This is a genomic window from Burkholderia sp. AU45274 (genome assembly GCF_030482505.1).
Lineage (GTDB): Bacteria > Pseudomonadota > Gammaproteobacteria > Burkholderiales > Burkholderiaceae > Burkholderia.
Genome location: NZ_JAUJQE010000005.1, coordinates 220881 through 276245, shown reverse-complemented (window position 1 = coordinate 276245; position 55365 = coordinate 220881). Strand labels below are relative to the sequence as shown.

The window sequence follows — 55365 nt, the reverse complement described above, 5'->3', positions numbered from 1 at the left end:
TGCGTGAATTCCTTCGGGTGCGACGTCGTGTAGCGGATCCGCTCGATGCCGGGGATGTCGGCGACGTATTCGATCAGCGTCGCGAAATCGGCGATTTCCGACGAGCCGGCCGCCAGCGCGCCGCGATATGCGTTCACGTTCTGGCCGAGCAGCGTGACTTCGCGCACGCCCTGGTCGGCGAGGCCGGCCACTTCGGTCAGCACGTCGTCGAGCGGGCGCGACACTTCATCGCCGCGCGTGTACGGCACCACGCAGTAGCTGCAGTACTTCGAGCAGCCTTCCATGATCGACACGAACGCGCTCGGCCCCTCGACGCGCGCGGGCGGCAGGTGGTCGAACTTCTCGATTTCGGGGAACGAGATGTCGACCTGCGCACGGCCGCTCTCGCGGCGCGCGTCGATCATCTGCGGCAGGCGGTGCAGGGTTTGCGGGCCGAACACGAGGTCGACGTACGGCGCGCGCGACACGATCGATGCGCCTTCCTGGCTCGCGACGCAGCCGCCGACGCCGATCAGCAGGCCGGGCTTCGCTTCCTTCAGCTCGCGTACGCGGCCGAGATCGGAGAACACCTTCTCCTGCGCCTTTTCACGCACCGAGCAGGTGTTGAACAGGATGATGTCCGCGTCTTCCGGCGTATCGGTCTTTTCGAGGCCTTCGGCCGCATTCAGCACGTCCACCATCTTGTCCGAGTCGTACTCGTTCATCTGGCAGCCGAAGGTCTTAACGTAAACTTTCTTGGTCATGGGGGTTCGCCGTTCGCAGTGGTTGACCTGGGGGCGTCGTCTATCAGGTGAATCGGGACGGCCGTGCGCTGCGCGCGGTTGGCGCGCAGCCAGCATGAAAAGCCGTCGGGAAAGCCTTTCATTATAGCTTTTCATGCTGGCCGGGACGGGCGGCGGGTTGCGGCCGCGCGACGCCGTCCGCCAGGTTCCGACCCCTTGGCGTCGGCGCGCCGGCCGTCAGCGGCACGCGTTCAGCAGGTCTTCGTGCGCGGTTTCCTCGCGCGCGAAGCGTTCGGCGAGAAAGTCGAGCAGCACGCGCACGCGCGGCGCCATGTAGCGCTTGCCCGGATAAATCGCGTGTAGCGGCGCGCTCTGGTGCCGCCAGTCCGGCAGCAGGACCTTGAGCCGCCCGGCGCGGATGTCGTCGGCGACATCCCAGATCGAGTTCAGCACGATGCCGCGGCCGCGCAGCGCCCACTCGCGGGCGAGGCCGCCGTCGTTGGTCTCGAACGCGGTGGCGAGCGGCACCGTGCAGGTCTGGGTGTCGTCGCCGCGCGTGAAGCGCCAGGTGTTCATCGGTCCGGACGCCACCGTGATCACGTTGCACGGAAAGCGGGCCAGATCGTGCGGGTCACTCGGCACGCCGTGACGTTCGATGAACGACGGCGACGCGCACGGCACGCGCCGGTCCGCGGCGAGCCGGCGGGCGATCAGCGCGCCGTCGGGCGGCGCCGCGAAGCGGATCGCGAGGTCGATCTCGTCCTGCCACAGGTTCACCGTCGAGTCGGACGCCGTCAGCGAGAACGTCACGTCCGGGTAGCGCGCGGTGAATTCGTCGAGCCAGTCGAGCAGCCGTCGGCGGCCGAAATCGGACGTCGCCGACAGCCGCACCCGGCCGCCGACGACGTTGCGGCCGGCCTGCAGCAGCGCGTTCGCGTCGTCGAGCGCCTGCAATGCCTGCCGGCAGCCGTTCAGGTACAGGCGGCCCTCGTCGGTGAGCCGCAACTGCCGGGTCGAACGGTCGAACAGCCGGGTGGCGACCGCCGCCTCGAGCTTCGCCAGCCGCGCGCTCGCGGCGGCCGGCGTGAGGTTCAGCTTGCGCCCGGCGGCGGACAGGCTGCCCAGTTCGGCCGCCTCGACGAACAGCCGGATATCGCCCAGTCGATCCATGCGATTTTCCAGAAATATTTGAAAATGGTTCAAATGCCACGCCAATTATCAAATATCGGCATCTTCGGGACAATGCGCACATCCTGCCTTTTGTGCGGTGCGGCACCGCCCGGGCGCCGCGCCCGCCGCCTTCCGGAGAACGACATGCCCATTCCGTTACTGGCGCTTGCGATCAGCGCCTTCGCCATCGGTACCACCGAGTTCATCATCATGGGCCTGCTGCCCGAGGTCGCACGCGATCTGGCCGTGTCGCTGCCGTCGGCCGGCCTGCTGGTCACGGGCTACGCGCTCGGTGTCGCGGCCGGCGCGCCGCTGCTCGCGGTGCTGACGAGCCGCATGCCGCGCAAGGCCGCGCTGCAATGGCTGATGGCGATCTTCATCATCGGCAACGTGCTGTGCGCGACCGCGTCCGGCTACGCGATGCTGATGGTCGCGCGGGTCGTCACGTCGTTCGCGCACGGGTCGTTCTTCGGGATCGGCGCGGTGGTCGCCGCGTCGCTCGTGCCCGCCGACAAGCGTGCGAGCGCGATCGCGCTGATGTTCACGGGGCTCACGCTGTCGAACGTGCTCGGCGTGCCGTTCGGCACCTTCGTCGGCCAGCTGCTCGGCTGGCGCGCGTCGTTCTGGATCGTCGCCGCGCTCGGCGTGCTGTCGCTCGGCGGCGTCGCCGCGCTGGTGCCGAACCGCCACGACAGCGGGCCGGTCGGCCTCGGCCAAGAAGTGCGCGTGCTGAAGGAGCCGCAGGTGTGGCTCGCGCTGCTGATGACCGTGCTCGGCTTCGGCGGCGTGTTCGTCGTGTTCACGTACATCGCGCCGATTCTCCAGTCCGTGTCGGGCTATTCGCCGCGCGCGGTCGCGCTGATCCTCGTGCTGTTCGGCGCGGGGCTGACGATCGGCAACACGCTCGGCGGCAAGCTCGCCGACCGCGCGCTGATGCCGTCGCTGATCGCGATCCTCGTCGCGCTGATGGCCGTGATGGTCGTGTTCGCCAGGACGAGCCACCATCCGGTCGCGGCGGCCGTCACCGTGTTCGTATGGGGGATCGCCGCATTCGCGACGGTGCCGCCGCTCCAGGCGCACGTGGTCGAGAAGGCCGCAAGCGCGCCGCATCTCGCATCGACGCTGAACATCGGCGCGTTCAACGTCGGCAATGCGCTCGGCGCGTGGCTCGGCGGTCTTGCGCTGGAGCACGGCCTGGCGCTCGATGCGCTGCCCTGGGTGGCCGTCGCGGTGACGTTCGCGGCGCTCGTCGTCACGTGGTTCGCGATGCGGCTCGGCGCGCGCGGGCCGTCGCGCGGCACGGCACCGGCGGCGCAATGAGCGGTGCAACGCGCGGCGCCCGCATGACGCGATAGCGGCAGGAAAAGGTTCGCGAGGAACGCATTCCTCCGCGATGCTGATAACGGTGTGAAGATAACTTCGTTTGCCGGTGCAAGACCGGGTGATAGCGTCTCGATACGCGCCGTTGCTGGCGCAATCCGATTCCGATCCCGGCTTACCCCATTCGCAGGGCTGCACCGCGGCCCGGAGGCAATGCTATGTCTTCATCCCTGGCGCTCGTGCGCGACGTGTCTTCCTTCGAATCCGGCAACGCCGCCGATGCGCGGGCGTCCGCGTCGCTCGACGTGCTCGAACAGGTCGTTGGCGTGAACCTCGCGCGGTTGCGTGCCGAGCGGCAATTGTCGCTCGATGCGCTCGCGCGGCTGTCCGGCGTGTCGCGCGCGATGCTCGCGCAGATCGAGTCGGCGCGCAGCGTGCCGTCGATCAAGGTGCTCTGCAAGATCGCCGCGGCGCTGAAGGTATCGGTCGCCGCCTTCCTGCGCCGCCATGCCGTGAACGGCTTCGAGCATCTGGCGGCCGAGCGTGCGTCGCGGGTCGTCAGCTCGAACGGCCGCTTCTCGGCACGCGCGCTGTACCCGGAAGGCGAGCCGGCCGCGGCCGAGTTCCACGAGCTGCGGATCGCGCCGCTGCATACGGAGCCCGGCGCCCGCCGCGCGCCCGGCACGACGGTCAACCTCGTCGTCAGCGAGGGCACGCTCGAAGTCAGCGTGCACGACCGCCGCCAGTTGCTCGCGACCGGCGACGCGATCGTGTTCGATGCCGACCAGCCGTACAGCCTGCGCAACCCGGGCGACAGCGAAGCGCGTGCATTTCGCGTGACGGTGAGCCCCGAGGTGCCGCCGCGCTGGCTCGTGCCCGATGCGGCGCACGCGGCACATGCCGCGCACGCGGCCGGCTGACCGCGCAACGCAGGCCGCACGGAAGCGGCTCGCGTGCTCGCCGTTCGGACGAGAACGCGGGTCGGCCGTCGGCCGTTTGGACGATGCCGTTAGACGGAGTCGTCAGTAAGGTTTTAGGCCGTGTCCGCTGCGCCGAGCGCGCAGCTGTTGTATGCTTGGCCCGCCGTCGATGGGGTTGGCCCATCCGGCAAATCAGTGCGTCTTCAGGGCGGGGTGCAATTCCCCACCGGCGGTAGGCTGGCGTAAGCCGGCGAGCCCGCGAGCGCCCGCGCATTTGCGCGGGGTCAGCAGATCTGGTCGAATGCCAGAGCCGACGGTCATAGTCCGGATGAGAGAAGATGTGCAGATAGTCATGTCCGTCAGGGCCGCTTCGCCATGTGTGCGAAGCGGGTTGTCGTTCTGTCTGTTTGCAATGCCCTGAAACGTTTTTCGCCCAAATCGTATTTGCGAGGAGCGTTTCACATGTCCTTGATGTCCGTTTCGTCGGCCCCCGCCGACGCCTTTGCCGATCTCCCGTTGCTGGATTCCGAACCGGTGCCGCCGCGCATCGCCGCCGCGCTCGAAGCGATGCGCGCAGGCCGTGCCGTGGTGCTGCAGGACGACCACGACCGCGAGAACGAAGCCGACCTGATCGTTGCCGCCGAGCGCATCACGCCCGAGACGATGGCGCTGCTGATCCGCGAATGCAGCGGCATCGTGTGCCTGTGCCTGACCGACGACACCGTGCGTGCGCTCGAGCTGCCGCCGATGGTGCAGACCAACGAGAGCCGCAACGGCACCGCGTTCACCGTGTCGATCGAGGCACGCGAAGGCGTGCATACGGGCGTATCGGCGGCCGATCGCGTGACGACGATTCGCGCGGCGATCGCAGAAGGCGCGAAGCCGCACGACATCGTGCGCCCGGGCCACGTGTTTCCGTTGCGTGCGCAACCGGGCGGCGTGCTGGCGCGTCGCGGTCACACCGAAGGCACGGTCGACCTGTCGATCCTCGCGGGCCTGAAGCCGGCCGGCGTGCTGTGCGAGCTGATGAATCCGGATGGCACGATGACGCGCGGCGACGATGTCGAACGTTTCGCGCAACAGCACGGGTTGCCGATGCTGACGATCGCGGAACTCGTCGAGTTTCGCGAGGCGCTGGCCGCCGCGCGCGAGCGCTGCTGCGAACCGGCCTGAGTGCTGTGAAGGGGAAGGTGGGCGCGTTCGCGCGCCCGTTGCGCGGCGTGCGTGAACCGGTGCACGCCGCATCGGCCCGATCAGCCTGATCGGGCCGGCACGACCATCAGGACTGTACGTCCCCGAATTCGCCGCGCATGCCGGCTTCGACGAGCGCCGGCAGTTCGTCCATCTTGCGCATGATTCGCGTGATGCCCATCGCGCGCAGCGCGTCCGCGTAGTTGTCGGGGATATGGCTCGCGCCGACGAATGCGATCGTCTTCATGCCTGCCGCCCGCGCGGCATTCAATCCCGACACGCTGTCCTCGACGACGATGCAGCGCTCCGGCGCGACGCCGAGCGTGTGTGCCGCATGCAGGTAGACGTCGGGGTAGGGCTTCGGCCGCGCCACCTGCTCGGAGCTGAACACGCGATCGCCGAAGATCTCGGTGAGCGCCGCGCGCTTCAGCGAGCTGCGCACGCGTGCGAGCCGGCTGTTCGACACGACGGCCGCCGGCAGGCTCACCTTCAGCAGCGCGTCGCGCACGCCGGAGATCGGCGCGAGCGATTGCGCCAGCGCGCGCTCGATGTTGTGCTCGATGGTCTCGATGAAGTTGGCCGGCATCTCGATCCCGAAGCGGGATTCGATTCCCGCCAGGAAGCGCGACGTCTGCTGGCCGAACGCCGACTTGGCGGCGGCTTCGAAATCGAGATCCGGGAACGTGGCGGACAGCGTGTCGAGCAGGACGCGGTCGGCAATGATTTCGCTGTCGACGAGCACGCCGTCGCAGTCGCAGATGAGGTGATCGAGCATGGTGGTGAAAAAGCGGGATGTCGGCGACACAGATCAATTCGCCATCATACGTGCATTCACGCACACGCCGCGCGACGCTTCGGCAAATTTTCCCGACGCGGCCGCGCGCTGGCTGCGTCTCGTCCGGGTGGGGTGCCGATCGTCCGGCGGCGGCCCGCTTGCGCGGTTCGCCGCCGCCTGTCACCGCTTGTCGCCCGTGACGTCACAGCTCGATTACGCGCCCCGTTTTCCACGAAGTCATCGCGGCCTCGGCCAGTTCGAGCGCGGCGAGCCCGTCGTCGATCGTCATGCGGACCGGCGTGCCGTCGCGCAGCGCATCGACGAAGTGCGCGATCTCGGCCGCATACGCGTGCCGGTAGCGTTCGAGAAAGAACGGCTCCGGCACATCCGTCGCGATGCCGGCCGCGAGCCACGCGCTCACCTCGGTCGGCCGCACGTTGCCGGCCTGCAGCATTCCGGTGCTGCCGAGCAGCTCGAAACGCTGGTCGTAACCGTACGCGGCACGCCGCGACGTGTTGATCTGGCACAGCAGCCCGCGTCGCGTGCGGATCGTCACGGCCGTCGAATCGATGTCGCCCGCGTCGTGCACGGCCGGATCGGTCAGGCAACTGCCGGTCGCGTGCAGCGTCTGCGCTTCGTCGCCGAGAATCCAGCGGAACACGTCGAAGTCGTGGATCAGCATGTCCTTGAAGATGCCGCCCGAACTGCGGATGTAGTCGACGGGCGGTGCGCCCGGGTCGCGGCTCGTGACGACCAGCATTTCCGGCGCGCCGATCTCGCCGCGCTCGACGCGCGCCTTCAGCGCGGCGAACGTCGGGTCGAAGCGGCGCTGGAAGCCGATCATGCAGGTCACGCCGCTGCGCCGGACGGCGTCCGCGCACGTACGCGAGCGCTCGACGCTCAGGTCGACGGGCTTCTCGCAGAATAGGGCCTTGCCCGCATTCGCGGCCGCGACGATCAGGTCCGCATGCGTGTCGGTGCTCGACGCGATCACGACCGCCCGGACAGCCGGATCGCCGAGTGCGCGCTCGATGTCGGCCACCTGCGCGCCGTGCGCGTGGGCCAGCGCTTCGGCCGACGGCGCATGCCGGTCGATGACGTACTTCAGCTTCGCGCCCGGATGGCGCGCGAGATTCGCCGCATGGATCTTGCCGATCCGTCCCGCGCCGAACAACGCGAATTCGATCATTCCGTTCTCCTGTTGATTTCGTGAATATGCGCCGGTGCGCGGCTGCAGTTGGCCGTGCACCGTGGCGGCGCTCATTGATTCGCCAGTTCGCCGCGCACGTAGTCGATGCTCGCTCGCAGTCGGTCCTCGATGTCGTCGGCCTCGGCGATTTCGTGCGCGAACGGCTCGAACGAGAACGCGCCACGGTAGCCGCGCGCGAGCAGTTGGCGCAGTTGCCGGATATTGCCGAGCCGGTCGGCGCCGCCGACCAGCACGCGATGGTCGTCGCGCATCCGGTCGACCGGCAGGTCGTCCTCTTCGACGCCAGAGACGTGCACGAGGCCGGTCAGGTTCGGGAAGAAGATGTCCTCGCCCGACAGGTGATGGTGGAACGTGTCGTGCACGAGCCGGAACACCTGTTCGCCCGCCGCGTCGTAGATGCCTTTCACCGCATCCGACTTGCGGCGCAGCGCGCATTCCTCGAAGCCGAGCGGCTCGATGAAGCCGAGCAGGCCGCGCGCGTCGAGGATCGGCCTGAGCGCCTTCAGCGCCTTCACGAGATCCGCGTGGCGCACGTCCGCGCTGCGCGTGTCGCCGCGGCTGTTGGTCGGGCACAGCACCAGCGCACGCGCGCCGCATTGCGCCGCGTAGTCGGCCAGCACGGTCGCCTCGTCCGCGCGCTCGGCGTTCCATTGCTCGAAGCGCTGCAGCGCGTTGATCGTCAGGATCGTCACGCCGCCGGCTTCGGCCGTTGCGCGCACGGTGGCGGCCGGCGTGCCGTCGGCGATCTCGACGCCGTCGAGATCGTTGCGGATCTCGATCGTGTCGACGCCGAGGCGCTGGCACAGCGCGACGTAACGGTCGAACGGCAAGCGCGGGGCGCTCATCCGGTTCAGCGAAAAATGGAAGGCTTGCGTCATCGTTCTGTCCTTGGGTCTCGAGTGGGGGCGGGGGGCGAATCAGGTGCCGGTGTGTGCGACGTCGGCTGCCGGCGGCGCGGCGAGGGCACGCCACGTGTCGCGCAGCCAGTGCGCGCATGCGACGTTGTTGTCGAAGATCGAATAGCGCGCGCCGCCGCCGTAGTCGGGAAACGGGATGAATTCGCAACTGATCTGCTCGACGCGCGCCGGCTGTGCGTGGGCCTGCGCGTGCAGCAACTGCCGAAGCGCGGCCTTCCACGTGTCGAGTTCATCCGCGCGCCATGCGCTGTGATAGGTGCCCGGTGCGGGGGCGACGAACGGATACTGGATGCCGCGCCCGGGCCTGCCGTCGGCGCGGCGCATCCACGGGTTGTCCGGATTATTCGGCATCACGCTGCGGGCATGCGCATGCCGGACCCAGCCGCACGCGATCCAGTCGGCGTAGAGGGCGTCGGGCGATGCAGGGTCGAGCAACCGCCGGCCGCCGTCGGCCGCGTCGCGGATGCCCGATGCATCGAGTTCGGTGTGGTTGCCGATCTTGAACAGCAGGTGCGAATGATCGAGCGTGATCCGGAACGGCACGCCGGCCTGCTCGACAAGCCGTGCGACGCGTGCGATGCGCGTGAAATCCTCGCTCCACATGTCGACGTGCACTTCGAGGCTCGGCAGGCAGCCGGCCGGCTCGCCGCGCTCGTAGGTCCGCAGGTAGAAATCGGCGACCTCGCGATCGGACAGCGGATGGCCGCTCGCGTGACGCGCATGCAGCTGACAGTTGAGCACCGTGCTGCCGAAGCGCGCGCCCGCGTCGACGATCTCGGCGACGTGCGCTTCGTCACGGCCCGCGCACCAGATGCCACCGATCACGCGAATCGGCAGCGCATGGCGTTCGACCAGCGCGAAATACGGCGACAGGTCTTCGCCGCGCGCCGGATTCTTTTCGACGTAGTCGAACACACCGGCGCCGGCGACCATCCGGAAGCGTTCGGCGGGCGCGGGCAACGGCAGGCCGTCGTGTTCGAGCACGCCGTCGAGGTTCACGCCGATGAGGATCGGTTCAGCCATCGTCTCCTGTCCGCCATTGTCATGGGATGGGCTGCCCAATGTACGGAGGCGCGGCGCGGGCTGCATGACAAACGTTGGCGAAAAATCGCCAATGCGGCAGTCGATATTTTCGCAACGCGCATGCGGCGCGACAGACGGTGGGCCGGGCGTTCGAATTCAGGCCGGCAGGTACGCGCTCGTCCGCACGTTTGCCGGACAGAACACGCGGAATTCGACCGGATCGGCCGGTGGCGGCTGTTCGACGATCCCGCACGCATGCAGCACGTGCTGCAGTGCGGAAATCACCTGGCCGTCCGGATCCTGGTCGATCGCGAGATCCATCGCGCCGGATTCGATGAAGGTGCGGTGCAGGTCGATCATCTCGTGGCCGATCCACACGACGCGGCCGGCCGCGCCGGCCTTGCGCAGCGCCGCTTCGATGCCGGCCGAGCCGGCGCCGCTGTTGTAGATCGCGACCACGTCGTCGTGCGCCTGCAGCGTCTTCGTCACCGCGCGGTAGCAGCGGTCGTCCTGGTCGAGCGTCTCGACCGGCTCGGCGTCGCAGCGGACGGCGGCGAACGCTTCGGCGAGCTGGTCGCGGCAGCCGGCCATCCGGTCGGCGTGCGCGCGGTAGCCCATGCGCCCGCCGAGCAGCAGCACGCGGCCGGGGCGTGCCGCCAGGCGGCCGATGTAATAGCCGGCCGTGCGCCCGGCCCGGTAGTTGTCGATGCCGGCGAAGTGCGCGCGGTCGATGCCGCCGATGTCGGTGACCATCGTGACGACGGTCTCGCCGCGCGCGATCGCGCCGGCCAGCGCGTCGCGCACGCGGCTCGTGTCGCGCGCCGTGACGATCAGCGCCGCGCGCCGGTAGGCGGGCCGTTCGATCAGCGCGGCGGCCCGCTCGTCGTCGGCGGCGGGCAGGATCGTCCGGTGCACGACCACGCGCCGGTCGAGCATCTGCAGCGAGCGCTGCAGCGCCAGCTGCAGCCGCTTGAAGAAAGCCGCGTCGGTGTCCGGCAGCAGCACGTCGACGTGGAGCAGCCCGTGCCGCGTGTCGGGCAACTGACGCGGCACGCCAAGCTGCCGCGCGGCCGCCACCACGCGTTCGCGCGCCTGCGCCGAGACGCTGCCGCGCTCGTTCAGCACGCGGTCGACGGTGGTCGTGCTGACGCCGGCAAGCGCCGCGATCTCGTCGAAGCGTGCGGTGCGCTTGCGCCAGCGCGGCCCGGATTCGCCTGCCATGGTTGTCTCCATCGTGGGGTCGCCATCGAGACGTGGCGATGCGGGGAACGCTAAAGCGATGGCGAAATTTCGTCAACGTTTCGATTGAGCGAGGGAGGCCGCGGGCCTAATTTTGATTCCATGCCGAAGCGCTTGCCGCGCTTCCTACGAACAAGGAATCCAGGAGACGCACGTGACTCATATCGACGACCAGGCGCACGACCGCACGGTGGCGCGCCGTCAGGCCTACCGGATGATCGGCGGCGCCGGCGAGCGCGCGCAGGCGGCCGGGCTCGCCAATGCGGAGTGGTACCGATGCCCGGTGCCGCGGCCGCTGATGAAGCAGCTGATGCAGCGCGGCGACGCGCGCGCGATCCGCGATACGCTGATCTGGTACGCGGCGATCGCGATCAGCGGGGGGCTCGCATGGCTGGCGTGGCGCGCACATTCGGCGTGGGCGATTCCCGCGTTCTTCGTGTACGGCACGCTCTACTGCAGCCCGGCCGACTCGCGCTGGCACGAATGCGGGCACGGCACCGCGTTCCGCACGCGCTGGATGAACGACGTGCTGTACCAGGTCGCGTCGTTCCAGGTGTTCCGCCGCGCGACGGCGTGGCGCTGGAGCCATGCACGTCATCACACCGATACGCTGGTCGTCGGGCGCGATCCGGAAATCGCCGCGCCGAAGCCGACCGACTGGGCCTCGCTCGCGCTGAACATCGTCGCGCTGAAGCACGTGGCCGGCGAGCTGCGCAAGATGATCGCGACGGCCTTCACCGGCCGGCTCGACGACGAGGAGCGCACCTACGTGCCCGAATCGGAACGGCCGAAGGTGGTGCGCGAGTCTCGCCTCCATCTCGCGGTGTACGCGCTCGTGACCGGTGCGTCGCTCTACTGGCACACGATCCTGCCGCTGCTCTACATCGGGCTGCCGAGCCTCTACGGCGCGTGGCTGTACCTGTATTTCGGCCTCACGCAGCACGCGGGCATGCCCGAGAACGTGCTCGATCACCGGCGCAACTGCCGGACCGTGATGATGAATCCGGTGTTCCGCTTCCTGTACTGGAACATGAACTACCACGTCGAGCACCACATGTTCCCGATGGTGCCGTTCCACGCGCTGCCGAAGCTGCACGAGGCGGTGAAGGCCGACATGCCGCCGCCGTACCGCAGCACGCTGGACGCGTATGCGGAGATCGTGCCGGCGCTGGTCAGGCAGACGCGCGACCCGACCGATTACGTCGTGCGGCCCGTGCCGGATGCCGCGCATGCGTGACCGACATCGAACCTTCCAACCCCGGAGACACGCAACATGACGCAATGGATCGATACCGGCGCGCTCGACGACATCGACGACGAAGACGTCGCGCGCTTCGACCATGCCGGCCACACGTACGCGATCTACCGCATCGACGGCGAAGTCTATGCGAGCGACGGCCTGTGCACGCACGAGCAAGTACATCTCGCGGACGGGCTCGTGATCGACCACGTGATCGAATGCCCGAAGCACAACGGGCGCTTCGACGTGCGCGACGGCCGGCCGCTGTCCGCGCCCGCCTGCGAGAAGCTGCGCACGTACCGCGCGAAGATCGACAACGGCCGCATCCTGATCGAGGTGTAACGCGATGACGAGCGACCGGGTGATGGCGATCGTCGGCGCGGGCCACGCGGGCGGATCGTGCTGATCGGCGCGGAGGCGCACCTGCCGTACGAGCGGCCGCCGTTGTCGAAGGGCGTGCTGACCGGCGAACGCAGCGCGGCGCAGTGCCGGTTGCGCGATCCGGAAGCGTGGGCGGCCGATCACATCGAGCCGGTCGTCGCGACGGTCGAGCGCATCGATCCGGACGCACGCGAAGTGCGCCTGTCGGATGGCCGCGTGTCCGGCTACGACGCGCTGCTGCTCGCGACCGGCGGCCGCGCGCGTCGCTTGACGATTCCAGGTGCGACGTTAGACGGGGTGTTTGCATTGCGCACGCTCGACGATGGCGACACGCTGATCGCCGACACGGTCGTGACCGGCATCGGCATCGAGCCGGCCGACGAGCTGGCGCGTGAGGCGGGCCTCGCCGTCGAGCGCGGCATTGTCGTGAACGAGCGGCTCGAGACGTCGGCGCGCGGCATCTACGCAGCGGGCGACGTGGCGGTGTTCCCGAGTGCGTTGTCGGGCCGGCCGGTCCGGCAGGAAACCTGGCACGGCGCCGAGACCCAGGCACGCGTCGCCGCGCGCAACATGCTCGGCGCCGACGAGCCGTATCGCGAGACACCGTGGTTCTGGTCGGATCAATACGACGCGCAGTTGCAGGTGGCTGGAGAGCCGGCGCTTGGCGAGCGATCGGTCGCGCGCGTGCTCGGCGACGACGCGGAAATCCATTTCCATTTCGATGCCGGAGCGCGGCTCGTCGCCGCAAGCGGTTTCGGCCGCGCGTCGGGGTTCGTCAAGGACATGCGGGTGGCGAGAATGCTGGTCGAGCGCGGGAGCGACGTGAGCCCGTTGGCTGTCGCGGATACGGGGGTGAAGCTGAAGTCGCTGGTATCGGCCGAGTGAGGCCGGTAGCGGAAACGAAGCGCGAGGGAAGGCGAACGAAGGAAGGAAAGCAAAACGCGCGGCGAGGACCGCCGCGCGTTTCGGTCAAGCCACGATCAGATCGTCGTATGCAGGTGCAGGTACAGGCCGGCCGCCGCGGCGCCGCCGAGCAGTGGGCCGACGACGGGCACCCATGCATAGCGCCAGTCGCTGTCGCGCTTGCCGGGGATCGGCAGCAGCGCGTGCATGATGCGCGGCGACAGGTCGCGCGCGGGGCTCATCGCATAGCCGGTCGGGCCGCCGAGCGAGATGCCGATGCCGAGCACGAGCAGGCCGACGGGCAGTGCGTCGAGCGCGCCGAGGCCGACTTGCGGCGACGCGAGGTACAGCACGCCGAGGATCAGCACGAACGTGCAGATCGCTTCGGTCAGCACGTTGTGCGTGACGCTGCGGATCGCGGGCGCCGTGCAGAACACCGCGAGCTTCAGGTCCGCATCGGCTTCCTTCGCGAAGTGCTGGCGATAGGCGAGCCACACGAGCAGCGCGCCGGCCATCCCGCCGAGCATCTGCGCGAGGACGTAGCCGCCGACTTTCGACCACGCGAACTTGCCCGCGAGCGCGAGACTGATGGTAACGATCGGGTTCAGGTGCGCGCCGCTGAACGACGCGGTCACGTAGACGGCGACGAACACGGCCATCGCCCAGCCCATCACGATCACGATCAGGTCCGCGCCTTTGCCCTTGGTCTTTGCAAGCAGCACGTTGGCGACCGCGCCGTTGCCGAGCAGCACGAGGATCGCTGTGCCGATGAATTCCGCAATATAAGGTGACATGTTTGTCTCTCTTGAATCACGGCGGACTCGCGCAGTGCGCGGTCCGCCGGTGTTGTTGTATTTCGTCCGGATGCCTGACGGTTACTGCGCGTCGTCGGCCCATGCCTTCGCGGCACGCACCGCACGCTGCCAGCCCGACATGCAGCGTTCGACGTGCTCCTTCGGCATCGACGGCGAGAAGCGGCGATCGAGCTGCCACTGGTCGCGCACTTCGTCGAGGTTCTTCCAGTAGCCGATCGCGAGGCCCGCGAGGTAGGCCGCGCCGAGCGCGGTCGTCTCGGTGATCTGCGGACGCACCGCGTCGACGCCGAGCAGGTCCGCCTGGAACTGCATCAGCAGGTCGTTCGCGCTCGCGCCGCCGTCCACGCGCAGCTCGCCGATGCTGATGCCCGAATCGGCTTCCATCGCGGCCAGCACGTCGAGCGACTGGTACGCGATCGAATCGAGCGCCGCACGTGCGAGGTGCGCGGAGGTCGTGCCGCGCGTGACGCCGAACACCGAGCCGCGCGCCCGCGCGTTCCAGTGCGGTGCGCCGAGGCCGGCGAACGCGGGCACCAGGTAGACGCCGTCGGTGTGCGGCACGCTCGCGGCGAGCGCTTCGATTTCAGCGGCCGACTTGATGATGCCGACGCCGTCGCGCAGCCACTGCACCACCGCGCCCGCGATGAAGATGCTGCCTTCCAGCGCGTACTGCACGTCGTCGCCGATCTGCCAGGCGATCGTCGTGACGAGGTTGTTCTTCGACTCGATCGGCTTGTCGCCGGTGTTCATCATCAGGAAGCAGCCGGTGCCGTAGGTGTTCTTCACCATGCCCGACGTCGTGCACATCTGGCCGAACAGCGCCGCGTGCTGGTCGCCTGCGATGCCCGCGAGCGGGATCTTCGATGCGAACACGGTGGTCTTCGTGTGGCCGTAGATTTCCGACGATGCCTTCACTTCCGGCAGCATGCTGCGCGGGATGTCGAGCATGTCGAGCAGTTCGTTGTCCCACTCGCGCGTGTGGATGTTGAACAGCATCGTGCGCGACGCGTTCGTCACGTCGGTCACGTGCAGTTCGTGCTTCGTGAAGTTCCACACGAGCCAGCTGTCGACGGTGCCGAACGCGAGCTTGCCCTGCTTGGCCTTCTCGCGTGCGCCCGGCACGTTGTCGAGAATCCAGCGGATCTTGGTCCCGGAGAAGTACGAATCGATCGGCAGGCCGGTCTTCGCGCGCACCTTCGCCTCGAAGCCCTGGGCCTTCAGCGAATCGCAGAAGTCGGCCGTGCGGCGATCCTGCCAGACGATCGCGTTGTAGACGGGCTGGCCCGTCTCGCGATCCCAGACGATCGTGGTTTCGCGCTGGTTGGTGATGCCGATCGCGGCGATCGACGTGCCGTTCAGGCCCGTGCGCGTGACGGCTTCGGCGGCGACGCCGGCTTGCGTCGACCAGATTTCCTGCGGATCGTGCTCGACCCAGCCGGGTTGCGGGTAGATCTGCTCGAATTCCTTCTGGGCGATCGAAACGATATTGCCCTGGCGATCGAACAGCATCGCGCGGGAACTCGTGGTGCCCTGGTCAAGCGCGAGGATGTACTGATCCTGCATGTCTCTCATCTCCATCCGTGGATTTGGCTTAGTTGTGATGCGCGCCGCATGTGGGGCGGCGCGTCGGTGAGTCAACGTCGGTCAAGCAACTGCAACTGCATTCCGGTCAGGCGTGCGGCGCGTGCGCGGCGGCGAACCACGCGTCGACCGCGGCGGTCACCGCGTCGAGCGTGCCGGGCGCGACGTGCAGGCCGAGCTTCGAGCGGCGCCACAGCACGTCCTGCGCGCAGGTCGCCCATTCGGCGTCGCGCAGGTAGCGCAGTTCGGCGTCGTAGATGCCCGGTGCGATTTCGGTGCCGAGATCGGCGAGCGACTTCGCGCCGTCGATCACGCGTTCCGCGCGCGTGCCGTATGCACGGGCATAGCGGCGGGCGAGCGCGGCGGGCAGCCACGCATGGCGTTTGGCGAACGTATCGGCGAATGCGTCGAACTTCGCGTTCGCGATGTCGCCGCCCGGCAGCGCGACGCCGGCCGTCCAGGTCTTCGCGTCGCGGCCGAGTGCGCGGCACAGCATGTCGCCGGCTTCTTCCGCGAGCTTGCGGAACGTCGTGATCTTGCCGCCGAACACCGACAGCAGCGGGGCGCCCGCGCCGTCGTCCAGCTCGAGGCGGTAGTCGCGCGTGACGGCCGATGCGTTCGCGGCGTTTTCGTCTTCCAGCAGCGGGCGCACGCCCGAGTAGGTCCAGTGCACGTCGGCCGGCGAGATCTTGCGCTTGAAGTAGCGGTTGATCGAATCGCACAGGTACTGCGTCTCGTCGCGATCGATCGCGACCTTCGCGGGATCGTTCGTGTATTCGACGTCGGTCGTGCCGATCAGCGTGAAATCGTGCTCGTACGGAATCGCGAAGATGATCCGCTTGTCCGGGTTCTGGAAGATGTACGCGTGGTCATGATCGAACAGGCGGCGCGTGATGATGTGGCTGCCCTTCACGAGCCGCACGCTGTGGTGCGCGCCGCGGCCGAGCGCGCCTTTCAGCACGTCGCCGACCCACGGGCCGGCCGCGTTCGCGATCGCGCGGGCATGCACGACGCGGATCGAGCCGTCGGCGTGCTGCAGTCGCGCTTCCCATTCGTCGCCGCGGCGTTCGGCGGACACCAGCTTCGTGCGCGTCAGGATCTGGGCGCCGCGCTCCTTCGCATCCATCGCGTTCAGCACGACGAGGCGCGCGTCGTCGACCCAGCCGTCCGAATAGACGAAGCCGCGCTTGATCGAATCGATCAGCGGCGCGCCGGCCGCATGGCGGCGCATGTCGATGCCGCGCGAGCCGGGCAGCAGTTCGCGTTTCGCGAGGTGATCGTAAAGGAACAGGCCGATGCGGATCAGCCACGCCGGACGCAGGTTCGGCATGTGCGGCATCACGAAGCGCAGCGGCCACATGATGTGCGGCGCCGCGCGCAGCAGCGTCTCGCGCTCCTGCAGCGCCTTGCGCACGAGTCCGAACTCGTTGTACTCGAGGTAGCGCAGGCCGCCGTGAATCAGCTTCGTGCTGGACGACGACGTGTGCGACGCGAGATCGTCCTGCTCGCAGAGCATGACCGACAGGCCGCGGCCGGTCGCATCGCGCGCGATGCCCGCGCCGTTGATGCCGCCGCCGACGACGAGCAGATCGTAGCGATTCGGTTGGGTCACCTGCTGTCCTTATCGTCTGATGGAAATGGGTGAACAGGAAATGTTCGAATTCGAAATTTAACGAACGAAATCGAAAAAGTAAAGTTCGATAAAGCGGGGCCAGTAGCGCGCGGCGCGATCCCGGACGATACTGGCGAAATCGACCGTTTCACGAGGTGAATCATGCGTATTGGGATGTGGGCCGGCGTATGCGCCGTCCTTCTGGCGGGGTGCACTGCCGGGATGCCGCCGCTCGCCGGCAGCTGGCGCACGCCGTCGTTCGTCGACCTGCAGACGTCATGCGGCGGCACGGCACGGGACTGGGGTGCGGACGCGCAGCCGGTCTACTCGACGCTGTATGACGCGTACGTGGCGAAACGGTATCGTGGGCTGACCGATGCGAACTATTGTGCGTTCGTAAACGAACTTTCGACGCACTATGCGGCGCCCGATGCGGCGGCGCGTGCCGGCTGGATCGCGTATTTCAACGGCGCGCGTGCGCAGGCCATTAGCTGGCGGGCGGCGGTCGATCCGACGCTGCGCGGCGGCTGAAGCAGGCTGCGGCGGGGCGGGGGGAGGGAAGCGGGGGTGACCGCGCGGCCCGGCAGCCGGGCCGCGCGGTCAGGTCAGGAACGGTGTGGTTTTACGAATAGCGGTACTTGATGGATCGCAGCGCGGCGTCGCCGGTTTCGGTCACGCAGTATTTGCGCCCCGAACCGAGTCCTTCCAGACGGACGAGCTGCTGTTCGAGCAGTGCGTCGATTTCGTCCCGATCCATGTGGGTTTGATCGGGAGCGTCCTTCACAAGCAATAGCGTGGCGAATTCATGCGGACTCAGCATCGTTCTCTCCATGGCGACCAGTCAGCCCGCGCAGCCGGCGCACGGGCCGACGCGCGATACCCAGCGGGGTATGGCTTGGGGGGAAAGCTGTATTCGCCGGCCATGCCATTCGTCCGCGCCCTGGCACAGGCGGAACGGTCGAAATGGGCCGGGGAACTGGAGTCTAGTCGAGCGCGCGGGCAACGACAAATCGGGCCCCGTTAATTTTCCGTTTGACAGCCGAGCCACGCGCAAGCGGTTTGCTCGCAACGCCAACTTCTTGATTTCACTTGAAGTTTCGGGTGCGGTGCAGCATCGGAACCGTCACTCGGCGACGTACACCTGGGTGCCGGCGGCCGCGACGGTGTCGGCCATCTCGGGCGGCAGCGGCTTGTCGGTGAAGAGCGCGTGCACCTGGCTCAGGTGGCCCTGGCGCACCAGCGCGGGACGGCCGACCTTCGAATGGTCGGTCACGAGATAGACGGTGCGCGCATGCTGCATGATCGCCTCGGCCACGCGCACCTCGCGTGTGTCGAAGTCGCGCAGCGTGCCGTCGGCCTCGATCGCCGACGTGCCGATGATCGCGTAGTCGACCTTGAACTGGCGGATGAAGTCGATCGCGAGTTCGCCGACGATCCCCTTGTCCCACGGCCGCACGATGCCGCCCGTGATCAGCACCTCGCAGTCGGGGTAGCCGCTCATCATCGACGCGACGTTCAGGTTGTTCGTGATCACGTGTAGCCCGTGGTGGCGGTTCAGCGCGCGTGCGACTTCCTCGGTGGTCGTGCCGAGGTTGATGAACAGCGACGCCTGATCGGGAATGTGCGACGCCGCGAGCGCCGCGATGCGCCGCTTCTCGTCGTGGAACATCCGCTGGCGCGCGGTGTACGACACGTTCTCCGAGCTGGTCGGCAGGCTCGCGCCGCCGTGGTAGCGGCGCAGCAGGTTCAGGTCCGCCAGCCAGTTCACGTCGCGGCGGATCGTCTGCGGCGTCACCGCGAAGTGCGCGGCGAGATCGTCGACGGTCACGAAGCCGTCGCGCTGCACCCATTCGAGCAATTCCTGCTGGCGCGCGTTGAGGGTGAGGCGGGGATCTCGGGTCATGGCTCGATGGTCGTGTCGTGAGACGGAGCGGGTATTGTAAGGGCGGCAACGGCGTTAGGCCGGCCCGGCCCGCACGGTTGCCTGATATTCATGCGGAAATCGCATGGATTCATGTGACAAATGAATTTGTGCGATTGTGCCGATCGCGCTGCAATGGCGGATTGCCCGCGCACGCGGGGGGCGCGTCCGGCGCGATCATTCAGCTTTCGACGAGGTGGAACCGATGACTGGCTTCAACTGGCACAACCCGTATCCGACGACCCGCATCCCGGTGTTCGCGCGCAACGTCGTGTCGACGTCGCACCCGCTCGCCGCGCAGGCGGGGCTGCGGATGCTGTGGAAGGGCGGCAACGCGGTCGACGCGGCGCTGGCCGCCGCGGCCGCGATCACGGTCGTCGAGCCCGTGTCGTGCGGGCTCGGCGGCGACGCGTTCGCGCTCGTGTGGGACGGCGAGCGGCTGTCCGGGCTGAACGCGTCGGGCGTCGCGCCGGCCGCATGGAACGTCGACTATTTCCGCACGCGCCACGGCGAGGCGGGCAACGGCATCGCGAACAAGCCGACGCGCGGCTGGGACACCGTCACCGTGCCGGGCGTGATCGCGGGTTGGGAAGCGCTGCATGCGAAGTTCGGTTCGCTGCCGTTCGCGGACCTGCTCGAACCGGCGATCGAGATCGCGGAGCGCGGCTATGCGGTGCCGCCGATCGTCGCGCACAAGTGGGCGGCCGCGGTGCCGGAACTCAAGGGGTTGCCGGGTTTCGCGGACACCTTCATGCCGCATGGCCGCGCACCGCAGGTGGGCGAGCGCGTGTGCCTGCCGGGCCATGCGCAGACGTTGCGCACGCTGCAGAAGGAAGGTGCGCGCGCGTTCTACGAGGGGGTGCTCGCCGAGCGCATCGCCGCGTTCTCCCGCGAAGGCGGTGGCGCGCTGACCGCAGCCGACCTGCAGGCTTACCGGCCCGAATGGGTCGAGCCGATCGGCAAGCGCTTCGGCCGTCACACGATCCACGAGATTCCGCCGAACGGGCAGGGCATCGCCGCGCTGATCGCGCTCGGGATCGCCGGGCATGCGGGCGTGACCGAGTGGCCAGTCGATTCGGTCGACTCGCAGCATCTGCAGATCGAGGCGATGAAGCTCGCGTTCGCCGATGTCTATCGCTACGTCGCCGATCCACGCGCGATGGAAGTCACGCCCGAGCAGATGCTCGACGACGCGTATCTCGCCGAGCGCGCGAAACTGATCGACCCCGCGCGCGCGACGCACTTCGCCGCTGGCCGGCCGCATTCGGGCGGCACGATCTACCTGTCGGCGGCCGACGAGCGCGGGATGATGGTGAGCTTCATTCAGTCGAACTACATGGGCTTCGGCTCGGGGCTCGTCGTGCCGGGCACCGGCATCGCGCTGCAGAATCGCGGGCACGGCTTCTCGATGGACCCGGCTTCGCCGAACGTCGTCGCGGGCGGCAAGCGGCCGTTCCACACGATCATCCCGGCGTTCGTCACCGAGGAGGTCGAAGGCCGGACCGAGGCCGTGATGAGCTTCGGCGTGATGGGCGGCGACATGCAGCCGCAAGGACACCTGCAGACCGTCGTGCGGATGCTCGGCTACGGGCAGCAACCGCAGGCGGCCTGCGATGCGCCGCGCTGGAAGGTCAACCGCGACTTCACGCTCGACGTCGAGGCAACGATGCATCGCGCGACCGTCGATGGGCTGGCCGCACGCGGCCATACGATCAAGTCGATCGACGATCCTTACATGGATTTCGGTTCGGGGCAGTTCATCTGGCGTCTCGATCGCGACGATCGCGAGCGCGGCTACGTGGCCGCGAGCGACAGCCGGCGCGACGGTCTGGCGGCTGGTTTCTGACGGATTCCCGGCGACGTTCGCCGGCATGTCGTGTGCTTAGCGGGCGGCCGAATGGCCGCCCGTTTCGTTTGCGGCAAGCCGTATCACCGCGCGGGCGCAAGCGGTTTGAAGGACTCGTCTAACGAACGGCAACAGACGCCGTGGAACTGCGCTTGTCGGGTATGGTCAGTGCTTTGAAGCATGAACATCAAAGTCCGGCTAAGATGCCAGCATGGTTCGGCCGGACCAATCCACTATAAACGCAAGTAAAACGCCGCCTGCGGGAGGGCCGGCGCCTGTGCCGAAGGCATGGGCCGGCCTCCGCGCGACGACTGGGAGCGCACCACCATGGACACCAAAACGACGCATGTGATGCCGTGGCGAATCGAGGACATCGACCTGAACCGGATCGATCGTCAACGTGCCGCCGCGAACGAGGATCTGTTGCTGCTGCTGTGCGCGTCGTCGTTCATCGAAAGCGGCTCGGATCTCTACACGAGCAATCTGAGCCAGTTCTTCAACGACGATCCGGAAGTCTCCGCATGGCTCAACAATGCATGGGAGCACGAAGAATTGCAGCACGGGCGCGCGCTGAAGGCATACATCGCGCACGTGTGGCCGGAGTTCGACTGGGATACCGCGTTCGCGAACTTCTTCGCCGAGTATTCGCAGACCTGCAAGGTCGAGGCGTTCGAGAAGACCCGCGCGCTCGAGATGGTCGCGCGCTGCGTCGTCGAGACGGGCACGGCCACGCTCTATCGCGCGATCAACGAGTGCTCGGACGAGCCCGTGCTGAAGGAAATCACCGACAACATCCGCACCGACGAAGTGCGCCACTACAAGCACTTCTTCAAGTTCTTCAAGAAGTACAACCAGGTCGAAGGCAATGGCCGCCTTGCGGTGCTCGGCGCGCTGGCGCGCCGCGTGATGGAGATCAAGAACGAGGATTCGGAGATCGCGCTGCGCCACGTGTTCGCGGTGCGCTATCCGGATCGTGTCGGCGACAGCCAGTACAACCGCGAACGCGCCGCGCGCATCAGCACGCTCGTGCGGCGCAACCTGTCGGCCGACATGTGCGTGAAGATGCTGCTCAAGCCGCTCGACCTGCCCGCGAAGATCCAGCCGGGCGTTCACTATCCGCTCACGAAGATCACGCGGCACGTGTTCCTGCGCTGAGCGCCGCGGCGCGGCCCGACGCGCGTATGCTGCGGCTCTCCATCCGCTTATCCATCGGGGCCACGCCATCATGACCGATACCCATCGCCACGCGCTCGAACAATGGACGTTCGATGCGTGGCCGCCGGCCGTCGTCTCGTTGTTCGACGGTACCGCGCTCGAGCGTCATGCCGACCTCGCCGCGTCGTTGATCGTCGCGACCGACGATGGCCAGTTGCGCACGACGCTGCTCGGCGTCGGCGAAATCTATGCACACGATGCGCGCACGCTGCTGCTGGCGCTCTGGCCGCAATCACGTGCGGCGCGCGCGATCGCGCAACGGCGGTCGGCCGCGTTGACACTCGTCGCGGACGGCGCGTTCTTTCAGGCGCAATTGAGAATGGCGCCGCTCGAAGGAGATTTCGGCGGACTGGCCGGATTCGCTGCGACGATCGCGCACGGCGATGCGCAGCGGGTCGGCTATGCGCGTCTCGCGACAGGTGTCACGTTCACGCTGGAAGGGGAGCGCACCGAGGTGCTCGCGCGCTGGCAACGCCAGGTCGAGCACCTGCGGCGCGCAGCCGCACGGCTTCAGTGACCGCGCTGGCCGCTGCGCGACGAGCGGTTGCGGTTCGCGTGCGCGGCATTGCCGTTCGCCGGGCGTGCGCTGTTGCCGCCACCGGCCGGACGCCCGCCGTTGCCGCCGGCGCCGCCTTGCCCTTGCGTGCGCGGCTTCGCGGCCTTCTGCTGGGTCGCCTTCGGTTGCGCATTGCCGTCGCGTTTCGCGGCCGGCTGGCCTGAGCCGCCTGCGCGCGGCTGGCGATTGCCACCGCCGCCGCCACCGCCGCGCGGCTGCTGCTGCCCGCGGCGCTGCTGGATCGGCTCCGGCTTCGCGTTCGGATCGGGTTCGAAGCCCGCGATCACTTCCTGCGGAATCTCGCGCTTGATCAGCCGCTCGATGTCGCGCAGCAGCTGCTTCTCGTCGATGCACACGAGCGACACGGCTTCGCCGGTCGCGCCCGCGCGGCCCGTGCGGCCGATCCGGTGCACGTAGTCTTCCGGCACGTTCGGCAGGTCGAAATTGACGACGTGCGGCAGCTGGTCGATGTCGATCCCGCGCGCGGCGATGTCGGTCGCGACGAGCACCTGCAGCGTGCTGTTCTTGAACTCCGCCAGCGCGCGCGTGCGGGCCGACTGGCTCTTGTTGCCGTGGATCGCCATCGCGCTGATGCCGTCCTTCGTCAGCTGCTCGGCGAGCCGGTTCGCGCCGTGCTTCGTGCGCGTGAACACGAGCACCTGGAACCAGTTGTGTTCGCGGATCAGGTGCGTGAGCAGTTCGCGCTTGCGGTCGCGGTCGACCGGGTGGATCTTCTGCGCGACGCTTTCGGCGGTCGTGTTGCGGCGTGCGACCTCGATCAGCGCGGGCGAGTCGAGCAGGCTGTCGGCGAGCGCCTTGATCTCGTCGGAGAAGGTGGCCGAGAACAGCAGGTTCTGGCGCTGCGGCGGCAGCTTCGCGAGCACGCGCTTGATGTCGTGAATGAAGCCCATGTCGAGCATCCGGTCGGCTTCGTCGAGCACGAGGATGTCGAGGTCCGACAGGTCGATCGTCTTCTGCTGCATGTGATCGAGCAGGCGGCCCGGCGTCGCGACGACGATGTCGACGCCGCGCTTGAGCGCATCGATCTGCGGATTGATGCTGACGCCGCCGAACATCACGGTCGAGCGCAGCTTCAGGTACTTGCTGTACGCACGGACGCTTTCCTCGACCTGGGCGGCGAGTTCGCGCGTCGGCGTGAGGATCAGCGCGCGCACTGCGCGCTTCGCGCCGCGATGTTCCGCATAGAACGTATGCAGGCGTTGCAGGATCGGCAGCGTGAAGCCGGCGGTCTTGCCGGTGCCCGTTTGCGCGCCGGCGAGCAGGTCGCCGCCGCCGAGGACGGCCGGGATCGCCTGTTGCTGGATCGGGGTCGGCGACGTGTAGCCGAGCTCGTTGACCGCCTTGACCAGCGGTTCGGCCAAGCCGAGAGATTCGAAAGACATAGATACCACTCTTCAGTTTTATGATCGGCGACGTCGCGCGCGGCCCGCGCGGGAGGTGACATCGCAAAATGCAAAATGCAAAAGGGCGCGGCCGCGGTTTCCCGCAGCCGCGCCCCGTTTGTGTCAGCCGCTTCTTAGTCGAGCGGCGCGGAACGCAGGTCGCTCACCTGTTGCGGCGAGATCGGCGTACCGTTGTTGCCCCACGATACCCGGATATACGTGACGACCGCCGCAACTTCCTGGTTCGACAGCGACTGCGCGAACGGCGGCATCCCGTACGGACGCGGATTCTTGAACGTGCTCGGCGGATAGCCACCGTTCAGCACCATGCGGATCGGGTTGACGGCCGATTCCATCATGATCGAGTGGTTGCCCGCGAGCGGCGGATACGCCGGCGGCTTGCCCGCGCCGTTTTCGGCGTGGCAGGTCGCGCAGTTGTCCGCGTAGATCTTCTTGCCCTGGTCGAACAGCGCGTTGCCGAACTGCTTCGACGGCTCGTACTGCATGTTCTTCGGCGCTTCAGCCTTCTGCGGGATCGACTTCAGGTACGTCGACATTGCGCGCGTATCTTCGTCGGTCATGTACTGCAGGCTGTTGTGGACCACGTCCGCCATCGGGCCGAACACCGCGCCCTTCTGCGACACGCCGGCCTGCAGCAGGTCGGACAGCTCCTGCACGTGCCAGTCGCCGAGGCCGAGTTCCTTGTCGTTCGTCAGCGACGGCGCATACCAGTTCTGCAGCGGGATCAGGCCGCCGGCAAACGCCGAGCCCGTCACCGGGCCGCCCATCATGTTGATCGACGTGTGGCACATCGAGCAGTGGCCGAGGCCTTCGACGAGGTACGCGCCGCGGTTCCATTCGACCGACTTGGTCGGATCCGGCTTGTATTCGCCTTCCTTGAAGAACAGCGTGCGCCAGCCGATCAGCAGGTTGCGGTTGTTGAACGGGAACTTCAGTTCATGCGGACGGCTCGGCACCGACACCGGCGCGACCGAGCGCAGGTACGCGTAGATCGCGTCCGAATCCGCACGCGTGACCTTCGTGTAGCTCGCGAACGGGAAGCCCGGGTAGAGCAGGCTGCCGTCCTTCGAACGACCGGTGTGCATCGCGCGGTAGAAGTCGTCCGACGTCCACTTGCCGATGCCATCCTTGTCGTCCGGCGTGATGTTCGGCGTGTACATCGTGCCGAACGGCGTCGCCATCGGCAGGCCGCCCGCGAACGACTTGCCGCCGCGCACGGTGTGGCACGCGATACAGTCGCCGACGCGCGCGAGGTATTCGCCCTTCTTGATCAGCGCGGCCTGGTCGGCCGGCGTGGCCGCGACGGCGGAGGCGCCGTGCAGCGTGTCGTTGCCCGGCCACAGGACCGGCACGAGAGCGGCAGCCGCGACGATCGCGACGGCCGAGAGTGCAAACAGGGACTTGCGTTTCATTGTGTCTGTCTCCCTTGCCTTATTGCGGTTCGCTGCCGCAGGCGAGCGGAGTCTTCATCGAACGCGCCGGAGCCGGCACGGGGTTGGCGGGCGCCGGTTGCGCGGCAAGCCATGCGGTCACGGCCGTCACGTCTTCGTCGGAAAGCTTCGACGCGACTTCATGCATGCAGTCAGGCGCCTTCGCGTGACGGTTGCCCGAACGCCATGCACCGATCTGCGCGCTCAGGTAGTCGGCGTGCAGGCCAACCAGGCCCGGGATCGCCGGCTGCATGCCGGTCAGCGTCGCGCCGTGGCAGGCCACGCAGGCCGGCAGCTTGCGGGACGGGTCGCCTTGCGTGACGAGCTGCTTGCCGCGCGCGAGCGTCGCGGCCGGCAGCGTCGGCTTCGCCGGCGCCGGGTACGGCGGGCGTTCGGCCGAGAAGTGCTCGGCCATTTCACGCAGGTAGTCGTCGTTCAGGTACGTCAGCAGGTAGTTCATCGGCGGGTACTTGCGCCGGCCGTCACGGAAGTTGACGAGCTGGTTGTACAGGTACTCGGCCGGCTTGCCGGCAAGACGCGGGAAGTAGTCGTTGTCCGTGCCCTGGCCGTGGACGCCATGGCAGGCCGTACAGCCGCGCACACGCTCGGCCATGGTATCGGGTGCCTTGAGCGGCGCCTGCTGGGCGTGCGCTTGCTCCGTGGGCTTGGTCTGCGCTTGGGCAGCGCTCATAAGGCCCGCGCTGCCGAACATCAGTACGGCGAGCAGCGGACGGAAGAGGCGTCTTGAAGACACACGAGACTCCATGTTTATTCGACGGGGACCTGTTGTCCGGGCTACGATCGGCTCGGCGCATGACGGCAGGGCAGCCGGGCTGCTGCGACGCGGCATTCTATCATCGATGGGTAATGACGGCTATTTGGCAAAAGGACATCGGTTCCTGTCCGTTTGCGACTTGCGACAATTTGACGCGCATTGCGACGTGTCGGTGTGAACCGGCGTGCGTTTTCACCATCGAAGACCGTACACTCGCGGGTCGCGCGGCGCCGCCTCCGCCGCAGGTCCAGTCATTTCTCCCGTTTCCGGATTCATCGATGACGTTTTCTACCGTGCCGTTGCCTTCCTCACGCTGTCCATCCCGTTGCTGCCATCTCGTCGGCCTGCCGCTGTCGGGAGGGTGTGCGCGATGAAGTTCGACAGCTTGTGGATCGGTCAGGTCGCGCTCGCGGCACTGATGGACGCGGCGTTCGCGATGGCGGTCGGCTCGGCGCTGCTCAAGGCATGGCTCGGCAAGGACGGTGCGCGTCCGGTCGTCGCGCCGTCGCACTCCGCGTGGCTGCGCGCGCAACATTCGCTGGTCGCGGCGGCGCTGGCGCTGGTGCTCGCGGATCTCGGCTGGCTCGTCTACGAGGCCGCGACGATGAGCGGGGCGGGGCTCGGCGGCGCGTTCGCCGCGATTCCGGTGATGCTGATGCAGACGCATACGGGCTTCGCGTGGAGCGTCGCGTTCGCCGGCGCCGTGGTGCTCGCGATCGTCGCGCTGGCGAAGCCGGAGGGCCCGGCCGCGCACGCGGTGCTGTGGCTCGCGGTGATCGTGGTCGCGGCCGGCAAGGCGTCGCTCGGCCATGCGGCCGATACGGGTGCGCTGTCCGCGGCGGTCGGCGTGCAGACGCTGCACCTGCTCGCGACGGCCGTGTGGGGTGGCCTCGTGCTCGCGGGCGGGCTCGCGGTGCTGCCGGCGCTCGGGTCGTCGGTCGCGCGCGGCGCGCTGATCCGCATCGGCCAGCATCTGTCGCGCACGTCGATCATCGCGGTCGTCTTCGTGCTCGGCACCGGCGCGCTCAATGCGATCCGCGGGCTCGGCGGTTCGCTCGCACCGCTCGACGGCAGCACGTGGGGGCGCGTGTTGCTGCTGAAGCTGCTGCTCGTCGCGCTCGCGCTCGTGCTCGGCGGCCTGAACCGCTTCGCGGCGCTGCCGCGCCTGCGCCGCACCGCGTCGACCGAGGATGCGCACACGTTCCGCAACATCCTGCATCTCGAGGCGCTGACGATGATCGGCGTGTTCGTCGCAGCCGCCGTGCTGTCGTTCAGCGTGCCGGGGTTCGCGGCACTCGGCTGACGGCAGGGCGCGCGCGGCGCGGCGCAAGGCCGCCGTCGCGCACCCGGCACGTGCCGGGCCCCGCACCGCGCATGCAAAAACGGCTGCCTGCTGGCAGCCGTTCTCGAATCGATACTTGCCGCGCGCGCCGAAGCCGCACGCCGCGCATCGCGCTCACCACTCGGCGACGCTGCCGTCCTCGTGACGCCACACCGGGTTGCGCCAGCGGTGCCCCGTCTTCGCCATCTCGCGCACCTTCTCCTCGTTCACGTCGATGCCGAGCCCCGGGCCCTGCGGGATCGCGACGAAGCCGTCCTCGTAGCGGAACACCTCGGGGTTGCGCAGGTAGTCGAGCAGGTCGTTGCCCTGGTTGTAGTGGATGCCGAGGCTCTGCTCCTGGATGAACGCGTTGTAGCTGACCGCGTCGAGCTGCAGGCACGCGGCGAGCGCAATGGGCCCAAGCGGGCAGTGCAGCGCGAGCGCGACGTCGTAGCTCTCCGCGAGCGTCGCGATCTTGCGGCACTCGGTGATGCCGCCCGCGTGCGATGCGTCGGGCTGGATGATGTCGACGTAGCCGCCTGCGAGGATGTGCTTGAAATCCCAGCGCGAGTAGAGCCGCTCGCCGAGCGCGATCGGCGTGTTGGTCTGGTTGACGATGTCGCGCAGCGCCTCGGCGTTCTCCGACAGCACCGGCTCCTCGATGAACATCAGCTTGTACGGATCGAGTTCCTTCGCGAGCACCTTCGCCATCGGCTTGTGCACGCGGCCGTGGAAGTCGACGCCGATCCCGACGTGCGGGCCGACCGCGTCGCGCACCGCCGCGACGTTCGCGATCACCTGCTCGACCTTGTCGTAGGTGTCGACGATCTGCAGCTCCTCGGAGCCGTTCATCTTCACGGCCTTGAAGCCGCGCTCGACCACCGCGCGCGCATTGTTCGCGACGTCGCTCGGCCGGTCGCCGCCGATCCACGAATACACCTTGATGCGATCGCGCACCTGGCCGCCGAGCAGCGCGTGCACGGGCACGCCGTGATGCTTGCCCTTGATGTCCCACAGCGCCTGGTCGACGCCAGCGATCGCGCTCATCGTGATCGGGCCGCCGCGGTAGAAGCCTGCGCGGTACATCACCTGCCAGTGATCCTCGATCAGCAGCGGATCGCGGCCGACGAGGTAGTCGGCCAGCTCCTGCACGGCAGCCTCGACCGTGTGCGCGCGGCCCTCGACGATCGGCTCGCCCCAGCCGACGATGCCCTCGTCGGTTTCGATCTTGAGAAACAGCCAGCGCGGCGGGACGACGAAGGTTTCGAGGCGGGTGATTTTCACGGTGCGAGTCTCCAGGGTTGACCAGCGCGGGCAGTCGGGCGCGGCGCGCAGTCGCGTGCTTTCGCGGTTATCCTAGCGCAGCCCGATAAAAAATAGTATTAATAGCACTATTGTGCAGATAGTGGGCAGCCGGCACGCCCGGGTACTCGCATAACGGAGAACGATCATTCGACGCGACCTGCATGGACAAACGGCCTTCCGGCTCGCCACGGCGATCCTGCGCGGCGACTACCCGCCCGAGTCGCTGCTGCCGAGGGAACCCGACCTGATGGTGATGTACGGCGTGAGCCGCACGGTGATGCGCGAGGCGCTGCGTACGCTCACGTCGAAGGGGCTCGTCGAGTCGCGGCCGAAGATCGGCACGCGCGTGCGGCCGCGCGGCGTCTGGAACCTGCTCGACGCCGACCTGCTCGACTGGTACGCGCGTGTCGCGCCGCCGATCGCGTTCGCGCTGAAGCTGCAGGAGATGCGCGAGATGGTCGAGCCGTACGCGGCCGCGCTCGCCGCGCGCATGCATACGCCGGAGACGTTCGACGCGATCGACGGCGCGGCGCGCGCGATGGCCGCCGCGCGCAACGTCGACGAATGGGTGCGCGCCGACCTGCGCTTTCACCTGAGCGTGCTCGAGGCCGGCGGCAACGAACTGCTGGTACCGCTCGGCACGCTGATCGATCGCACGCTCGAGGCGCAACTGCATCTGAATGCGCGCCGCGCGGACGTATACAACGCGTCGCTCGCCGAGCACATGGCCGTCAGCGACGCGATCCGCGTGCGCGACGAGGACGGTGCGCGCCGCGCGATGGCCGCGCTGCTCGCGGTGACGCGCGCCCGGATCGAGATGTCGTGACGGGAGGGGCGGGGCAGTGCGGCGCCGTCAGGCGTTCGCGCAGCCGCCCGGCTTGTGGATGCGTTCGGTGGACGCCGGGTACTTCGCGAGCAGGCTCGCCGGCCGCCGCGGGCGCGCGACCAGGTCGCCGCCGCAGTTCGGGCAGCGGCCCTTCAGCACGTCGTCGGCGCAGGTCGCGCAGAACGTGCATTCGAACGTACAGATGCGTGCATCGGCCGAATCGGGCGGCAGGTCCTTGTCGCAGCATTCGCAGCCGGGGCGCAGTTCGAGCATGACGGTTTTCCTTGGTTTGGACAGGGTCGGGACGGGCGCCGCACGGACATTGCATGCGGCGCATGTGCGCGCTACTGTACCCGCTTGGATCGGCCCGGCCAACGGTGTTCCGCCGGGGCGCCGTCGATGCGCACGGGCCGCACCGGGAGACGACCATGCTTTATCGCGGAAGCTGTCACTGCGGTGACGTGAAGTTCGAGGCGGAAGGCGACCTGCAGGGCGTGATGGCGTGCAACTGCTCGATCTGCCGGCGCAAGGGCGCGCTGATGTGGTTCGTGCCGCGCGACCACATGACGCTCCTCACGCCCGACGACCATCTCGCCACCTACACGTTCAACAAGCACGTGATCCAGCACCGCTTCTGCAAGCGCTGCGGGATTCACACGTTCGGCGAGGGCGTCCACCCGAACGGCACCGCGATGGCCGCGATCAACGTGCGCTGTCTCGAGGATGTCGATATCGACGCGCTGCCGATCACGCACTACGACGGCCGCTCGCATTGAGCGGCGCGCCGGCGCATGAACGGACGCGTGGCCGTCAGGACGGTTGCGCGGTCGCGGCGCCCGGCGCGGGCGTTTCCGCCTGCGGGGCGGGGCCCGCGGTGCGCGTGCCGGCCGGGCGTTCGATCAGCGGCGCGAGCGCCGGCGCCATCGACTTCAGCAACTGCACGGCCATCGCGCTCGTGAAGTCGTAGCGTGCCGCATACGGCTCGTGCGCCGTTGCGGTCAGGACCCCGAAGAACCGGTCGCCGAGCACGAACACGAAGGTGCCGCTGCGGTTCACCTTGCGCGACTCGATCAGCCGTGCGCCGCGCGCATAGACGTTGAAGCGCTGGTCGCCCGTCCCCGTCTTGCCGTACACGTCGAGCGTCTTGCCGTCGGGCAGCGTGAAGCCGCCCGCGAGGCGGCGCGCGGTGCCGTTGAGCACGACGTCGCGCAGCAGCGTGTGCGCCACGTTGACGATCTCCGGCGACAGCATCGGCTGCGGCTGGGCGGCCGCGCGCACGAAGCGCGTTTCGTACGGCGTGCCCTTCGCGAAGTCGAGCCGCGTGATCGTCTCGGTCGGCGCCTTCTGACCGCCGTTCGCGATCAGGCCGATCAGTTTCGCGAGTGCGTCGGGCTGGTCGCCCGATGCGCCGATCGCGGCCGCGTACGACGGCGTGACTTCCGCGAACGGGTAGCCGAGTGCGCGCCATGACTTCGTGATTTCCGCGTACGCGCGCAGCTCGACCATGCGGCGGATGCGGCGGTCCTGGGTCGCGTGGTAGCGCGTCTTGTACAGCCACGAGTACGTGTAGAAACGCGCGTCGCGGCTCTCGCGCTGGACATCGGCGAGCGACGCTGCCGGATGCGCGCGCAGGTAGTTGAGCGTCCACAGCGCGAGCGGATGCACGCTCGCGATATAGCCGCGATCGTTGAGGTTGAAGCGGTCGATCGCGTACTTCGCGTAGAGCCTGGCGAGATCGTCGTCGGACAGCGTCGCGGCCGGCGTGCCCTTCAGTTGCGCGCGCATCTGCGCATCGAACCACGCGAGCGATTCGTTCGGTGCGACGCTGCGCAGCACCGTCGCGATCTTCGGCGGCGATTTGCGCACGTCCTTCAGCATCAGCGCGAGCGCGTCGTCAGGTGCCTTGCCCGCATAGCGCGTGTAGTAGCGCTTCACGTAGACCTGGCTTTCGCCGTCGACGAACTGCTGCAGGTAATGCCGGCGCTGCTCCGGATCGCCGAGCCACGATGACGACGGGCCGGCCGCCTGCAGCGTCTCGTAGTGGACGATGTCGCGCATCAGCCGCACGAACACGAGGTTGACCGAATGCTCGAACGCCTTGTGCAGCGTCAGGATGCGGCCGTTGTCCGACTTCTCGAAGTTCGAGAACACCTGCGCGCCGCCGCCCGTGTAGAACACGTCCGGGCTCGCCGAATACTTGCGTTCGACGGCCGCGTCGAGCATCGCCTGCAGCGAGCGGTCGCGCGTATGCGACAGGTAGTCGAGCGCCCAGCGCGACAGCCCGTCGATCGGGTCGGGCTTCACGCGCGCCAGCTCCGCGTTCGACAGGTTCGCGTAGCGCGCATGCAGGTCGGACACGATCTGCAGGTACGTGATCAGCGTGCGCAGCTTCGCGGTCGAGCCGAGGTTGATGCGGCCGCCGCGATTCACGTCGAACGGCTCGTTCACGCTGTCGGTCTGCACGCGCAGCAGGTTCGCGCCGTTGCGGTGTTCGTACAGCGTGAAGCTGTACGTGAGGTGCGACGGGTCGTCCTTCGGCGCGAGCATCTCGAAACCGTACAGGCCGGCCTTCTGCGCCCCGTCGCGCGTCGACGCCTGCGCGAGCCGTTCGGCGACCGCCTGCTGCACGCCGTTGTCGAGCGTGCTGGTCGCCTGCAGGTCGAACTGGTCGAGCTGGTACAGGTCGCTGATGCCGAGCGCCGACAGCAGCGACGCGCGCGCGGACGTCACGGCCTTGCGCGACACGAACGACTGCACATGCGCGGCGGCCGGCGGCGCGCTGCGTTCGATCTGCGCGGCAAGCGCGGCGTCGCGCAGCGCGGGCGAGATCACGCCGCCGTTCGACAGCAGCCGCAGGTAGCTGTCGGTCAGCTTCTGCAGCGCCGGGTAGCCGCGGTTGAGGAAGTACGACGGCGCGCGCTGCGCGATGATCAGCGACAGCACCTCGCGGAACGTCTTGCCTTGCTCGTCGACGTTGTCGCCGGTCGTCGGCGCGGACAGGATCCGGTTCACGTCGTTGAAGTCGCGGCCGTACCACGCGGCGAGACCGTCGCCGATGCCGGTGATTTCGCCGATATGCGGCCGTGCGGCGAGCGGCACCGAGTTCAGGTAGCGCACGACGATGGTGCGGCGTGCGAGCATCGTCTGCGGGCCGTTCAGGTACGCGCGCACCGACGCGGACGCGATCTGCCGCAGCTTCTCGGGCGGCGTCGCGGTGCGGCCCTCGGGCGAATGGCGGAACTTCTCGATCTGCGTCGCGAGCGTGCTGCCGCCCGGGCGCGCCTGGTGGCGGTTGACGACGTGCAGCGCCTGGTCGGCGACCGCGCGGCCGAAGCGCCCCCAGTCGATCGCCGGGTTGCGGTTCGGTTCGTTCGCATCGAGCAGGTAGCGATCCTCGATGAACAGCAGCGAATCGGCCACCACGCGCGGCACCAGGTCGAAGTCGGCGTAGACGCGCTGCGGGAACACGGTCGCGAACAGCGGCGCGCCGGTCGAGTCGAACAGCATCAGGCCCGCCTGGTCCTTTTCTTCAAACGGGAGGAACAATCCGCGCTCGCCGAGCGACAGCATTCGCTGCGAATCGCGCGCCTGCTTGCCGACGACGAAGCCGCGCGCGAGCAGCCGCTCCTGGAACGCCGGAATCATCGCGTAGCCGAGGCGCTGGTCGTAGGGGCCGTTCGCAGGGAAGCGGATGTGATCGCTCGGGCCCGTCTCGACCGTGTAGCCGACGTCGCGGGTGAGCTCGGACAGGTAGTGCGCCTGCAACCGGGACGTTTCGATCTCGCTCTGCACGAGTCGCGCAACGATCGCCACGGCGATCAGCAGCGCGGCCAGCAAAGACCACTTGACCCACGTCCAGACCGATGCGGGACCGGTCACGCGCGGCAGGATACGATTCAGCGGCCGATTCATGGCGGCGTCTCCCTGAAGGCGCGGGCTCCGGCCGCACCCCATTAAGGATTAGTGTAGTCCTCCGCAGCGGGCTGCCAAGGACGTTCACTACCGAGATGCGTCGACGCAACGCGCATGCCTGCGACGCGCTGTAACCCGCGTTGTGTTGCGATGGTGCATGCCGTCGCATGCGTAACGTTTGCGCGTTTCGTGCCGGGATGTCCGTGTGCTGGGGTGGGTCAGCGGGCAGGCCCGGACGGCGCGGCAGGCGGGGGAGATGCACCGGTTTCGTGCGGTACGGCGGCGCGACAATTGGGATCGGAACCCGACCGTAAAATTGTGTCCGCCGCACGACGATGCTGCGGGTTTCCGTGATGGTCGCGCGTGTCGGTCACGGGTACGATCATTGGCTATGCGGCGCATTTCTGCGTTTGCCGGGAGTCCCATGCCGATCCACCCCGTCGCGCTCGTTTGCACGGCCATCCTCGGGCTGCTGCTGTTCGGGCTCGGGCTCGTCGTGTCCGTCACGCGCTTCCGGTGCACCACCGGTTCCGGGTGTGCGGCCGATCCCGCGAACGGGTTGCACAAGATCGTGCGCGCGCACGGCAACACGGCCGAATACGCGCCGTTTCTCGCGGTGCTGTTTCTCTATTTCGGTACACACGATCCATCGCGCGCGATCCTGACGCTGATCGTCGCGGCGACCGCGTGCCGCTGCCTGCTCGTGATCGGCCTGCTTGCCTGGCCGACGATGGCCGACCCGAATCCCGCGCGTTTCGTCGGCGCGCTCGGCACGTATCTGTGCGGTGCCGCGCTGTGTTTCGCGCTGTTCGTCTGAATGGCGGCGCCGGCAGCATACGGCACGAGCTCTGATCCGGGAGGCGGCTGAGGCGCGCGGTGATATGCTCGCGGGACGCCCGCGATCGACGGGCAGATTCCGACTGCCTGCGCGCTGCCGCGTTGCACGGCATTTCCGAGGGAAGAACCGACAACATGAGCCGCAAATTCATTCTGAAGGGCGACACGACCGACCACGGCGGCGTCGTGCTCGAAGGGATCGCCAATTCGTCGTTCGACGGACGCGAACTCGCCTATCTCGGCGCGCCGGTGTTCTGCGCCGCCTGCAAGTCGCCGGGCGTGATCGTGTCCGACGGCGGCGAGCGGACGATGACCGTGATGGGCAAGGTCGTCGCGCTCGAACACGACCTGTGCCAGTGCCTGTGCACGCCGCAGCCGAAGCTGATCGCGTCGCAGGCCACCGGGACGATCACCGGGTGAAACCCGCCGTGCGGAGGCGGCTGCCATCCGCGCGGCATCGACGCCCGGCCGCTGGCCGTCAGACGCTGCCTTCGGTTTCGATCACGAGGATGCGTGCTTCACCGAGCGGATGCGCGACGTGCTCGGTGCCGGCCGATGCGTGGAACACGTCACCCGTTTCGAGCACTGTCGCGTGCTCGACGCCCGCTTCGCGATAGCGCATCTCGACGCGGCCGTCGAGCACCGCGAACACTTCCTCGCCGTCGTTCACGTGCCACCGATACGGCTGGTTGGTCCAGTGCAGGCGGACCGTGATGCCGTTCAGGTTCGCGATGTCGAGCGCGCCCCATGCGCGATCCGCCGTGAACGCGGCGCTGCGGATGATGTTCATCGATGGGTTCTCCGGCGCGGATGCGCGTCGTCTGCCAGTCTTCGAGTCAATTTTCTGGTGTCCGCATTCAGCGCGACCTCGCGCGCAGCGCCTGTTCGATCGTCGCCTTGCGCGTTGCGAAACCGGCGGCCGACCGTTCGGTGACGCGCTTCACGACCGCTGCCGGTGCGGTGTCGGGCGAACCGGCGTCGAACGGCGGTGCCGGCGCGTACTCGAGTTGCAGCTGGATCGCCTGCGCTTCTTCTTCGCCGGCCAGCTCCGCGGCGATCGTCAAGGCGAAGTCGATGCCGGCCGTGACGCCGCCGCCCGTGATCAGGTTGCCGTCGCGTACCACGCGCTCGCGCACCGGCACCGCGCCGAGCGTTTCGAGCAGCGAGTGGAACGCCCAGTGCGTCGTCGCGCGCCGCCCGCGCAACAGGCCGGCCACGCCCAGCAGCAGCGCACCCGTGCACACCGACGTCACGTAGCGCGCGGCGGCCGCGCGCTGCTGCACGAACGCGATCGTTTCGGCATCGAGCAACAGCGCGTTGATCCCGATCCCGCCCGGAATGCAGATCACGTCGAGCGGCGGACAGTCGTCGAACGTGCAGGTCGGCGCGAGCGCGAGTCCGCTGCTCGATGCGACGGAGTCGCGCGACTTCCCGACCAGATGAACGGTGGCGTCGGGCACCGACGCGAGCACGTCGTGCGGGCCGGTGAGATCGAGTTGCTGGACGCCTGGAAACACGAGAAAGCCGATATGCAGGGTCATGCGAAGACTCCGATTGGATGGGGGCGGGCCGTAGCCGGTACGGGATGGACAGGTCGATTCTAGGCGCGTAGTGTTTGGCGAAATTGCCATATCACCCACGTTTTCAGCCAATCGCCATGCCTGCCACCCCGCGTTCGATCCTGATCCTCGCGTTTCCTCGTGCCCAGCTGCTCGACGTGTCGGGGCCGCTGCAGGTGTTTGCGTCCGTCAACGAGCTGGCGCAGGAGCGCGGCCAGCCGGCGCCGTATGCGCCGCGCGTTATCGCGGCCGAGGCGGGGCCCGTCGAGACGTCGTCGGGCCTGGTCGTGATGGCGGAATCGCTGCGCTCGGCGGTGCGCCATCCGGACACGCTGATCGTCGCCGGCGGCAAGGGCGTGCATGCGGCATCGAAGGATGCGCGGCTGGTGCGCTGGGTGCAACAGCAGGCGGCGCGCACACGGCGCGTGGCATCGGTCTGCACCGGCGCGTTCCTGCTCGCCGAGGCCGGCTTGCTCGACGGGCGGCGGGCGGTCACGCACTGGGCGCGCTGCGAAGAATTCGCGGCACGCTATCCGAATGTGCGTGTCGAATCCGATCCGATCTTCATCCGCGAAGGTGCGTTGTGGACGTCGGCCGGCGTGACGGCCGGCATCGATCTCGCGCTCGCGCTGGTCGAGGAGGATCTCGGGCGCGCGACCGCCCTCGACGTCGCGCGCGAACTCGTCGTGTTCCTGAAGCGTCCGGGCGGGCAGGCCCAGTTCAGCACGATGCTGTCGATGCAGCGCACCGACGACCGGTTCGGCGAACTGCACGCATGGATGGCCGAGCACCTGGCGGCCGACCTGTCGGTGCCCGCGCTGGCCGAGCGCGTGCGCATGAGCGAGCGCAGCTTCGTGCGCCACTACCGCGCCGGAACCGGCCGCACGCCCGCGCGAGCGGTCGAGCAGATCCGCGTCGAGGCCGCGCAACGCCTGCTCGGTGAAACGGCATGGCCCGTCAAGCGGATCGCCGCGCGGTGCGGCTTCGGCTCGGAGGAGACGCTGCGCCGCTGTTTCGTGCGCGTGCTGGGCGTGTCGCCGCAGGGGTATCGCGAGCGATTCGTGCGGTAACGCGCGGCGTGCGACCGGCGGGGCCGGGACGATCGCCGCGTGGGACTGAACGGAAATCGATCGCTTTCCAGTCCGAAACGCCGAAACTATTCAGGATCGGAGAACAATGGGTGGGGACTTGTGCCGCGTGCGTCGCGCGCTCTATTCTGTTTCGTTGGCGATTCGAAGGGGGCAGCATGGACCGAATCCAGGCAATGGAAGTTTTTACCCGTGTGGTCGACGCGAACAGCTTCACGCGCGCGGCCGACACGCTCGCGATGCCGCGCGCGTCGGTGACGACCATCATCCAGAATCTCGAGGCGCTGCTCGGCGTGCGCCTGATGCACCGCACGACGCGCCGGCTGTCGCTGACGCCGGAAGGTGCGGCGTACTACGAGCATTGCATGAAGATCATCTCGGAGATCGCGGAGGCCGACGCGAGTTTCCAGACCGGCAACCGCAAGCCGAGCGGCGTGTTGCGCGTTCACATGCCGAGTTCGCTCGGGCGGCGCATCGTGCTGCCGTCACTGTCGATTTTCCGGCAGCGCTATCCGGACATCACGCTCGAACTGGGGCTCTCCGACCGTTACGTGGATCCGGTCGAGGAGGGGATCGACTGCATGATCCGGGTCGGTCCGCTCGAGGATTCGTCGATGGTCGCGCGGCGGATCGGGATGCTGAAGCGCGTGACCTGCGCGTCGCCCGACTACCTCGCGCGTCACGGCGAGCCGCACGAGATTGCCGATCTCGCCGACCACCACGCGGTGAATTTTCGGTCGAGCCACGGCGCGCGGGCAATTCCGTGGGTGTTCATGATCGACGGCAAGCCGTTCGAGGTGCGGATGAACGGGAGCGTCACGGTCAACGATTCGGATGCCTATGTGACGTGCGGGCTCGAAGGGTTCGGGATGATCCAGCCGACGCTGTTCATGGTGCTGCCGCACCTGCTCGACGGCTCGCTGGTCGAGGTGCTGCCGGACTGCAATCCGAAGCCGAAGCCGATTTCGATCGTCTATCCGCATAATCGGCATCTGTCGCAGAAGGTGCGCGTGTTCGCGGACTGGATCGCGGAGGTGTTCGAGTCGACGCCGTCGCTGGAAGGTGGGGAGAACTGGCGCGGGCGGGTGGGGGCGCAGGCGGTCCGAGAGCCGCGCAGCTCGGTCGCGGCGTAGCCTTGAGCGGCGAGACCGGCCGAGCGAGTCGCGCCCGATCAGGTCGGGAGCATGCCGATGCGCGGATTCAGGCACGCGTAGACGAGGCTGAAGGCGAGCAGCGCGAACAGCAGCGACGTGACGATGCGGGCGACCGTGCGTGTGCGTTCGATCCGGATGAAGAGCGTGCTGCCGACGAGCATCAGCGCCACGCCGATGTAGAAGCTGTTGGCGAATTTGCCTAGGTCGCGTTCGACGAGGCTGTCCGCGAAGCTCATGTAGTCGTAGCTCAGCAGGCGATGCAACTGGTCGGGCGTCGACAGGTTGACGAATGTGCCGGCGACGAACACGAGCCCGATCAGCGTGAGCAGCGTGGCAATGACGATCATGATGCGCCGCTTCATCGGTCAGCCCACGTTGTAGAACGCCTGGATCTGCGCGTTGACGAGCACGATCAGCATGACGAAGGCCCAGCCGAGCAAGAGCGCGAAGCGCCTGCGGCTGCGATGGGCGTCAAGTGCAAACAGCGCGGCCATGGCGTTGAGTGAGGCCAGCACCAGTACGTAGAAGCGGCTGGCGAACAGGTCAGCCTCAGGGATCGCGCGGTCGACGTGATTGACCCAGTGATAGGTGATCGGTTTGAGGGCGAGACCTTCGCCCATCACGGCGGGGTCGAGCAGGCGGGAGAGCGTCGGCGCACCGGCACCGGTATAGCAAAGCGCGACCGCCACAAGTGCGAGGGCGGCGGTGCGCCATGGCTTGTCGGGGATGCTCGGGATCATAGGGTGACGTCGGCCGTGTACTGGACGGCGTCATTGTGCCTTCGAAGCAGGGCGGCGGTGTTGATGCGCGACTCAGGCGGCGCGAAGGTCGGCTCGTGAAAGCGGAACCGGCGCATCGGAAGATGCAAATGAAAAAGCCGCTGTTTCTTTCGAAACAGCGGCTCTCGCATTTGGTGGCGAATCAGGGATTCGAACCCCGGACCTGCGGATTATGATTCCGTCGCTCTAACCGACTGAGCTAATTCGCCGAAGACTTGAATTATGTCGATCGGACGGTCGGCTGTCAATACCTTTTTCCATCTTTCCCGAAAAAAGTTGCCGGCGGCCCGTGTCGACCTTCATTGCGGGCGGGAGCCGGTCCCCGGAAGGAGGCCTTCCGCCGACCGTCCCCGCTGCGCACCCGCCATCAATCCTGCGCGTAGATGTTCGAGTCCTTCGTCTCCTTGACGAACAGCAGGCCGATCACGAACGTGGCCAGCGCGATCACGATCGGATACCAGAGGCCCGAGTAGATGTTGCCCTTCGCCGCGACGATCGCGAACGCGGTGGCCGGCAGGAAGCCGCCGAACCAGCCGTTGCCGATGTGATAGGGCAGCGACATCGACGTGTAGCGGATCCGCGTCGGGAACATCTCGACCAGCATCGCCGCGATCGGGCCGTAGACCATCGTCACGTAGATCACGAGGATCGTCAGGATCACGATCGTCATCGGCCAGTTGAGCTGCGCCGGGTCGGCCTTCGCCGGGTAGCCGGCCGATTTCAGCGTCGACGCGAGCGTCTTGTCGAACGCCGCGCCCTGCGCCTTCGCGTCGGCCGCCTTGCCTTCATAGGCGGGGATCACCGTGTCGCCGACCTTGATCTGGGCCGTCGCGCCAGCCGGTGCCGCGACGTTCTCGTAGTTCAGGCCGGCCTTCGCGAGCGCGCTCTTGGCGACGTCGCACGAGTTCGTGAACTTCGACGTGCCCACCGGGTTGAACTGGAACGAGCAGGCGGCCGGATCGGCGATGACCGTGATCGGCGCCTTCTGCGTCGCGACCTCGAGCTGCGGGTTCGCGTAGTGCGTGAGCGCCTTGAACAGCGGGAAGTAGGTCAATGCCGCGATCAGGCAGCCCGCGAGGATGATCGGCTTGCGGCCGATCTTGTCCGACAGCGAACCGAAGAACAGGAAGAACGGCGTGCCGATCAGGAGCGCGATCGCGATCAGGATGTTCGCGCTCGCACCATCCACCTTCAGCGTCTGCGTGAGGAAGAACAGCGCGTAGAACTGGCCCGTGTACCACACGACGGCCTGGCCGGCAGTCAGGCCGACGAGCGCGAGGATCACGATCTTCAGGTTCTTCCACTGGCCGAACGCTTCGGTCAGCGGTGCCTTCGACGTCTTGCCTTCCGCCTTGATGCGCAGGAACACCGGCGATTCGTTCAGCTGCATCCGGATCCACACCGACACCGCTAGCAGCAGGATCGACGCGACGAACGGCACGCGCCAGCCCCAGCTGCCGAACGCTTCCTCGCCGATGAACGTGCGCACGCCGAGGATCACGAGCAGCGACAGGAACAGGCCGAGCGTGGCGGTCGTCTGGATCCACGCGGTGTAGAAGCCGCGACGGTTGGCCGGCGCATGCTCGGCGACGTAGGTCGCCGCGCCGCCGTACTCGCCGCCGAGCGCGAGGCCCTGCAACAGCCGCATCGCGATGAAGATCACGGGGGCGGCGATGCCGATCGACGCGTAGCCGGGCAGGAAGCCGACCACGAACGTCGAGATGCCCATGATCACGATCGTCACGAGGAACGTGTGCTTGCGGCCGACGAGGTCGCCGAGGCGGCCGAACACGATCGCGCCGAACGGCCGCACCGCGAAGCCGGCCGCGAAGCCGAGCAGCGTGAAGATGAAGGCGGCGGTTGGATTGACGCCGGAGAAGAAACTCTTGCTGATGTAGGCCGCGAGCGAGCCGGCCAGGTAAAAGTCGTACCACTCGAACACGGTGCCGAGCGACGACGCGAAGATCACTTTCTTCTCTTCGCCCGTCATCGGCGAGTGGGAAATTTGCCCGCCTAACGTTGCCATGAGTCGTCTCCAAGTCCCTTGATATAGATGTGCGGCCGCCTTGGGTGGACGGGCCTGTCGAGGATTATTGGTACGGAAACTTACGGCCGACTGACTCGCGCGTGCAAAACGACTGCAGGTTAACCCGCGCCGAATCGGTGGCTTTGTGAGCTCATCGTGCTGCGAAGTGCTTTGATTGTCTGGTAAATCGTCGATTTCGACTCAATCGCGGCGTGCTGCGGCGGCGCCCATCAGGGTTAATCCGGGGCGGTTTCGGCCAGCGGCAGGCTGACGCGCACGAGCGTGCCGGCGAGGCGCGGTGCGTGCTGGTAGACGTGATCGTCGAGCGTCAGCGTGCCGCCGTGCTGCGTGGCGATCTCGCGCACGATCGCGAGCCCGAGGCCGCTGCCGTCGCCTTCGCGGCCGAGGATCCGGTAGAAACGCTCGACGACGCGCTCGCGTTCGGCGGCCGGGATGCCCGGCCCTGTGTCCTCGACTTCGAGATGCACGAGCCGCGCCGCGGGCTCGGCGCGCACGCGCACCGTGATGCGGCCGCCGTTCGGCGTGTAGCGGATCGCGTTGTCGATCAGGTTGCCGAGCATCTCGCGCAGCATCACCGGATTGCCGTCGACGTCGAGCGGCCCGTCGTCCGGCGGGTCCGGCGGGCCTTCGTAGCCGAGATCCATCCGTTTCGCGAGCGCGGCCTGTACCCAGTCGCGCACCGCGCGCCGCGCGAGCGTGGCGATCTCGACCGGCTCGAACGTCAGCCCGCTCGCGCGGTTCTCGGCGCGCGCCAGCGCAAGCAACTGCGTGACGAGCCGCGCGGCCTGCTCGGAGCTCGTCGCGATCTGCTCGAGCGAGCGCTGCACGTCGGGCGGGACGGGGTGGCGCAGCGCGAACTCGGCCTGCGTGCGCAGGCCCGCGAGCGGTGTCTTCATCTGATGGGCGGCGTCGGCGATGAAGCGCTTCTGCAGCGCCATGTTCTGTTCGAGGCGGGCGAGCAGGTCGTTGAACGACGTGACGAGCGGCTCGATCTCGGGCGGCGCGCGCTGCGCCTCGACGGGCGACAGGTCGTCGGGCCGCCGCGCGCGGATGTGCGCCTGCAGCGCGTTGAGCGGCGCGAGCCCGCGCGACAGCCCGAACCAGACCAGCAGGATCGCGAGCGGCAGGATCACGAACTGCGGCAGGATCACGCCCTTGATGATGTCGTTCGCGAGCGCGTTGCGCTTGTCCAGCGTTTCGCCGACCTGCACGAGCACGGGCTGCGGGCTGCCCGATTGCGGCAGCGCGACTGTCGTATAAGCGACGCGCACGTCGTTGCCGCGCAGCAGGTCGTCGCGAAACATGACGACGCCCGGCGGCGGGCGGTCCTCGTCGCGCGGCAGCGGCATGTCGGCTTCGCCCGCGACCAGCTCGCCGCGTGTGCCGAGCACCTGGAAGTACACGCTGTCGACGTTGTCCGCGCGCAGGAAATCGCGGGTCTGCTCCGGCAGCGTCAGCTCGGCGACACCGTTCACCGGATGGATCTGCCGCGCGAGCACATAGGCGTTGGTCTCGAGCGCGCGGTCGAACGGGCCGTTCGCGATCGTCTTCGCGACCAGATAGGTGACGGCGATGCTCATCGGCCACAGCAGCAGCAGCGGCGCGAGCATCCAGTCGAGGATCTCGCCGAACAGCGAGCGCGGGCGCGGCGCCTCGGGCGCATCGGTTTCGTCGGGCGGCGCGAACGGGTTCTCGTAGCGCGCGTCGCGCGCTTCGTCGGCGGCCGACGACGGCGCGCCGGTCGGATGGCGGGTAGGGGCCGGCGTGGCCATCGCGGCGACGCCCGGGTTCAGCGCAACGGCGTGCCGGCCACCGCGGGCTGGGGCGCTGCCGTGTCGGCCGGCGCGGCGGGCGCGACCTTCTCGAGGCAATAGCCGAGGCCGCGCACGGTCGAGATCCGTACGCCGCTGGGTTCGATCTTCTTGCGCAGCCGGTGCACGTAGACTTCGATCGCGTTGTTGCTGACTTCCTCGCCCCATTCACAGAGATGGTCGACGAGCTGCTCCTTCGACACGAGCCGGCCGATCCGCTGCAGCAGCACCTCGAGCAGGCCGAGCTCGCGGGCGGAAAGGTCGAGCACGTGATCGTTCGCATACGCGATCCGGCCGACCTGGTCGAACGCGAGCGAGCCATGGCGCACGACGGTCGGGCCGCCGCCCGCGCCGCGCCGGGTCAGTGCGCGCACGCGCGCCTCGAGCTCGTTGAGCGCGAACGGCTTGGCCATGTAGTCGTCGGCGCCGAGGTCGAGCCCCTTCACGCGCTCGTCGACGCTGTCGGCGGCCGTCAGGATCAGCACGGGGAGGTTGGAATTGCGGGCGCGCAGGCGCTTGAGCACGTCGAGCCCGGGCATTTTCGGGAGCCCGAGATCGAGGATCAGCAGGTCGAATGTCTGCATCGACAGCGCGGTATCGGCGTCGACACCGGTCTTCACGTGGTCGACCGCATAGCCCGATTGGCGGAGTGACCGGGTGAGGCCGTCCGCGAGTATGCTGTCGTCTTCCGCGATGAGAATTCGCATGGTGCTGACCGATGGCCGGCAGGGCGTTCGCGCCGGCCGGCTGTCTCCGAAGTTATTCGTGTACAACGCTCTGCATTGCGGGCTTGCACAAAACACTGTTTTTTTATACAGTGTCTGCATTCGTGGGCAGCGCTTGAAAGCGGGCGCGCCTCTAACAGACGCTGCTCATCATAGCAAAGGACGATTCATGGAAGATAGCAAGAAGGGCTCCGGGATGACCGCCGAGAAGAGCAAGGCGCTGGCCGCCGCGCTTGCCCAGATCGAGAAGCAGTTCGGCAAGGGCTCGATCATGCGCATGGGCGACGGCGAGGCGGCCGAGAACATCCAGGTCGTGTCCACGGGCTCGCTGGGTCTCGATATCGCGCTCGGCGTCGGCGGCCTGCCGCGCGGCCGGGTGGTCGAGATCTACGGTCCGGAATCGTCCGGTAAAACCACGCTCACGCTGCAGGTCATTGCCGAACTGCAGAAGATCGGCGGCACCGCAGCGTTCATCGACGCCGAGCACGCGCTCGACGTTCAATATGCGGCGAAGCTTGGCGTGAACGTGCCGGAGCTGCTGATCTCGCAGCCGGACACCGGCGAGCAGGCGCTTGAAATCACCGACGCGCTGGTGCGCTCGGGCTCGATCGACATGATCGTCATCGACTCGGTCGCGGCGCTCGTGCCGAAGGCCGAAATCGAAGGCGAGATGGGCGATTCGCTGCCGGGTCTGCAGGCCCGCCTGATGTCGCAGGCGCTGCGCAAGCTGACCGGCACGATCAAGCGCACGAACTGCCTGGTGATCTTCATCAACCAGATCCGGATGAAGATCGGCGTGATGTTCGGCAACCCGGAAACCACGACGGGCGGCAACGCGCTGAAGTTCTACTCGTCGGTGCGTCTCGACATCCGCCGGATCGGCTCGATCAAGAAGAACGACGAGGTGATCGGCAACGAAACCCGCGTGAAGGTCGTCAAGAACAAGGTGTCGCCGCCGTTCCGCGAAGCGATCTTCGACATCCTGTACGGCGAAGGCATTTCGCGTCAGGGCGAGATCATCGATCTCGGCGTGCAGGCGAAGATCGTCGACAAGGCGGGCGCCTGGTACAGCTACAACGGCGAGAAGATCGGCCAGGGCAAGGACAACGCGCGTGAATTCCTGCGCGAGAATCCGGAAATCGCACGCGAGATCGAGAACCGCATTCGCGAATCGCTTGGCGTGGTCACCATGCCCGATGGGGCAGGCCAGGACGAAGCCGAGGCGATGGACGAAGAAGAGTGATGGTCGGGCGCCGAGGTCAGGCTGGCGAGCCGGAGGAGAGCGATGCGCCCGAAACGGCGGGTCGCTCCGGCCGGCGAGCCGGATCCTCGGGCGCCGATCGGCGGGGCGCAGGCAGCAATGCCGCGAACCGCACCGCGACGAGGGCATCCGACGATGCCCTCGTTTCGTTTGAGATTGCCGCACCGGACGATCCGTTCGACGACGATGAATCGTTCGACGCGCACGATCGCTCCCGCCGTCGTATTTCCGGTGTCAGCTTCCCGGGTGATCGCGCAGCCGATGCATCGGCGCCGGCCAGGGAAGATGTCTATACGCGCAGCAGCCAGCATCCGCGCCGCACACGTCGCGCGCCGGGTGCTTCTTCCAGCACTGCATCAGGTGACGCTCCGGGCGCGACCGAGCGCAAGTCATCGAAGCCTCAGCGATCGCTGAAGGGCCGCGCGCTCGGCTATCTATCCCGCCGTGAATACAGTCGCACGGAACTCGCGCGCAAGCTCGCGCCCTACGTCGGCGAAGACGAATCCGTCGATCCCGTGCTCGATGCGCTGGAACAGGAAGGCTGGCTGTCCGATGCGCGCTTTGCCGAGAGTCTCGTGCATCGTCGCGCGTCGCGTGTCGGCGTCGCACGCATCGTCAGCGAGCTGAAGCGTCATGCGGTGGGCGACACGCTCGTCGAAGAGGTGAATGCGCAGCTCCGCGAGACCGAATGGGCGCGTGCGCAGGCGGTCTGGCGCAAGAAATTCGGTGCACTGCCGCAAACGCCGGCCGAGCGTGCGAAGCAGGCGCGTTTTCTCGCCGCGCGCGGCTTCTCGAGTGCGACCATCGTGAAGTTGCTGAAGGTCGGCGACGATTTCCTGGTCGACGACTGACCACGCCGATCGCGCGCGTGGCGCGCGATTTTGCTGCATCGCAACCGCTTCCGGACAGGCGGGAATACCCGCCGTTGCGTCAAGCTGTCTCAAATACCCAATATGCTAAAATCCTTGGGTTTTCCTCTTCGGCCTCAACCTCCAGCATGCCGCTATCCGAGCCCGTGCCCCGTCAGTTGCGACATCAACGCGCAATCCGAGCGGAAGCTTACGAGCGCGGCGACGGCTTGTGGGACATCGAAGCCTGCCTGACCGACCACAAGCCGCGCGATGTCGCGCTTGCGTCGGGCATCCGGCCCCAGGGCCTGCCGATCCACGAACTCTGGCTGCGCGTGACTATCGATCGTGACCTCAATGTCGTCGACGCCGAAGCGTCTTCGGAATGGGTTCCCTATCCCGGTCACTGTCAATCCGCCACTCCCGCCTATCGCGCCCTCATCGGGCTCAATCTCTTCCGCAATTTCCGCCGCAACGCGAACCGGCTGCTCGCCGGCGTCGCAGGCTGCTCCCATCTCACCGAACTGTGCGCCGTGCTGCCGACCGCAGCGATCCAGGCGTTCGCCGGTGACGTGTGGAACGTGCGCGAGGAGGGGGGCGAGGGGCCGGACCATGACGGCGTGCACGACGAAGCGCCTTTCCAGCTCGGCCGCTGCCGGGCGTTGCGGTTCGACGGCGAGGTCGTGCGGCAGTACTACCCGCGCTGGTATGGCGCGAGCCGGCCGGACGTGCCCGGTGAAGGCAGCACGAAGGAATGAACGGAAATCATTCGAAGAAGCGTCTAAAGCGACTTTTCATCCAACTCTCAGACTGAAGGGAATCACGCATGAAGATTCACGAGTACCAGGGTAAGGAAATCCTGCGGAAATTCGGAGTCGCGGTACCGCGCGGCAAGCCGGCGTTCTCGGTGGACGAGGCCGTCAAGGTGGCAGAAGAGCTCGGCGGCCCGGTATGGGTCGTGAAGGCTCAGATTCACGCAGGTGGCCGTGGCAAGGGCGGCGGCGTGAAGGTGGCGAAGTCGATCGAGCAGGTCCGCGAATACGCGAACCAGATCCTCGGCATGCAGCTCGTCACGCACCAGACCGGTCCGGAAGGCCAGAAGGTCAACCGTCTGATGGTCGAAGAAGGCGCCGACATCAAGCAGGAACTGTATGTCAGCCTCGTCGTTGACCGCGTGACGCAAAAGATCGTTCTGATGGGTTCGAGCGAAGGCGGCATGGACATCGAAGAAGTCGCCGAAAAGCACCCGGAACTGATCCACAAGGTCATCGTCGAGCCGTCGACGGGCCTGCTCGACGCACAGGCCGACGACCTCGCCGCGAAGATCGGCGTGCCGGCTGCTTCGATTCCGCAAGCGCGCGCGATCCTGCAAGGCCTGTACAAGGCATTCTGGGAAACCGACGCGTCGCTGGCTGAAATCAACCCGCTGAACGTTTCCAGCGACGGCAAGGTCATCGCACTCGACGCGAAGTTCAACTTCGACTCGAACGCGCTGTTCCGCCACCCGGAAATCGTCGCATACCGCGATCTGGACGAAGAAGATCCGGCTGAAATCGAAGCGTCGAAGTTCGACCTCGCGTACATCTCGCTCGACGGCAACATCGGCTGTCTCGTGAACGGCGCAGGCCTGGCAATGGCGACGATGGACACGATCAAGCTGTTCGGCGGTGAGCCGGCGAACTTCCTGGACGTCGGCGGTGGCGCGACCACCGAGAAGGTCACGGAAGCGTTCAAGCTGATGCTGAAGAACCCGGATCTGAAGGCGATCCTCGTGAACATCTTCGGCGGCATCATGCGCTGCGACGTGATCGCGGAAGGCGTGATCGCCGGTTCGAAGGCCGTGAACCTGAACGTGCCGCTCGTCGTGCGCATGAAGGGCACGAACGAGGACCTCGGCAAGAAGATGCTGGCCGATTCGGGCCTGCCGATCATCTCGGCGGACAGCATGGAAGAGGCTGCGCAGAAGGTCGTCGCGGCTGCCGCAGGCAAGTAAGCGCGCTCAATGAATAGGTATGGCGGCGCGGTTTGCACGCGACGCCAATCGAACAGAGGTCAAAATACATGTCGATTCTGATCAACAAGGACACGAAGGTCATCACGCAGGGCATTACCGGCAAAACCGGTCAGTTCCATACGCGCGCCTGCCGTGAATACGCAAACGGCCGCGAAGCATTCGTCGCGGGCGTGAACCCGAAGAAGGCCGGCGAAGATTTCGAAGGCATTCCGATCTACGCAAGCGTCAAGGAAGCGAAGGCGGAAACCGGCGCGACCGTGTCGGTCATCTACGTTCCGCCGGCAGGCGCAGCCGCTGCGATCTGGGAAGCGGTCGAAGCCGACCTGGATCTCGCGATCTGCATCACGGAAGGCATTCCCGTCCGTGACATGATCGAAGTGAAGGACCGCATGCGTCGCGAAGGCCGCAAGACGCTGCTGCTCGGGCCGAACTGCCCGGGCACGATCACGCCGGACGAACTGAAGATCGGCATCATGCCGGGTCACATCCACCGCAAGGGCCGCATCGGCGTCGTGTCGCGTTCGGGCACGCTGACGTATGAAGCGGTTGCCCAGCTGACGGCACTCGGCCTCGGCCAGTCGTCGGCAGTCGGTATCGGCGGCGACCCGATCAACGGTCTGAAGCACATCGACGTGATGAAGATGTTCAACGACGATCCGGATACGGACGCAGTCGTGATGATCGGCGAAATCGGTGGTCCGGACGAAGCCAATGCGGCAGAGTGGATCAAGGACAACATGAAGAAGCCGGTGGTCGGCTTCATCGCTGGCGTCACGGCGCCTCCGGGCAAGCGCATGGGCCACGCCGGCGCGCTGATCTCGGGCGGTGCGGATACGGCCGAAGCGAAGCTGGAAATCATGGAGGCGTGCGGCATCACCGTGACGCGCAACCCGTCGGAAATGGGCCGTCTGCTGAAGAAGGCGCTGTAATATTTCCACCTGGGTTCGTCCTGCAGAAAACGCCGGCTTTGCCGGCGTTTTTTGTTATGCTCGCGCAATGAATTCGTAAGCACCGGGCATGCATCGCGCATGTGCCGGCAATGAACCGGGTCGCCCGCGGGCGGCCGCCGTCCTGCCCGTCACGCCATGCTCGAATTCCTGACGTCGCTCCACTGGGGCGCCGTTCTCCAGATCGTCATCATCGATATCCTGCTCGGCGGCGACAACGCCGTCGTGATCGCGCTCGCATGCCGCAACCTGCCCGCGAACCAGCGGCTGCGCGGCGTCGTCTGGGGCACCGCGGGGGCGATCCTGCTGCGTGTCGCGCTGATCACGTTCGCGGTCGCGCTGCTCGACGTGCCGTTCCTGAAGCTCGGCGGCGGGTTGCTGCTGCTGTGGATCGGCATCAAGCTGATGGCGCCGGCCGAGGGCGCGCACGACGACATCAAGCCGGCCAGCCGGCTGTGGGACGCCGTGAAGACGATCGTGATCGCCGATGCGGTGATGAGCCTCGACAACGTGATCGCGATCGCGGGCGCGGCCGAACAGGCCGACCCGTCGCACCGGATCGCGCTCGTGATCTTCGGGCTCGTCGTCAGCGTGCCGATCATCGTGTGGGGCAGCACGCTGGTGCTGAAGCTGCTCGACCGTTTCCCGATCTTCGTGGCATTCGGCGCGGGGCTGCTCGGCTGGATCGCGGGCGGGCTGATCGTGAATGACCCGGTCGGCGACCGCTGGCCGGTGCTCGATACGCCGGAGGTCCTCTACGGCGCGAGCATCGCGGGCGCGCTGTTCGTCGTGGCGATCGGTTACACGCTCAGGAAGCGCCGCGACGTACCGCACGCGCACTGACATTGGCCGTCCGGCCGACTGCCGGATTCACGGCCCGCTGGCTACGATCGAGACGCCTGCCTTTGCGGCAGGCGTTTTTCGTTTCCGGAGCCTGCCATGTTCGAAGCCTTTTCCGTTTCCCTGTTCCGTCGCGTGGCCGCCGATCTGCGGCGCGCGAACCGGCCGTCGCCGCGCTGGCGGCCGGCCGGCTTCACGCTGATCGAACTGATGATCGTGCTGGCGATCGTCGGCGTGATCGCGGCCTATGCGATTCCCGCGTACCAGGATTACCTTGCGCGCTCGCGTGTTGGCGAAGGGCTCGCGCTTGCGTCGTCCGCGCGGCTCGCCGTCGCCGACAACGCCGCAAGCGGCGCGAGCCTCGACGGCGGCTACAGCCCGCCGGCCGCGACCCGCAACGTCGAATCGGTTGTGATCGACGGCGAGACCGGCCAGATCACGGTCGCGTTCACCACGCGCGTCGCCGCGGCCGGCACCAACACGCTGGTGCTCGTGCCGTCCGCGCCCGACAAGGCCGACGCGCCCACCGCACGCGTGCCGCTCAAAAAGGGCGCGATGCAGGCCGGCGCGATCGCGTGGGAGTGCTTCGCCGCCGGCAAGGGGGCGTCGTCGCTGCCCGCGCCGGGGGCCGGGCCGCTGCCGGCTGACGCGGCGACGCTGCCCGCGAAATATGCGCCGGCGGAGTGCCGCGCTTAGTGCCGATCGTGGTGCAGGGCGGCGCGGGCAGCATGCCGGCCGCCTCGTCAGCCGGCCGGGGCGGCCACCCGGCGCCAGGGCGCGGAGCGAAGGCCCCGCACAGAGGGGGCAAAGTTTTGTATAGTGCGCCGGTTGCTGACATCCGGTTCGCTCATGCCTTCTACTTTTTCCCGTTCGTTGCCGCTCGTTGCGCTGGCTGTCGCCCTGATCGTGCCGTACGCGATCACGAATCACACGTATCCGATCCCGACCTTCTATTCCGAGTTTTCCGCGCTGGTGCTGTATCTGCTGGTCGGGGTGTCCGTCGTGCTGCTCGCGCGCACGGGCCGTCCGGCCGAGCCGTTTGCGGCGCCGGCCGCGTTCGTCGCGCCGCTCGGGTTCGCCGTGGTGCTCATCGCGCAGGTCGCGCTGATCCCGCTCAAGGTACCGTCGATGAACTGGCTGGCGGTCGGCTATCTCGCCGCCGCGCTGGTCGCGATGCAGGCCGGCTATGCGCTCGCGCGCGACGGCCTGGCCGAGGCCGTGTCGCGGATGATGGCCGGCGCGCTGCTCATCGGCGGCGTGTTCGCGGTCGGAACGCAGATCGTGCAGCTGTTCCACCTCGAGTCGGCGCTGTCGCCGTTCGTCGTGATATACAACGTCGCGGTCGATCGCCGTCCGTACGGCAACATGGCGCAAGCGAACCATCTGGCCAGCTACATCGCGTTCGCGCTCGCGGGCGCGCTGTATCTCGTGCAGACGCGCCGGCTCGCGGTATGGGCGTGGCTCGTGCTGTCGATCGTGCTGTCCGCCGGTCTGGCGCTGACGGTGTCGCGCGGGCCGTGGCTGCAGGTCGCGGTGATGGTCGTCGCGGGCTTCTGGATGGCGTGGCTCGAATCGCGCCGCGCGCCGGGCAATGCGCGTGCGTGGGCGATCCCGGTCGTGCTCGCGGTGGCGTTCATCGCGGTGAACGTCGCGGTGCGCTGGGCGAACGTCCACTATCACCTGGGCCTCGCGGAATCCGCGGCCGACCGGATGCGGGACGCGGGGCAGATCGCACCGCGCCTCGCGCTGTGGAAGTACGGGCTCGCGATGTTTCGCGAACATCCGCTGCTCGGTGTCGGCTGGGGTGAATTCCCGTCGCACCAGTTCGCGCTCGTGCGCTCGCTCGGCGGTGTCGAGATCGCGAACAACTCGCACGACATCTTCATCGACCTGCTCGCGAAGTCCGGCCTCGCCGGCCTGGGCGTGCTCGTCGTCGCGCTCGTGACGTGGTTCGTGCGCGCGGTGCGCGCGCCGCAGTCGAGCATGCGCGTGTTCGGCTTCGCGCTGATCGGCATCCTGCTGATGCACGCGCTGGTCGAGTATCCGCAGCAGTACATGTTCTTCCTGTTGCCGGCCATGTTCGTGATCGGGCTGCTCGAGGTGAAGTCGCTGCGCATCCTGCCGGGGCGTGCGGCATTCGGGCTGTTCGCGGTGCTGTCGGTCGGCGGTGTGCTGGCGGCGGTGCCGGTGCTGCGCGACTACCAGCGCGCGGAAGTGCTGTATTACGGCAGCGATCCGGCTGCGCAGTACCGCGATGCGCCGTCGCTGCTGTTCGGCGCGTGGGGTGAATACGGTGCGGCCACGCTCCTCCCGATTTCGGCGGACGACCTGCCGGCCAAGCTCGCCGCGCATGAGCGCGCGATCGCGCTGCTGCCCGGCGAGACGGTGCTGCGCCGCTATGCGGCACTGCAGGCGCTGGCCGGCCGCGAGGCCGACGCGCTCGACACCGTCGCACGCCTGCACGTGTTTGCGAAGGAGTTGAAGGACTGGCCGCAACAACTGGCCGCGCTGTACAAGCTGTGCGATCAGCAGCCGGCGCTGAAGCCGTTCAAGGCGGCGGTCGTCGCGAAATACGGCGAAGTGCCGGCCGATGCGGCCGACGACGAGGACGACGACGATTCGGATTGATGCGCGCAGCGCCTGCCGGAACGGGGAATTCCGGCATGTGCCGAGCCGCGACGGAGCGGCGGTGCGCGTCGGGCGTTAGCGCCCGGCGCGAACCCGGCGATTCCGGCCGCGCATCGATTGCCTCGCGGATTGCATGGATTCCGGCTGAAGGCCCGGCGATTCGCATCAACCATTGTCAAATCGCCGCCTCTCGCCGGGCCGCGCGTGCACAATGCGCGAAAGCGCTCGCGTGCCGACCCGTGTGAGGCGAGGGCAGCGCGAACACAGGCAACACCCCGGTCACCCGGGAAGTCCGCCACGCAGGATCGCGGCCGAGCATCGATCGGCCGTGCGGCCGTAACGGGGCGCCGGTCCGATGGCCGCGGCGCAGTGTGATGCATGCGATGCGGCCGGGCGACGTGTTCCGGTGCGCGGCGCGTGTGTCCGGAACAGTGCTGAAGAACGATATTCGACCATGGCTATTCGCTCAACCTACCTGATCCTGCCCGCCGTCGCGATGCTGTTTTCCGGCTGCGCGATGCTGTCGTCGTCGCAGGAAAGCAAGCTGACCTGTCACATTCCGCGCGCCGTCTATCCGGATACCGCGAAGCCGCTCACGCGCCCGGCGACCGTGCTCGTGCGCGCGCTGATGACGACGTCCGGCGAAGCGCAGAACGTCACCGTGACGACGAGCAGCCGCAATGCGGCGGCTGATCGTGCGGCCGTCGACGCGATGACGCACGCGACCTGCGTGCAGACGGGCGCGACCGCGAACCCGTTCCTGCTGACTCAACCGTTCGTGTTCGAGCCGCAGCGCGGCCAGTGAGGCGTGGGCGGTGCGGCCCGCTTAGAGGTCCCCGCCGCCTCGTTGTGCATGACCGCCGACAGTCGATGCGCGCGGCCGTGACGGCACGCGCGTCCGACGTTCAGTGCTGCGGCATCAGGTTCGCGCCGCGGCAAGCCGGCTCGGCCGCGGTACTCAGCCCGAGCAGCGTGAACCCGTTGCGCTCCTGGCGAATCTGCGCGTAGTGTCGCGCGACCGTTTCCCCGGTGGTGCCCGTCAGATCGAGTTCGACCTGAAAGCGATCCTTGCTGTCCGAGCAGCCGCGCACCGGGCCATACGCGAACCCCCTGCCGGCCACCTTGCTGGCCTTGTCGAACGCCTGCCGGCCTTTCAGCGCGGCCGCTGCTGCGGCGGGTTCGCTCCACTCGCGCGCCAGCGCATCATCCGCCTTCAGCCATTCGTCGACGAAATCGCGGCCGTTGAGCGCGACGGGCTGTACGCGCTGCACGGTGTCGCCGTCGACGCGGTAGCGGAAGATGCCCGGCCGCGTCATCACGTCGCTGTCCATCGAGCCGACCGTCGCGCGCACCTCGAAGCCGTCGGGGCGCACCTTGAACCGGATCGGGTTGTCGTCGAGCGCGTAGCTGTTCTCGGAATGACCGCAAACATCATCAGCAGTTGAGGATGTAGCCGTCCGCGATAGTCCATGCTGTGGTCAGGAGCTTGACCGCATCTGCCTCAGGAACGACTTGGGGTTCTCCGTGGCGTGGGGCCTGCGCTGCATTTTCCAGTAGCCTCGTCGCTGATTCATCACACCCGGCAATCTCGCGCAGTGTCTTCCACTGAGTTGTCTTGTCCTTCGGGTCCAGTGATCGAGTAGCGACGCAATGGTGGCGAAGCGATTCGATGGCTCGATAGCAGTGGAAAGCAACATCGTCCGGTTCCTTCATCGCGGTGATAAGGTCGCGTAAGCACCGATGAAGGAAGACTCCCGGTTCGCCTCGCAGCTTAGGACGCATGGCTGCAATTCGGGCATGCAGATCGACTCCCCGATGCAGTTCGCCGATGCAAGGAACGTCGATGCCGAAAACGACATCGAGACCGACTTCCGGGCAGATGGCCCGCCGTATTTCCACATCATAGGTGTGGCCGAGAAGGAAGCCCACAATGTCCATTTCCAGCTGGACCATGTACCTGACTGCGTTGCGCAGGTCCAAGGCATTCCACTCGACTTCCGTCTCGACCCATACAGCCACCTGATTCATGAGAATCCGAACGTCAGCTTTCGCATTCACCCCGGATACAACGTGCTTGAACTTAGGGGAGATGTGGTGATCGGGTATCTGCGCTCGTTCGGGATGGACCACGCCGTCGAGGAAATATCTGTAGGTCATTTCGGTGTCGTCAGGCGATCAACCCCGCTCGTCCGCTGGCAACGGACATTCAACCTCGATCAACCGCTTCCTCGCGACCGCAAGCTGTTCTTCCGTGAACAGATCGCGCCACGGTTTCTGAAGGACAAGATATTCGACGCTTAGACGGAGGTTTTCCCGTCCACGGAGAAAGAGTTCAGTGAACCCTTCCGATGGCTTGTTTGTTGCCAGCAGTCGGTTCGCAGTCTCCTTGCCACCGTGTTCGTTCACCATCCGCAAGAAGTATGTTGCGTGGTATGGCGGCTTCAACCGTCGGGCGGCGTCATAAATGCCGCGCATCGCTTGGTCGAATTGTTCGATGGTCTTGTCGGTCATGTTTTAACTAGTCGCCGTGATAATCATGGAGCCTGCATCGTGGTCCGCCGCGCCGAATTTGAGACCCTGGGGCGCTAACATTCCGCCAGTTGGTTTTTGCAGTCGGACGGACTGCAAGGGCTTATCGGTTCAGGCGGACGAAGATAGCTTATACGCTAAACGTATGATCGCAATCGAGGCATTTGTAGTTGTCGAGCACGTGCGAGTCCACCATCTCGCCAGCTTTTGAGCCTACAACTGCGCCGGTGGCGGCACCACCCAATGCGCCCAAAATACCACCGGCGATGCCGCCAAGCAGGGTTCCGACGACAGGAACTAGCGAACCGATTGCTGCACCCGCGGCCGCGCCTTCGCCTGCACCGAGCCAGCCTCCCACTGCCCCTGCGCCCGCCCCAACCGCAGTGCCTGCTTTTTTCCCGTAATTTCGCTTGTCCACCTGCGGGCTGTTGCATTTCGGGCAAGTGATAGCCATTTTGAGACCCTCCGTGCTTGTTCGTTACGACATGGTTAGAAAGGGGGCGCCTGCGATAGGGGGGCGTCCGCATAACTCAGTGTAGTTATCGACCGCTTAGGGCCTTTCTTTATGGATTGCCGGTAACCAATCTCACGTCTCGTGATGGCCCAGACAGGAGTGTGCTGACCACCTACGAGCAATGTGAATCGGGTGTGCCTCAGGTGAACCGGGTCGAGACTTTTCTCTAAACGGTTCACACCGAGCCCATAAAAAAACTGATTCAGTGCGAACCATGCTGCTCAGGTCACCGAA

At 67.2% G+C, this 55365-nt stretch carries 53 protein-coding genes, 1 tRNA gene, 2 pseudogenes and 1 riboswitch (1 of these 57 cut by a window edge); of the genes and pseudogenes, 26 read left to right on the top strand and 30 right to left on the bottom strand.

The genetic code is table 11. From position 1 onward, the window contains the following. Positions 1-743: the 5' portion of a tRNA (N6-isopentenyl adenosine(37)-C2)-methylthiotransferase MiaB gene (gene miaB / locus QZM35_RS20340; RefSeq protein WP_089426280.1), read on the bottom strand. The gene continues 631 nt to the left of window position 1, outside the view; the window shows 743 of its 1374 coding nt (coding positions 1-743); it begins with the start codon at positions 741-743; its stop codon lies beyond the left edge, outside the window. A 216-nt stretch (positions 744-959) separates the two neighbouring features. Next, positions 960-1892 (bottom strand): LysR family transcriptional regulator, encoded by a 933-nt coding sequence (locus QZM35_RS20335; protein ID WP_089426279.1) that lies wholly within the window; start codon positions 1890-1892, stop codon positions 960-962. 144 nt (positions 1893-2036) lie between these two features. On the opposite strand from QZM35_RS20335, the gene QZM35_RS20330 reads away from it, so the two are divergent. The 3 genes from QZM35_RS20330 (at position 2037) to ribB (ending at position 5305) form a co-directional block, all read left to right on the top strand. Further along, the gene (locus QZM35_RS20330; RefSeq protein WP_301776685.1) at positions 2037-3212 is read left to right on the top strand and encodes an MFS transporter; all 1176 of its coding nucleotides are present in this window, start codon (positions 2037-2039) and stop codon (positions 3210-3212) included. Positions 3213-3430: 218 nt separating this feature from the next. Next, entirely contained in the window at positions 3431-4132 is a 702-nt protein-coding gene (locus QZM35_RS20325; RefSeq protein WP_069248802.1) for a helix-turn-helix domain-containing protein, read from the top strand. Positions 4133-4327: 195 nt separating this feature from the next. After that, a riboswitch (FMN riboswitch) is annotated at positions 4328-4476 on the top strand. A gap of 118 nt (positions 4477-4594) precedes the next feature. Next, a complete protein-coding gene (gene ribB / locus QZM35_RS20320; RefSeq protein WP_039360016.1) occupies positions 4595-5305 on the top strand; it encodes a 3,4-dihydroxy-2-butanone-4-phosphate synthase in 711 nt (236 codons plus the stop codon). Positions 5306-5411: 106 nt separating this feature from the next. On the opposite strand, the gene QZM35_RS20315 is transcribed toward ribB, so the two are convergent. The 5 genes from QZM35_RS20315 to QZM35_RS20295 all read right to left on the bottom strand — a co-directional run bounded on the left by QZM35_RS20315 (position 5412) and on the right by QZM35_RS20295 (position 10469). Continuing rightward, positions 5412-6098: an HAD family phosphatase gene (locus QZM35_RS20315; protein WP_301776684.1), complete on the bottom strand. Its 687-nt coding sequence runs from the start codon at positions 6096-6098 to the stop codon at positions 5412-5414. Between the two features lie 202 nt (positions 6099-6300). Further along, complete coding sequence (gene iolG / locus QZM35_RS20310; RefSeq protein ID WP_301776683.1) at positions 6301-7287, bottom strand: inositol 2-dehydrogenase; 987 nt, start codon at positions 7285-7287, stop codon at positions 6301-6303. A gap of 71 nt (positions 7288-7358) precedes the next feature. Next, on the bottom strand, positions 7359-8186 hold the full coding sequence (locus QZM35_RS20305; RefSeq protein WP_301776682.1) for a TIM barrel protein: 828 nt from the start codon (positions 8184-8186) through the stop codon (positions 7359-7361). Between the two features lie 39 nt (positions 8187-8225). After that, positions 8226-9248, bottom strand: a complete 1023-nt coding sequence (locus tag QZM35_RS20300; RefSeq protein ID WP_301776681.1) for a xylose isomerase — start codon at positions 9246-9248, stop codon at positions 8226-8228. A 156-nt stretch (positions 9249-9404) separates the two neighbouring features. After that, positions 9405-10469 (bottom strand): LacI family DNA-binding transcriptional regulator, encoded by a 1065-nt coding sequence (locus tag QZM35_RS20295; RefSeq protein ID WP_174972988.1) that lies wholly within the window; start codon positions 10467-10469, stop codon positions 9405-9407. Between the two features lie 172 nt (positions 10470-10641). Between QZM35_RS20295 and QZM35_RS20290 the strand changes: the two genes are divergently transcribed. The 3 genes and pseudogenes from QZM35_RS20290 to QZM35_RS20280 all read left to right on the top strand — a co-directional run bounded on the left by QZM35_RS20290 (position 10642) and on the right by QZM35_RS20280 (position 12993). Continuing rightward, the gene (locus QZM35_RS20290; protein WP_301776680.1) at positions 10642-11724 is read left to right on the top strand and encodes a fatty acid desaturase family protein; all 1083 of its coding nucleotides are present in this window, start codon (positions 10642-10644) and stop codon (positions 11722-11724) included. A gap of 36 nt (positions 11725-11760) precedes the next feature. Continuing rightward, entirely contained in the window at positions 11761-12069 is a 309-nt protein-coding gene (locus QZM35_RS20285) for a non-heme iron oxygenase ferredoxin subunit (protein WP_089426273.1), read from the top strand. Between the two features lie 4 nt (positions 12070-12073). Then, positions 12074-12993: pseudogene (locus QZM35_RS20280) on the top strand (NAD(P)/FAD-dependent oxidoreductase). A 95-nt stretch (positions 12994-13088) separates the two neighbouring features. Here QZM35_RS20280 and QZM35_RS20275 read toward each other — a convergent pair. The 3 genes from QZM35_RS20275 to glpD all read right to left on the bottom strand — a co-directional run bounded on the left by QZM35_RS20275 (position 13089) and on the right by glpD (position 17019). Next, positions 13089-13805, bottom strand: a complete 717-nt coding sequence (locus QZM35_RS20275; protein ID WP_006484467.1) for an MIP/aquaporin family protein — start codon at positions 13803-13805, stop codon at positions 13089-13091. An 81-nt stretch (positions 13806-13886) separates the two neighbouring features. Beyond that, positions 13887-15389, bottom strand: coding sequence for a glycerol kinase GlpK (gene glpK, locus QZM35_RS20270; protein WP_089431661.1), 1503 nt, complete (start codon positions 15387-15389; stop codon positions 13887-13889). Between the two features lie 106 nt (positions 15390-15495). After that, a complete protein-coding gene (glpD, locus tag QZM35_RS20265; protein ID WP_301776678.1) occupies positions 15496-17019 on the bottom strand; it encodes a glycerol-3-phosphate dehydrogenase in 1524 nt (507 codons plus the stop codon). Positions 17020-17181: 162 nt separating this feature from the next. Here glpD and QZM35_RS20260 point away from each other — a divergent pair, with 162 nt between their 5' ends. After that, positions 17182-17550 carry a hypothetical protein gene (locus tag QZM35_RS20260; protein WP_301776677.1) on the top strand — a complete coding sequence of 123 codons (369 nt, stop codon included), beginning with the start codon at positions 17182-17184 and terminating at the stop codon, positions 17548-17550. A 91-nt stretch (positions 17551-17641) separates the two neighbouring features. On the opposite strand, the gene QZM35_RS20255 is transcribed toward QZM35_RS20260, so the two are convergent. Both QZM35_RS20255 and QZM35_RS20250 read right to left on the bottom strand, forming a co-directional pair. Beyond that, positions 17642-17839, bottom strand: coding sequence for a hypothetical protein (locus tag QZM35_RS20255; RefSeq protein WP_011353109.1), 198 nt, complete (start codon positions 17837-17839; stop codon positions 17642-17644). A 303-nt stretch (positions 17840-18142) separates the two neighbouring features. Then, positions 18143-18922, bottom strand: a complete 780-nt coding sequence (locus QZM35_RS20250) for a DeoR/GlpR family DNA-binding transcription regulator (RefSeq protein ID WP_006493999.1) — start codon at positions 18920-18922, stop codon at positions 18143-18145. Between the two features lie 223 nt (positions 18923-19145). Between QZM35_RS20250 and QZM35_RS20245 the strand changes: the two genes are divergently transcribed. The 3 genes from QZM35_RS20245 to QZM35_RS20235 all read left to right on the top strand — a co-directional run bounded on the left by QZM35_RS20245 (position 19146) and on the right by QZM35_RS20235 (position 22518). Then, a complete protein-coding gene (locus QZM35_RS20245) occupies positions 19146-20786 on the top strand; it encodes a gamma-glutamyltransferase family protein (protein ID WP_174972982.1) in 1641 nt (546 codons plus the stop codon). 327 nt (positions 20787-21113) lie between these two features. Continuing rightward, positions 21114-21941, top strand: coding sequence for a ferritin-like domain-containing protein (locus QZM35_RS20240; RefSeq protein ID WP_039360322.1), 828 nt, complete (start codon positions 21114-21116; stop codon positions 21939-21941). A gap of 70 nt (positions 21942-22011) precedes the next feature. Then, on the top strand, positions 22012-22518 hold the full coding sequence (locus QZM35_RS20235; RefSeq protein WP_089426270.1) for a hypothetical protein: 507 nt from the start codon (positions 22012-22014) through the stop codon (positions 22516-22518). Here the strand turns inward: QZM35_RS20235 and QZM35_RS20230 are convergent. From QZM35_RS20230 to QZM35_RS20220, 3 genes are all read right to left on the bottom strand, one after another. Then, complete coding sequence (locus tag QZM35_RS20230; protein WP_301776676.1) at positions 22512-23960, bottom strand: DEAD/DEAH box helicase; 1449 nt, start codon at positions 23958-23960, stop codon at positions 22512-22514. The genes QZM35_RS20235 and QZM35_RS20230 overlap by 7 nt on opposite strands. Before the next feature lie 134 nt (positions 23961-24094). After that, positions 24095-25393 carry a cytochrome c gene (locus QZM35_RS20225; protein WP_089426268.1) on the bottom strand — a complete coding sequence of 433 codons (1299 nt, stop codon included), beginning with the start codon at positions 25391-25393 and terminating at the stop codon, positions 24095-24097. 19 nt (positions 25394-25412) lie between these two features. After that, a complete protein-coding gene (locus QZM35_RS20220; RefSeq protein ID WP_046544481.1) occupies positions 25413-26177 on the bottom strand; it encodes a c-type cytochrome in 765 nt (254 codons plus the stop codon). A gap of 379 nt (positions 26178-26556) precedes the next feature. On the opposite strand from QZM35_RS20220, the gene QZM35_RS20215 reads away from it, so the two are divergent. Beyond that, entirely contained in the window at positions 26557-27489 is a 933-nt protein-coding gene (locus tag QZM35_RS20215) for a CopD family protein (RefSeq protein WP_089426267.1), read from the top strand. A gap of 153 nt (positions 27490-27642) precedes the next feature. On the opposite strand, the gene dgoD is transcribed toward QZM35_RS20215, so the two are convergent. Beyond that, on the bottom strand, positions 27643-28791 hold the full coding sequence (gene dgoD / locus QZM35_RS20210; RefSeq protein ID WP_089426266.1) for a galactonate dehydratase: 1149 nt from the start codon (positions 28789-28791) through the stop codon (positions 27643-27645). Positions 28792-28954: 163 nt separating this feature from the next. On the opposite strand from dgoD, the gene QZM35_RS20205 reads away from it, so the two are divergent. Further along, positions 28955-29638, top strand: coding sequence for a FadR/GntR family transcriptional regulator (locus QZM35_RS20205; RefSeq protein WP_089426265.1), 684 nt, complete (start codon positions 28955-28957; stop codon positions 29636-29638). A 27-nt stretch (positions 29639-29665) separates the two neighbouring features. On the opposite strand, the gene QZM35_RS20200 is transcribed toward QZM35_RS20205, so the two are convergent. Then, positions 29666-29911 (bottom strand): DUF1272 domain-containing protein, encoded by a 246-nt coding sequence (locus QZM35_RS20200; protein WP_039359973.1) that lies wholly within the window; start codon positions 29909-29911, stop codon positions 29666-29668. Positions 29912-30066: 155 nt separating this feature from the next. Between QZM35_RS20200 and QZM35_RS20195 the strand changes: the two genes are divergently transcribed. Continuing rightward, positions 30067-30414 (top strand): GFA family protein, encoded by a 348-nt coding sequence (locus tag QZM35_RS20195; RefSeq protein ID WP_089426647.1) that lies wholly within the window; start codon positions 30067-30069, stop codon positions 30412-30414. 34 nt (positions 30415-30448) lie between these two features. Here QZM35_RS20195 and QZM35_RS20190 read toward each other — a convergent pair whose 3' ends face one another. Continuing rightward, positions 30449-33550 carry a transglycosylase domain-containing protein gene (locus QZM35_RS20190; protein WP_301776675.1) on the bottom strand — a complete coding sequence of 1034 codons (3102 nt, stop codon included), beginning with the start codon at positions 33548-33550 and terminating at the stop codon, positions 30449-30451. A gap of 424 nt (positions 33551-33974) precedes the next feature. On the opposite strand from QZM35_RS20190, the gene QZM35_RS20185 reads away from it, so the two are divergent. Beyond that, positions 33975-34367 (top strand): MAPEG family protein, encoded by a 393-nt coding sequence (locus QZM35_RS20185; RefSeq protein ID WP_089426263.1) that lies wholly within the window; start codon positions 33975-33977, stop codon positions 34365-34367. A gap of 155 nt (positions 34368-34522) precedes the next feature. Next, positions 34523-34807, top strand: coding sequence for a PAAR domain-containing protein (locus QZM35_RS20180; protein WP_048242675.1), 285 nt, complete (start codon positions 34523-34525; stop codon positions 34805-34807). Positions 34808-34865: 58 nt separating this feature from the next. Here QZM35_RS20180 and QZM35_RS20175 read toward each other — a convergent pair whose 3' ends face one another. Together QZM35_RS20175 and QZM35_RS20170 are read right to left on the bottom strand one after the other, a co-directional pair. Continuing rightward, positions 34866-35177: a cupin domain-containing protein gene (locus QZM35_RS20175; protein ID WP_089426262.1), complete on the bottom strand. Its 312-nt coding sequence runs from the start codon at positions 35175-35177 to the stop codon at positions 34866-34868. Between the two features lie 67 nt (positions 35178-35244). Then, positions 35245-35928, bottom strand: a complete 684-nt coding sequence (locus tag QZM35_RS20170) for a DJ-1/PfpI family protein (protein ID WP_089426261.1) — start codon at positions 35926-35928, stop codon at positions 35245-35247. Positions 35929-36044: 116 nt separating this feature from the next. On the opposite strand from QZM35_RS20170, the gene QZM35_RS20165 reads away from it, so the two are divergent. Next, on the top strand, positions 36045-37016 hold the full coding sequence (locus QZM35_RS20165) for a GlxA family transcriptional regulator (protein ID WP_301776674.1): 972 nt from the start codon (positions 36045-36047) through the stop codon (positions 37014-37016). Between the two features lie 176 nt (positions 37017-37192). After that, a complete protein-coding gene (locus QZM35_RS20160) occupies positions 37193-38167 on the top strand; it encodes a LysR family transcriptional regulator (RefSeq protein ID WP_089431654.1) in 975 nt (324 codons plus the stop codon). Between the two features lie 38 nt (positions 38168-38205). On the opposite strand, the gene QZM35_RS20155 is transcribed toward QZM35_RS20160, so the two are convergent. The 6 genes from QZM35_RS20155 to QZM35_RS20130 all read right to left on the bottom strand — a co-directional run bounded on the left by QZM35_RS20155 (position 38206) and on the right by QZM35_RS20130 (position 43532). Beyond that, complete coding sequence (locus QZM35_RS20155; RefSeq protein ID WP_143329847.1) at positions 38206-38535, bottom strand: hypothetical protein; 330 nt, start codon at positions 38533-38535, stop codon at positions 38206-38208. Positions 38536-38553: 18 nt separating this feature from the next. After that, the gene (locus QZM35_RS20150; protein WP_301776673.1) at positions 38554-38928 is read right to left on the bottom strand and encodes a hypothetical protein; all 375 of its coding nucleotides are present in this window, start codon (positions 38926-38928) and stop codon (positions 38554-38556) included. A gap of 171 nt (positions 38929-39099) precedes the next feature. Continuing rightward, a tRNA-Met gene (locus QZM35_RS20145) sits at positions 39100-39176 on the bottom strand. A gap of 158 nt (positions 39177-39334) precedes the next feature. Continuing rightward, the gene (locus QZM35_RS20140) at positions 39335-40993 is read right to left on the bottom strand and encodes an MFS transporter (RefSeq protein WP_089426255.1); all 1659 of its coding nucleotides are present in this window, start codon (positions 40991-40993) and stop codon (positions 39335-39337) included. 236 nt (positions 40994-41229) lie between these two features. Then, positions 41230-42786 (bottom strand): sensor histidine kinase, encoded by a 1557-nt coding sequence (locus QZM35_RS20135; protein WP_301776672.1) that lies wholly within the window; start codon positions 42784-42786, stop codon positions 41230-41232. A 17-nt stretch (positions 42787-42803) separates the two neighbouring features. After that, entirely contained in the window at positions 42804-43532 is a 729-nt protein-coding gene (locus QZM35_RS20130) for a response regulator transcription factor (protein ID WP_041492943.1), read from the bottom strand. A gap of 187 nt (positions 43533-43719) precedes the next feature. Here QZM35_RS20130 and recA point away from each other — a divergent pair, with 187 nt between their 5' ends. The 9 genes from recA (at position 43720) to QZM35_RS20085 (ending at position 52893) form a co-directional block, all read left to right on the top strand. Continuing rightward, positions 43720-44793: a recombinase RecA gene (gene recA, locus QZM35_RS20125; protein WP_089426253.1), complete on the top strand. Its 1074-nt coding sequence runs from the start codon at positions 43720-43722 to the stop codon at positions 44791-44793. Next, a complete protein-coding gene (gene recX / locus QZM35_RS20120) occupies positions 44793-45662 on the top strand; it encodes a recombination regulator RecX (protein ID WP_301776671.1) in 870 nt (289 codons plus the stop codon). Before recA ends, recX begins: the two co-directional genes overlap by 1 nt. 146 nt (positions 45663-45808) lie before the next feature. Beyond that, on the top strand, positions 45809-46417 hold the full coding sequence (locus QZM35_RS20115; RefSeq protein ID WP_039360581.1) for a DUF2889 domain-containing protein: 609 nt from the start codon (positions 45809-45811) through the stop codon (positions 46415-46417). A gap of 68 nt (positions 46418-46485) precedes the next feature. Continuing rightward, positions 46486-47652: an ADP-forming succinate--CoA ligase subunit beta gene (gene sucC / locus QZM35_RS20110; RefSeq protein WP_011353083.1), complete on the top strand. Its 1167-nt coding sequence runs from the start codon at positions 46486-46488 to the stop codon at positions 47650-47652. Positions 47653-47720: 68 nt separating this feature from the next. Beyond that, entirely contained in the window at positions 47721-48602 is an 882-nt protein-coding gene (sucD, locus tag QZM35_RS20105) for a succinate--CoA ligase subunit alpha (RefSeq protein WP_006477916.1), read from the top strand. A gap of 156 nt (positions 48603-48758) precedes the next feature. Continuing rightward, on the top strand, positions 48759-49463 hold the full coding sequence (locus tag QZM35_RS20100) for a TerC family protein (RefSeq protein ID WP_089431651.1): 705 nt from the start codon (positions 48759-48761) through the stop codon (positions 49461-49463). Positions 49464-49559: 96 nt separating this feature from the next. Next, a complete protein-coding gene (locus QZM35_RS20095; protein WP_089431650.1) occupies positions 49560-50156 on the top strand; it encodes a pilin in 597 nt (198 codons plus the stop codon). A 153-nt stretch (positions 50157-50309) separates the two neighbouring features. After that, positions 50310-52088 (top strand): Wzy polymerase domain-containing protein, encoded by a 1779-nt coding sequence (locus tag QZM35_RS20090; RefSeq protein ID WP_089473495.1) that lies wholly within the window; start codon positions 50310-50312, stop codon positions 52086-52088. 454 nt (positions 52089-52542) lie between these two features. Beyond that, positions 52543-52893: a TonB family protein gene (locus tag QZM35_RS20085; RefSeq protein WP_089426248.1), complete on the top strand. Its 351-nt coding sequence runs from the start codon at positions 52543-52545 to the stop codon at positions 52891-52893. A gap of 100 nt (positions 52894-52993) precedes the next feature. Here QZM35_RS20085 and QZM35_RS20080 read toward each other — a convergent pair. The 4 genes and pseudogenes from QZM35_RS20080 to QZM35_RS20065 all read right to left on the bottom strand — a co-directional run. After that, positions 52994-53509 (bottom strand): annotated as a pseudogene (locus QZM35_RS20080) (hypothetical protein); the annotation flags it as partial. A 13-nt stretch (positions 53510-53522) separates the two neighbouring features. Continuing rightward, positions 53523-54245, bottom strand: a complete 723-nt coding sequence (locus QZM35_RS20075) for a hypothetical protein (protein ID WP_089426247.1) — start codon at positions 54243-54245, stop codon at positions 53523-53525. Positions 54246-54263: 18 nt separating this feature from the next. Then, the gene (locus QZM35_RS20070) at positions 54264-54599 is read right to left on the bottom strand and encodes a hypothetical protein (RefSeq protein ID WP_089426246.1); all 336 of its coding nucleotides are present in this window, start codon (positions 54597-54599) and stop codon (positions 54264-54266) included. A gap of 148 nt (positions 54600-54747) precedes the next feature. Then, entirely contained in the window at positions 54748-55071 is a 324-nt protein-coding gene (locus tag QZM35_RS20065; protein ID WP_089426245.1) for a hypothetical protein, read from the bottom strand. Positions 55072-55365: the final 294 nt, after the last annotated feature.

What these genes read in the sequence shown, in the direction of transcription:
- QZM35_RS20180 (WP_048242675.1), top strand. Translation starts at nt 34,523, where the DNA reads ATGAGCCGCAAATTCATTCTGAAGGGCGACACGACCGACCACGGCGGC.
- QZM35_RS20100 (WP_089431651.1), top strand. Translation starts at nt 48,759, where the DNA reads ATGCTCGAATTCCTGACGTCGCTCCACTGGGGCGCCGTTCTCCAGATC.
- QZM35_RS20255 (WP_011353109.1), bottom strand. Translation starts at nt 17,839, where the DNA reads ATGCTGAGTCCGCATGAATTCGCCACGCTATTGCTTGTGAAGGACGCT.
- QZM35_RS20235 (WP_089426270.1), top strand. Translation starts at nt 22,012, where the DNA reads ATGACCGATACCCATCGCCACGCGCTCGAACAATGGACGTTCGATGCG.
- QZM35_RS20095 (WP_089431650.1), top strand. Translation starts at nt 49,560, where the DNA reads ATGTTCGAAGCCTTTTCCGTTTCCCTGTTCCGTCGCGTGGCCGCCGAT.
- QZM35_RS20275 (WP_006484467.1), bottom strand. Translation starts at nt 13,805, where the DNA reads ATGTCACCTTATATTGCGGAATTCATCGGCACAGCGATCCTCGTGCTG.
- QZM35_RS20295 (WP_174972988.1), bottom strand. Translation starts at nt 10,469, where the DNA reads ATGGCAGGCGAATCCGGGCCGCGCTGGCGCAAGCGCACCGCACGCTTC.
- QZM35_RS20065 (WP_089426245.1), bottom strand. Translation starts at nt 55,071, where the DNA reads ATGGCTATCACTTGCCCGAAATGCAACAGCCCGCAGGTGGACAAGCGA.
- QZM35_RS20305 (WP_301776682.1), bottom strand. Translation starts at nt 8,186, where the DNA reads ATGACGCAAGCCTTCCATTTTTCGCTGAACCGGATGAGCGCCCCGCGC.
- QZM35_RS20115 (WP_039360581.1), top strand. Translation starts at nt 45,809, where the DNA reads ATGCCGCTATCCGAGCCCGTGCCCCGTCAGTTGCGACATCAACGCGCA.
- QZM35_RS20165 (WP_301776674.1), top strand. Translation starts at nt 36,045, where the DNA reads ATGCCTGCCACCCCGCGTTCGATCCTGATCCTCGCGTTTCCTCGTGCC.
- QZM35_RS20135 (WP_301776672.1), bottom strand. Translation starts at nt 42,786, where the DNA reads ATGGCCACGCCGGCCCCTACCCGCCATCCGACCGGCGCGCCGTCGTCG.
- ribB (WP_039360016.1), top strand. Translation starts at nt 4,595, where the DNA reads ATGTCCTTGATGTCCGTTTCGTCGGCCCCCGCCGACGCCTTTGCCGAT.
- sucD (WP_006477916.1), top strand. Translation starts at nt 47,721, where the DNA reads ATGTCGATTCTGATCAACAAGGACACGAAGGTCATCACGCAGGGCATT.
- QZM35_RS20240 (WP_039360322.1), top strand. Translation starts at nt 21,114, where the DNA reads ATGGACACCAAAACGACGCATGTGATGCCGTGGCGAATCGAGGACATC.
- QZM35_RS20200 (WP_039359973.1), bottom strand. Translation starts at nt 29,911, where the DNA reads ATGCTCGAACTGCGCCCCGGCTGCGAATGCTGCGACAAGGACCTGCCG.
- QZM35_RS20175 (WP_089426262.1), bottom strand. Translation starts at nt 35,177, where the DNA reads ATGAACATCATCCGCAGCGCCGCGTTCACGGCGGATCGCGCATGGGGC.
- QZM35_RS20170 (WP_089426261.1), bottom strand. Translation starts at nt 35,928, where the DNA reads ATGACCCTGCATATCGGCTTTCTCGTGTTTCCAGGCGTCCAGCAACTC.
- sucC (WP_011353083.1), top strand. Translation starts at nt 46,486, where the DNA reads ATGAAGATTCACGAGTACCAGGGTAAGGAAATCCTGCGGAAATTCGGA.
- QZM35_RS20285 (WP_089426273.1), top strand. Translation starts at nt 11,761, where the DNA reads ATGACGCAATGGATCGATACCGGCGCGCTCGACGACATCGACGACGAA.
- QZM35_RS20245 (WP_174972982.1), top strand. Translation starts at nt 19,146, where the DNA reads ATGACTGGCTTCAACTGGCACAACCCGTATCCGACGACCCGCATCCCG.
- QZM35_RS20215 (WP_089426267.1), top strand. Translation starts at nt 26,557, where the DNA reads ATGAAGTTCGACAGCTTGTGGATCGGTCAGGTCGCGCTCGCGGCACTG.
- QZM35_RS20230 (WP_301776676.1), bottom strand. Translation starts at nt 23,960, where the DNA reads ATGTCTTTCGAATCTCTCGGCTTGGCCGAACCGCTGGTCAAGGCGGTC.
- QZM35_RS20130 (WP_041492943.1), bottom strand. Translation starts at nt 43,532, where the DNA reads ATGCGAATTCTCATCGCGGAAGACGACAGCATACTCGCGGACGGCCTC.
- QZM35_RS20220 (WP_046544481.1), bottom strand. Translation starts at nt 26,177, where the DNA reads ATGGAGTCTCGTGTGTCTTCAAGACGCCTCTTCCGTCCGCTGCTCGCC.
- recA (WP_089426253.1), top strand. Translation starts at nt 43,720, where the DNA reads ATGGAAGATAGCAAGAAGGGCTCCGGGATGACCGCCGAGAAGAGCAAG.
- QZM35_RS20225 (WP_089426268.1), bottom strand. Translation starts at nt 25,393, where the DNA reads ATGAAACGCAAGTCCCTGTTTGCACTCTCGGCCGTCGCGATCGTCGCG.
- QZM35_RS20250 (WP_006493999.1), bottom strand. Translation starts at nt 18,922, where the DNA reads ATGACCCGAGATCCCCGCCTCACCCTCAACGCGCGCCAGCAGGAATTG.
- QZM35_RS20335 (WP_089426279.1), bottom strand. Translation starts at nt 1,892, where the DNA reads ATGGATCGACTGGGCGATATCCGGCTGTTCGTCGAGGCGGCCGAACTG.
- QZM35_RS20070 (WP_089426246.1), bottom strand. Translation starts at nt 54,599, where the DNA reads ATGACCGACAAGACCATCGAACAATTCGACCAAGCGATGCGCGGCATT.
- QZM35_RS20155 (WP_143329847.1), bottom strand. Translation starts at nt 38,535, where the DNA reads ATGATCGTCATTGCCACGCTGCTCACGCTGATCGGGCTCGTGTTCGTC.
- QZM35_RS20160 (WP_089431654.1), top strand. Translation starts at nt 37,193, where the DNA reads ATGGACCGAATCCAGGCAATGGAAGTTTTTACCCGTGTGGTCGACGCG.
- recX (WP_301776671.1), top strand. Translation starts at nt 44,793, where the DNA reads ATGGTCGGGCGCCGAGGTCAGGCTGGCGAGCCGGAGGAGAGCGATGCG.
- glpK (WP_089431661.1), bottom strand. Translation starts at nt 15,389, where the DNA reads ATGCAGGATCAGTACATCCTCGCGCTTGACCAGGGCACCACGAGTTCC.
- QZM35_RS20325 (WP_069248802.1), top strand. Translation starts at nt 3,431, where the DNA reads ATGTCTTCATCCCTGGCGCTCGTGCGCGACGTGTCTTCCTTCGAATCC.
- QZM35_RS20185 (WP_089426263.1), top strand. Translation starts at nt 33,975, where the DNA reads ATGCCGATCCACCCCGTCGCGCTCGTTTGCACGGCCATCCTCGGGCTG.
- QZM35_RS20140 (WP_089426255.1), bottom strand. Translation starts at nt 40,993, where the DNA reads ATGGCAACGTTAGGCGGGCAAATTTCCCACTCGCCGATGACGGGCGAA.
- QZM35_RS20190 (WP_301776675.1), bottom strand. Translation starts at nt 33,550, where the DNA reads ATGAATCGGCCGCTGAATCGTATCCTGCCGCGCGTGACCGGTCCCGCA.
- QZM35_RS20150 (WP_301776673.1), bottom strand. Translation starts at nt 38,928, where the DNA reads ATGATCCCGAGCATCCCCGACAAGCCATGGCGCACCGCCGCCCTCGCA.
- iolG (WP_301776683.1), bottom strand. Translation starts at nt 7,287, where the DNA reads ATGATCGAATTCGCGTTGTTCGGCGCGGGACGGATCGGCAAGATCCAT.
- QZM35_RS20195 (WP_089426647.1), top strand. Translation starts at nt 30,067, where the DNA reads ATGCTTTATCGCGGAAGCTGTCACTGCGGTGACGTGAAGTTCGAGGCG.
- QZM35_RS20330 (WP_301776685.1), top strand. Translation starts at nt 2,037, where the DNA reads ATGCCCATTCCGTTACTGGCGCTTGCGATCAGCGCCTTCGCCATCGGT.
- QZM35_RS20075 (WP_089426247.1), bottom strand. Translation starts at nt 54,245, where the DNA reads ATGACCTACAGATATTTCCTCGACGGCGTGGTCCATCCCGAACGAGCG.
- QZM35_RS20300 (WP_301776681.1), bottom strand. Translation starts at nt 9,248, where the DNA reads ATGGCTGAACCGATCCTCATCGGCGTGAACCTCGACGGCGTGCTCGAA.
- QZM35_RS20260 (WP_301776677.1), top strand. Translation starts at nt 17,182, where the DNA reads ATGCGTATTGGGATGTGGGCCGGCGTATGCGCCGTCCTTCTGGCGGGG.
- QZM35_RS20315 (WP_301776684.1), bottom strand. Translation starts at nt 6,098, where the DNA reads ATGCTCGATCACCTCATCTGCGACTGCGACGGCGTGCTCGTCGACAGC.
- QZM35_RS20090 (WP_089473495.1), top strand. Translation starts at nt 50,310, where the DNA reads ATGCCTTCTACTTTTTCCCGTTCGTTGCCGCTCGTTGCGCTGGCTGTC.
- QZM35_RS20085 (WP_089426248.1), top strand. Translation starts at nt 52,543, where the DNA reads ATGGCTATTCGCTCAACCTACCTGATCCTGCCCGCCGTCGCGATGCTG.